52 protein-coding genes and 1 pseudogene (1 of these 53 cut by a window edge) are annotated in these 56,568 nt (G+C 63.6%); 27 read left to right on the top strand and 26 right to left on the bottom strand.

The features are described 5' to 3' along the window. Window positions 1-766, top strand: partial view of a quinone oxidoreductase family protein gene (locus ACYUME_RS17535; RefSeq protein WP_460416021.1) — the 3' portion only. 194 nt of this gene lie to the left of the window's left edge; the window shows 766 of its 960 coding nt (coding positions 195-960); the start codon falls outside the window, past its left edge; the stop codon is at window positions 764-766. Between the two features lie 236 nt (window positions 767-1,002). Here ACYUME_RS17535 and ACYUME_RS17530 read toward each other — a convergent pair whose 3' ends face one another. Continuing rightward, complete coding sequence (locus ACYUME_RS17530) at window positions 1,003-1,818, bottom strand: carbon-nitrogen hydrolase family protein (RefSeq protein ID WP_460416019.1); 816 nt, start codon at window positions 1,816-1,818, stop codon at window positions 1,003-1,005. A 123-nt stretch (window positions 1,819-1,941) separates the two neighbouring features. Between ACYUME_RS17530 and ACYUME_RS17525 the strand changes: the two genes are divergently transcribed. The 4 genes from ACYUME_RS17525 (at window position 1,942) to ACYUME_RS17510 (ending at window position 6,173) form a co-directional block, all read left to right on the top strand. Next, a complete protein-coding gene (locus ACYUME_RS17525) occupies window positions 1,942-2,754 on the top strand; it encodes a LuxR C-terminal-related transcriptional regulator (RefSeq protein WP_460416017.1) in 813 nt (270 codons plus the stop codon). A gap of 425 nt (window positions 2,755-3,179) precedes the next feature. After that, window positions 3,180-4,496 (top strand): APC family permease, encoded by a 1,317-nt coding sequence (locus ACYUME_RS17520; RefSeq protein ID WP_460416015.1) that lies wholly within the window; start codon window positions 3,180-3,182, stop codon window positions 4,494-4,496. 82 nt (window positions 4,497-4,578) lie between these two features. Further along, window positions 4,579-5,742, top strand: coding sequence for an AAA family ATPase (locus tag ACYUME_RS17515; protein ID WP_460416013.1), 1,164 nt, complete (start codon window positions 4,579-4,581; stop codon window positions 5,740-5,742). Between the two features lie 26 nt (window positions 5,743-5,768). Then, a complete protein-coding gene (locus ACYUME_RS17510; RefSeq protein ID WP_460416011.1) occupies window positions 5,769-6,173 on the top strand; it encodes a DUF7878 domain-containing protein in 405 nt (134 codons plus the stop codon). A gap of 433 nt (window positions 6,174-6,606) precedes the next feature. Here ACYUME_RS17510 and ACYUME_RS17505 read toward each other — a convergent pair. From ACYUME_RS17505 to ACYUME_RS17495, 3 genes and pseudogenes are all read right to left on the bottom strand, one after another. Next, a pseudogene (locus ACYUME_RS17505) lies at window positions 6,607-7,047 on the bottom strand (GNAT family N-acetyltransferase); the annotation flags it as partial. Between the two features lie 188 nt (window positions 7,048-7,235). After that, on the bottom strand, window positions 7,236-7,505 hold the full coding sequence (locus ACYUME_RS17500) for a DUF3077 domain-containing protein (RefSeq protein ID WP_460416009.1): 270 nt from the start codon (window positions 7,503-7,505) through the stop codon (window positions 7,236-7,238). A gap of 198 nt (window positions 7,506-7,703) precedes the next feature. Next, the gene (locus ACYUME_RS17495; protein WP_460416007.1) at window positions 7,704-7,949 is read right to left on the bottom strand and encodes a hypothetical protein; all 246 of its coding nucleotides are present in this window, start codon (window positions 7,947-7,949) and stop codon (window positions 7,704-7,706) included. A 434-nt stretch (window positions 7,950-8,383) separates the two neighbouring features. Between ACYUME_RS17495 and ACYUME_RS17490 the strand changes: the two genes are divergently transcribed. Continuing rightward, window positions 8,384-8,731: a hypothetical protein gene (locus tag ACYUME_RS17490; RefSeq protein ID WP_460416005.1), complete on the top strand. Its 348-nt coding sequence runs from the start codon at window positions 8,384-8,386 to the stop codon at window positions 8,729-8,731. A 70-nt stretch (window positions 8,732-8,801) separates the two neighbouring features. Here ACYUME_RS17490 and ACYUME_RS17485 read toward each other — a convergent pair whose 3' ends face one another. The 8 genes from ACYUME_RS17485 to gloB form a co-directional block, all read right to left on the bottom strand. Further along, window positions 8,802-9,887, bottom strand: coding sequence for a hypothetical protein (locus ACYUME_RS17485; RefSeq protein WP_460416004.1), 1,086 nt, complete (start codon window positions 9,885-9,887; stop codon window positions 8,802-8,804). A 178-nt stretch (window positions 9,888-10,065) separates the two neighbouring features. Then, a complete protein-coding gene (locus ACYUME_RS17480) occupies window positions 10,066-11,676 on the bottom strand; it encodes an ABC transporter ATP-binding protein (RefSeq protein WP_460416002.1) in 1,611 nt (536 codons plus the stop codon). Between the two features lies 1 nt (window position 11,677). Further along, a complete protein-coding gene (locus tag ACYUME_RS17475; RefSeq protein ID WP_028690523.1) occupies window positions 11,678-12,697 on the bottom strand; it encodes an ABC transporter permease in 1,020 nt (339 codons plus the stop codon). A 1-nt stretch (window position 12,698) separates the two neighbouring features. Beyond that, a complete protein-coding gene (locus ACYUME_RS17470; RefSeq protein ID WP_011534684.1) occupies window positions 12,699-13,772 on the bottom strand; it encodes a microcin C ABC transporter permease YejB in 1,074 nt (357 codons plus the stop codon). A gap of 1 nt (window position 13,773) precedes the next feature. Continuing rightward, complete coding sequence (locus ACYUME_RS17465) at window positions 13,774-15,606, bottom strand: extracellular solute-binding protein (protein ID WP_460416000.1); 1,833 nt, start codon at window positions 15,604-15,606, stop codon at window positions 13,774-13,776. Further along, complete coding sequence (locus ACYUME_RS17460) at window positions 15,603-17,435, bottom strand: extracellular solute-binding protein (RefSeq protein ID WP_460415999.1); 1,833 nt, start codon at window positions 17,433-17,435, stop codon at window positions 15,603-15,605. Before ACYUME_RS17460 ends, ACYUME_RS17465 begins: the two co-directional genes overlap by 4 nt. 249 nt (window positions 17,436-17,684) lie before the next feature. Then, entirely contained in the window at window positions 17,685-19,115 is a 1,431-nt protein-coding gene (locus ACYUME_RS17455) for a lytic transglycosylase domain-containing protein (RefSeq protein ID WP_279887715.1), read from the bottom strand. A gap of 100 nt (window positions 19,116-19,215) precedes the next feature. Then, window positions 19,216-19,995, bottom strand: a complete 780-nt coding sequence (gene gloB / locus ACYUME_RS17450) for a hydroxyacylglutathione hydrolase (RefSeq protein ID WP_460415997.1) — start codon at window positions 19,993-19,995, stop codon at window positions 19,216-19,218. Between the two features lie 84 nt (window positions 19,996-20,079). Here gloB and ACYUME_RS17445 point away from each other — a divergent pair, with 84 nt between their 5' ends. The 4 genes from ACYUME_RS17445 to ACYUME_RS17430 all read left to right on the top strand — a co-directional run bounded on the left by ACYUME_RS17445 (window position 20,080) and on the right by ACYUME_RS17430 (window position 24,556). Further along, on the top strand, window positions 20,080-20,853 hold the full coding sequence (locus tag ACYUME_RS17445; RefSeq protein ID WP_279887718.1) for a class I SAM-dependent methyltransferase: 774 nt from the start codon (window positions 20,080-20,082) through the stop codon (window positions 20,851-20,853). Window positions 20,854-20,866: 13 nt separating this feature from the next. Continuing rightward, window positions 20,867-21,313 (top strand): ribonuclease HI, encoded by a 447-nt coding sequence (gene rnhA / locus ACYUME_RS17440; RefSeq protein WP_279887720.1) that lies wholly within the window; start codon window positions 20,867-20,869, stop codon window positions 21,311-21,313. Window positions 21,314-21,404: 91 nt separating this feature from the next. Next, a complete protein-coding gene (dnaQ, locus tag ACYUME_RS17435) occupies window positions 21,405-22,160 on the top strand; it encodes a DNA polymerase III subunit epsilon (RefSeq protein ID WP_460415995.1) in 756 nt (251 codons plus the stop codon). 152 nt (window positions 22,161-22,312) lie between these two features. Next, window positions 22,313-24,556: an Orn/Lys/Arg family decarboxylase gene (locus ACYUME_RS17430; RefSeq protein WP_279887722.1), complete on the top strand. Its 2,244-nt coding sequence runs from the start codon at window positions 22,313-22,315 to the stop codon at window positions 24,554-24,556. On the opposite strand, the gene ACYUME_RS17425 is transcribed toward ACYUME_RS17430, so the two are convergent. Continuing rightward, window positions 24,540-24,758 carry a hypothetical protein gene (locus ACYUME_RS17425; protein WP_279887723.1) on the bottom strand — a complete coding sequence of 73 codons (219 nt, stop codon included), beginning with the start codon at window positions 24,756-24,758 and terminating at the stop codon, window positions 24,540-24,542. The two genes, ACYUME_RS17430 and ACYUME_RS17425, sit on opposite strands and share 17 nt — an antisense overlap. 158 nt (window positions 24,759-24,916) lie before the next feature. Between ACYUME_RS17425 and ACYUME_RS17420 the strand changes: the two genes are divergently transcribed. Then, on the top strand, window positions 24,917-25,477 hold the full coding sequence (locus ACYUME_RS17420; protein WP_460415993.1) for an NADPH-dependent FMN reductase: 561 nt from the start codon (window positions 24,917-24,919) through the stop codon (window positions 25,475-25,477). Between the two features lie 121 nt (window positions 25,478-25,598). On the opposite strand, the gene phnX is transcribed toward ACYUME_RS17420, so the two are convergent. Then, on the bottom strand, window positions 25,599-26,426 hold the full coding sequence (phnX, locus tag ACYUME_RS17415) for a phosphonoacetaldehyde hydrolase (protein ID WP_460415991.1): 828 nt from the start codon (window positions 26,424-26,426) through the stop codon (window positions 25,599-25,601). A gap of 34 nt (window positions 26,427-26,460) precedes the next feature. Continuing rightward, window positions 26,461-27,567 (bottom strand): 2-aminoethylphosphonate--pyruvate transaminase, encoded by a 1,107-nt coding sequence (locus ACYUME_RS17410; RefSeq protein WP_460415989.1) that lies wholly within the window; start codon window positions 27,565-27,567, stop codon window positions 26,461-26,463. Window positions 27,568-27,681: 114 nt separating this feature from the next. On the opposite strand from ACYUME_RS17410, the gene ACYUME_RS17405 reads away from it, so the two are divergent. From ACYUME_RS17405 to ACYUME_RS17355, 11 genes are all read left to right on the top strand, one after another. After that, a complete protein-coding gene (locus ACYUME_RS17405; protein ID WP_279887729.1) occupies window positions 27,682-28,545 on the top strand; it encodes a LysR substrate-binding domain-containing protein in 864 nt (287 codons plus the stop codon). Window positions 28,546-28,602: 57 nt separating this feature from the next. Beyond that, window positions 28,603-29,664: an AraC family transcriptional regulator gene (locus ACYUME_RS17400; RefSeq protein WP_460415987.1), complete on the top strand. Its 1,062-nt coding sequence runs from the start codon at window positions 28,603-28,605 to the stop codon at window positions 29,662-29,664. A gap of 40 nt (window positions 29,665-29,704) precedes the next feature. Continuing rightward, complete coding sequence (locus ACYUME_RS17395; protein ID WP_460415985.1) at window positions 29,705-34,255, top strand: NEL-type E3 ubiquitin ligase domain-containing protein; 4,551 nt, start codon at window positions 29,705-29,707, stop codon at window positions 34,253-34,255. A gap of 88 nt (window positions 34,256-34,343) precedes the next feature. Beyond that, window positions 34,344-35,990, top strand: coding sequence for an AMP-binding protein (locus tag ACYUME_RS17390; RefSeq protein ID WP_460415983.1), 1,647 nt, complete (start codon window positions 34,344-34,346; stop codon window positions 35,988-35,990). A gap of 12 nt (window positions 35,991-36,002) precedes the next feature. Next, window positions 36,003-36,770, top strand: a complete 768-nt coding sequence (locus tag ACYUME_RS17385; protein WP_460415982.1) for an SDR family NAD(P)-dependent oxidoreductase — start codon at window positions 36,003-36,005, stop codon at window positions 36,768-36,770. Window positions 36,771-36,782: 12 nt separating this feature from the next. Continuing rightward, window positions 36,783-37,976: an acetyl-CoA C-acyltransferase gene (locus ACYUME_RS17380; RefSeq protein ID WP_460415980.1), complete on the top strand. Its 1,194-nt coding sequence runs from the start codon at window positions 36,783-36,785 to the stop codon at window positions 37,974-37,976. A gap of 8 nt (window positions 37,977-37,984) precedes the next feature. Next, complete coding sequence (locus ACYUME_RS17375) at window positions 37,985-39,112, top strand: acyl-CoA dehydrogenase (protein ID WP_279911497.1); 1,128 nt, start codon at window positions 37,985-37,987, stop codon at window positions 39,110-39,112. Window positions 39,113-39,125: 13 nt separating this feature from the next. Further along, window positions 39,126-39,899, top strand: coding sequence for an enoyl-CoA hydratase (locus ACYUME_RS17370; RefSeq protein WP_014591720.1), 774 nt, complete (start codon window positions 39,126-39,128; stop codon window positions 39,897-39,899). A 331-nt stretch (window positions 39,900-40,230) separates the two neighbouring features. Continuing rightward, window positions 40,231-40,635 (top strand): TraR/DksA family transcriptional regulator, encoded by a 405-nt coding sequence (locus ACYUME_RS17365; RefSeq protein WP_110738762.1) that lies wholly within the window; start codon window positions 40,231-40,233, stop codon window positions 40,633-40,635. Between the two features lie 161 nt (window positions 40,636-40,796). Continuing rightward, a complete protein-coding gene (locus ACYUME_RS17360; RefSeq protein WP_460415978.1) occupies window positions 40,797-42,386 on the top strand; it encodes a methyl-accepting chemotaxis protein in 1,590 nt (529 codons plus the stop codon). A gap of 115 nt (window positions 42,387-42,501) precedes the next feature. Next, window positions 42,502-42,696 (top strand): hypothetical protein, encoded by a 195-nt coding sequence (locus ACYUME_RS17355; protein WP_279888570.1) that lies wholly within the window; start codon window positions 42,502-42,504, stop codon window positions 42,694-42,696. A gap of 7 nt (window positions 42,697-42,703) precedes the next feature. Here the strand turns inward: ACYUME_RS17355 and ACYUME_RS17350 are convergent, their stop codons facing one another. After that, complete coding sequence (locus ACYUME_RS17350; protein ID WP_279888574.1) at window positions 42,704-42,901, bottom strand: hypothetical protein; 198 nt, start codon at window positions 42,899-42,901, stop codon at window positions 42,704-42,706. Window positions 42,902-43,216: 315 nt separating this feature from the next. Here ACYUME_RS17350 and ACYUME_RS17345 point away from each other — a divergent pair, with 315 nt between their 5' ends. Then, the gene (locus tag ACYUME_RS17345; RefSeq protein ID WP_279888569.1) at window positions 43,217-43,687 is read left to right on the top strand and encodes a hypothetical protein; all 471 of its coding nucleotides are present in this window, start codon (window positions 43,217-43,219) and stop codon (window positions 43,685-43,687) included. Further along, window positions 43,684-43,902 carry a hypothetical protein gene (locus tag ACYUME_RS17340; protein ID WP_460415975.1) on the top strand — a complete coding sequence of 73 codons (219 nt, stop codon included), beginning with the start codon at window positions 43,684-43,686 and terminating at the stop codon, window positions 43,900-43,902. The genes ACYUME_RS17345 and ACYUME_RS17340 overlap by 4 nt, the downstream gene beginning before the upstream one ends. A 93-nt stretch (window positions 43,903-43,995) precedes the next feature. Here the strand turns inward: ACYUME_RS17340 and ACYUME_RS17335 are convergent, their stop codons facing one another. From ACYUME_RS17335 to ACYUME_RS17305, 7 genes are all read right to left on the bottom strand, one after another. Next, window positions 43,996-44,361, bottom strand: a complete 366-nt coding sequence (locus ACYUME_RS17335) for a Na+/H+ antiporter subunit G (protein ID WP_279888566.1) — start codon at window positions 44,359-44,361, stop codon at window positions 43,996-43,998. Next, entirely contained in the window at window positions 44,358-44,636 is a 279-nt protein-coding gene (locus ACYUME_RS17330) for a K+/H+ antiporter subunit F (RefSeq protein ID WP_279888564.1), read from the bottom strand. Before ACYUME_RS17330 ends, ACYUME_RS17335 begins: the two co-directional genes overlap by 4 nt. Continuing rightward, window positions 44,633-45,121 carry a Na+/H+ antiporter subunit E gene (locus tag ACYUME_RS17325; RefSeq protein WP_279888561.1) on the bottom strand — a complete coding sequence of 163 codons (489 nt, stop codon included), beginning with the start codon at window positions 45,119-45,121 and terminating at the stop codon, window positions 44,633-44,635. Before ACYUME_RS17325 ends, ACYUME_RS17330 begins: the two co-directional genes overlap by 4 nt. Beyond that, on the bottom strand, window positions 45,118-46,797 hold the full coding sequence (locus tag ACYUME_RS17320) for a monovalent cation/H+ antiporter subunit D (protein WP_460415973.1): 1,680 nt from the start codon (window positions 46,795-46,797) through the stop codon (window positions 45,118-45,120). Before ACYUME_RS17320 ends, ACYUME_RS17325 begins: the two co-directional genes overlap by 4 nt. Continuing rightward, window positions 46,794-47,138, bottom strand: coding sequence for a Na+/H+ antiporter subunit C (locus tag ACYUME_RS17315; RefSeq protein ID WP_013971840.1), 345 nt, complete (start codon window positions 47,136-47,138; stop codon window positions 46,794-46,796). The genes ACYUME_RS17320 and ACYUME_RS17315 overlap by 4 nt, the downstream gene beginning before the upstream one ends. Next, complete coding sequence (locus ACYUME_RS17310; protein WP_460415971.1) at window positions 47,138-50,053, bottom strand: monovalent cation/H+ antiporter subunit A; 2,916 nt, start codon at window positions 50,051-50,053, stop codon at window positions 47,138-47,140. The genes ACYUME_RS17315 and ACYUME_RS17310 overlap by 1 nt, the downstream gene beginning before the upstream one ends. Before the next feature lie 149 nt (window positions 50,054-50,202). Next, entirely contained in the window at window positions 50,203-51,147 is a 945-nt protein-coding gene (locus ACYUME_RS17305; RefSeq protein ID WP_279889012.1) for a DMT family transporter, read from the bottom strand. 84 nt (window positions 51,148-51,231) lie between these two features. On the opposite strand from ACYUME_RS17305, the gene ACYUME_RS17300 reads away from it, so the two are divergent. Then, window positions 51,232-51,795, top strand: coding sequence for a helix-turn-helix domain-containing protein (locus ACYUME_RS17300; RefSeq protein WP_279911499.1), 564 nt, complete (start codon window positions 51,232-51,234; stop codon window positions 51,793-51,795). A 17-nt stretch (window positions 51,796-51,812) separates the two neighbouring features. Here the strand turns inward: ACYUME_RS17300 and soxR are convergent, their stop codons facing one another. Then, entirely contained in the window at window positions 51,813-52,268 is a 456-nt protein-coding gene (gene soxR / locus ACYUME_RS17295) for a redox-sensitive transcriptional activator SoxR (protein ID WP_279888909.1), read from the bottom strand. Between the two features lie 88 nt (window positions 52,269-52,356). On the opposite strand from soxR, the gene ACYUME_RS17290 reads away from it, so the two are divergent. Both ACYUME_RS17290 and ACYUME_RS17285 read left to right on the top strand, forming a co-directional pair. Further along, window positions 52,357-52,725 (top strand): antibiotic biosynthesis monooxygenase, encoded by a 369-nt coding sequence (locus tag ACYUME_RS17290; RefSeq protein ID WP_279888911.1) that lies wholly within the window; start codon window positions 52,357-52,359, stop codon window positions 52,723-52,725. A 188-nt stretch (window positions 52,726-52,913) separates the two neighbouring features. Continuing rightward, window positions 52,914-54,716, top strand: coding sequence for an aminopeptidase P family protein (locus ACYUME_RS17285; RefSeq protein WP_460415968.1), 1,803 nt, complete (start codon window positions 52,914-52,916; stop codon window positions 54,714-54,716). A 56-nt stretch (window positions 54,717-54,772) separates the two neighbouring features. Here the strand turns inward: ACYUME_RS17285 and ACYUME_RS17280 are convergent, their stop codons facing one another. Continuing rightward, the gene (locus tag ACYUME_RS17280; protein ID WP_279888916.1) at window positions 54,773-55,054 is read right to left on the bottom strand and encodes a hypothetical protein; all 282 of its coding nucleotides are present in this window, start codon (window positions 55,052-55,054) and stop codon (window positions 54,773-54,775) included. A 190-nt stretch (window positions 55,055-55,244) separates the two neighbouring features. Then, complete coding sequence (rhtA, locus tag ACYUME_RS17275) at window positions 55,245-56,132, bottom strand: threonine/homoserine exporter RhtA (protein ID WP_460415966.1); 888 nt, start codon at window positions 56,130-56,132, stop codon at window positions 55,245-55,247. Window positions 56,133-56,568: the final 436 nt, after the last annotated feature.

Below are 56,568 nucleotides of genomic sequence, written 5' to 3'. Positions count from 1 at the left end.
CGGCCTGCTCGAGGATGGCCGCCGGGTTTACTTTGCCTTCCCCCGTGGCCCGATCGGTGCCATGGCCGAGACGGTCGCGGTCGACGCCCGCTACTGCGTGGAGGTGCCGGAGGGTATCGACGACATCACCGCCGCCGCCATCGCCAACCCAGGCATGTCCTCGTGGGCGGCGCTGCAGGAGCGGGCGCATTTTCAGCCGGGTGAGCGCGTGCTGGTGAACGGCGCCGCCGGCGCCTCGGGCCGCCTGGCGATCCAGGTAGCCAAGCACCTGGGTGCCGCCCGCGTGGTCGCCACGGCCAGGAACCCTGCCGTTGAAGCAGAGTTGCGCGAACTGGGCGCGGATGCCTTCATCTGCCTCGGCCAGCCCACAGAGCAACTAACCGCCGCCCTGCGCGGCGAGATCCAGGGCAAAGGTATCGATATCGTCCTCGACTACCTGTGGGGCGCGCCGGCTGCCTGCGTGTTCGATGCCCTGACCGGCTATGCGAAAGGGGCCGCGGCGCCGCGTGTGCGCTTCGTCAATATTGGTGCCCTGGCGGGGGCGACTTTGCCGATGAATCCCGGAGTGCTGCGCAGTACCGGCCTTGAGATGATGGGCTCCGGCCTGGGCAGTGTCTCCAATGAGAAGCTGGTGGAAGTGGTGGGGGCGCTGCTGCGTGCCATCGAGCCGGCGGGTATGAAGGTGCAGGCCGAGGCCGTGCCGTTGAATGATGTGGAGCAGGCCTGGCAGCGTAATGCCAGTGAGCGGATCGTGTTTACGCTGTAGGGCTGGTAGTTAGAGGCCGCCCTTTCAAGGTGTTGATAATTGGCATTCGACTTGGACTTGCCGGGGCTGCTTTGCAGCCCTTTCGCGACACAAGGCCGCTCCTACAGGGGCGCGCGGTCGCCTGTAGGAGCGGCCTTGCGTCGCGAAAGGGGCGCAAAGCGCCCCCGGCAATCTTGAATTGGATCGGTCATATCCCAGACATTGCAACAACCTTGAAAGGGCTGATGTTTAGATAGCTAACCGATGATCAACTCCCGCACCCCGTCGGCATGCTCCATCTGCTCACCCGGCAACCGGATGCGCTGGTTGGCGCTGTAGTCATGGAAGGCACGGGCCTTGCTAATCAGCGACAGGTCCAGGGTCACGCTATGCCGCGACTCACCGCGCCCGGCCTCGAACAACGTCCGGCCATACGGGTCCACCGCCAGGCTCGCCCCCACGAACATGCAACCATCCGGCCCGTCGCCCACGCGGTTGGCGACCACGGCGAACACCTGGTTCTCCATCGCCCGCGCCATCACCGACACCCGGTGCACATGATCCTCCGGTTCGGCCAGGCCATCGGTGATCAGCATCAACTGCGCGCCCAAGGCCTTCAGTGCCCGCGCCGTCTCGGGGAATTCGCTGTCGTAGCAGATCAACAGGCCCAGGCGCACGCCGCGCCATTCGACGGTAGCGAAGCGGTCGCCCGGCACGACGATGCCGTGCTCCGGCAACCACAGGTGGGTCTTGCGGTAAGTGAGCAGGATGCCTTCAGGGGCGATGAACAGGGTGGTGTTGTAGAAGGTGCCGCCATCGTTTTCGTACAGCCCCAGCACCACCGCGACATTGTGCTGGCGCGCCGCCGCGGCCACCGCCTGCACGGCATCACCGTCGACGGCTTCGGACAGCATGCCGACGTCGTCCGCGGTGAGAAAACCGGTCAGGTGCGACTCAGGGAACAGCAGGATATCGGTGTCCGGCGCGCACTGGGCCAGGGCCTCGAGGATGCCGCGCAGGTTGTGGGCGGTGTCGCCGTCGCGGGTTGTCGTCTGTACCACTTCGATCTTCATGGGCAATCCGTCTCGCTGGGCCCGACCCTTCCGCGGGCGAGTGACATTTGCGAAGGGTGGTGCAAGTATGAAAACAATCACTGGCAAAACAATCACTTCGACGGGTTAACCCGGGGGTAGGGCATGAGCTTGAGCCTGCAGGATCTTTCGTGGCACCAGGGTGTGGGCCAATGCATCGAGCACCTCGACCGGCCGAGCTTCTGGCGCACCCTGGCGACGCTGCTCGGCGACTTCGTCGAGGTGGATACCTGGGTGGCGCTGCTGTTCAGCCACGAAAAGCCGTTGATCTTCGACCAGAGCCCCTACGAGCGCGAGGGCATCGACCCACTGGTGAGCGAGTACGCCAACGGCCTGTACCTGCTCGACCCGTTCTACATCAGCAGCCGCGAGCGGCCGCTGACCGGCCTGGTGCGCCTGGCCGACGTGGCCCCGGAGCAGTTTCAGCAGACCGACTACTACCGCCTGTACTTCACCCACAACGTGGTCGCCGACGAGGTACAGTTCAACCTGGCCCTGGGCGATGGGCGCACGCTGTGCCTGTCGCTGGGCGGGCGCTCACGTTTCGACGCCCAGGCCATCGCCCAGTTGGAGCTGGTGCGCCCCTGGCTGATCGGCCTGCTGCGCCAGCGCCTGCACTTCGAGCAACTGCCCGAATGCGTACCGGCCAAACCCGCGCTGGGCCTGGCCCAGGGGCGCGACGAGGCACGGCGGCAGCTGGAGTCGGTGCTGACGGCGCGGGAGCTGGATGTGGTGCGGCTGATCCTGTCGGGGCATTCGAACAAGGAGACGGCCATCAAGCTCAAGCTGTCGGCCGAGACGGTGAAGGTCCATCGACGCAACGTGTACCGCAAGCTGGACGTGAACTCCCAGAGCGAGCTTTTTTCGCTGCTGTTCCTGGCCGGCGAAGACCTCGCCAGCCTGCAACCGGCGCCGTGATTCCCCTGCGCCATTACCCCCAGGTTAATCCTTCGACGTTATAGGAATCCGCACCGGGATCCGCATACTGGGCTGGCAGCTTCCTTGCGCGTGACCACCTGGAAACCGCGTGAGAGTGGGCTTCGTGGTCGCAGCGTAGGAGCGGGCTTCACGGCCGCAGCGTGGGAGCGGGTTTCACGGTCGTAGCGTGGGAGCGGGCTTGCCCCGCGATCACCGGCAAGGCCGGTGCCATCCACCACATTGCCTGCATCGCGGGGCAAGCCCGCTCCCACGCTGTATTCCCTGCACCTGCACCTGCTGCATCTGCTTAGCGTGCTGCAGACCGGCTTGGCAATTTCCTAGAACAATCACAAGAGGATGACCCATGGCTCATTTCGCTCACGGCCCGGCCCGTGGCATCGCCCCTGCGCGCCAGGAGGCCACCCATGCCTGACGCCACCCCTGCAAAACTTTCCCTCACCTCCCTGACCGTCTTCGGCCTGGCCTACATGTGCCCGAGCCTGGCCATGGTGATCTTCGGCGTGATCTCCGAACGCAGCGACGGCATCGCCCCCAGCGCCTTCCTGCTGGCCACTGGCGCCATGCTGCTGTCGGCCCTGAGCTACGCCAAGCTGTCGCGCCTGTTCCCGGTGTCCGGTTCGGCCTACTACTACGCCAAGCGCCTGCTCGGCCCCGGCTGCGGCTTCGTGGTCGGCTGGGCGGTGCTGCTGGCCTACCTGTTCATGCCCATGGTCGCCTGGCTGCTGCAGTCGGTGTTCCTCAACGCCCAGTTCCCGCAGGTGCCCACCTGGGGCTGGCTGCTGATCAACATCGGCCTGACCACGGCGGTGACCGTCAGCGGCATGACCCTGACCGACCGCCTGAACAAAGTGCTCACGGTCCTGAGCGTGGCCCTGGTGCTGCTGTTCATTGGCTACTGCCTGCGCTATGTGGCCGGCCAGCCCCAGGTCGGCTTCACCCACCCCGTATGGAACGAGCTCAGCACCTTGACCGGCCTCACCGCCGCCGCCGCCATCGCCGCCTATTCGTTCCTCGGGTTCGACGCCGTGACCACCCTGGCCGAGGAGGCCGAGCAGCCCAAGCGCGACATCCCCCGGGCGGTGTTGCTGGTGATCAGTGTGGGCGGGCTGCTGTTCACAGCGGTGGCTTACCTGATGCAACTGAGCCACCCCGGCGGCCAGTTCGCCGACCCGCAGACCGCGACCTACGCGCTGTCGATCGAGGTGGGCGGGCAGTTCTTCGCCGACTTCGTCAACCTCGGCGGCATCGTCGCCGGCTTCGCCTCGTGCCTGGCGGTGCAGGTCAGCGCCAGCCGCTTGCTGTACTTCATGGGCCGCGAAGGCGTGCTGCCGCCGCGTTATTTCGCCAAGCTGCAGGGCAGGGCGCGCACGCCGGTGTTCAACCTGCTGCTGATTGCCGGGCTGGGGTTGATCGGGATCGGCGCGGATGTGAGCTCGGCCGCTTCGCTGATCAACTTTGGCGCGTTCCTGGCGTTTGCGGCGGTGAATGTCTGCGTGATTGCGTACTACCGGCGTGAGCGGCGCAAGCAGCGGTTGAGTGGGGTGGGGTTCGTGGTGTTTCCGCTGCTGGCGATTGGGGTGAACCTGTATCTGCTGTCGCTGTTGAGCACGGTGGTGATACTGGCTGGAGTGGCTTGGCTGGTGTGTGGCGGGTTTTACCTGATGTGGCTGACGGCGGGGTTCAGCAAGCCCACGCCGGGGCTTATGGAGGTTGAGTCTTGAGGTGATGCGTATGCCACTGCAGCTTTACACGGAATTATTCCAGGCCAATAATTATTGGTAACTCATAATTCAGGATAAACCCATGGCTGACATTTTCCTGCGCCCGGAACTGGCGGCCGATATGGCCAGGCAACTGCTCAAGCCCTCTGCACTGGATATCGGCCTGCGTTCCGGGTTGTTCCTGTCCGGCCTGCGCCGGACGGGCAAGACCACCTTCCTCAAGAACGATCTGATCCCGGCCCTGGAGGCACAGGGCGCACTGGTGATCTACGTCGACCTGTGGAGCGACACCCAGACAAGCCCGGTGAAGCTGGTGCTGGCTGCCGTGCGCAAAGCCCTGCTCGAACTGCGGACACCGACCTCGTCGTTCATGCAGCGTCTCAGGCGCGTGCGTGGCGCCGAGGTGGAGCTGGCCGGTTTCAAGTTCGGTTTCAACCTCGATACCCTGGGTGAAGCAGGCGGCGTGACACTCGCCGAAGCGCTGACCGAAGCGGTGGACCAGGCCAAGGCGACTGTCGTGCTGATCGTCGACGAAGTGCAGCATGCCATTACCACAGAAGACGGGCAGCAGATGATGCTGGCCCTGAAGGCCGCACGTGACGCCATCAACCCAAGGCCCGCGACGCCTGGGCATTTCCTGTTCATCGGCACCGGCTCGCACCGGGCGATGGTCAACGAGCTGACCGCCCGGCGTAACCAGGCGTTTGTCGGCGCCACCAACGTGGCTTATCCGGTGCTGGACGAGGGCTATGTCGCGTTCTGGCTCCAGCGGCTTGCCGCTGATGGCCTCGACAACCTGCCCTCGCTGGAGGTGGCGACCGAGGCGTTCAAGACACTGGGCAGCCGGCCTGAAGAGTTCATCCGTGCCCTGCGGCAGTTGATTCACTCGCCCAGCCTCGGTTCCGGGGCGGATGTGGTGCTGCCGGTGATCGCGGCCACGCTGCGCTCGGCGGCGGCCGACCTGGAACTGATGAAGGTCGAGGAACTGGGCGTGCTGGCACAGGCCATTTTCGCCCGGATCGCCTCCGTGGATGGCGAGACGCGGGGCGTGTTTTCCAGCGAGGCGGCGGGCGAGTATTCGACGTTCGTGGGGCGTGAAGTGCGAGTGGAAGAGATCCAGCCGGTGGCCAATGAGTTGCTGGCGGCGAACCTGATCATTCGCCGGGGGCATGGCCTGTATGGCGTGACCGATCCGTTTGTGCAGGAGATCTGGCGGGAGCGCCAGGCGATGCTGGGCAAGCGCTGATAGACGTTCAGGGCAGGCGAACACCGATGAAGATCGACTTTGAATTGCTCACATTGCCGGACGACATGTCGGGCTACAACGCGGCGGCCTTTACCGAGGGCCGTCTGCACATCGAAGTGAAGGGGCAGGTGTTCTTGCAGGTCGAGTATTGCCTGCTGCTCGAATTGGCGAACGTGATGGCGCAATGGCTGGCGTCCGTGGCTACCTGTGGGGCTCAGGATTTTTACTACGCCTCGATGGACGAAGAAGAGGAGCCGATCATCGCGCTGCGCTACTGCCGCGCCAGATCGGTCTTCTCACTATGGTCCTGTTGGGCGGCGTGCGAGTCTGGCCCCGAAGTGACGCTGGAGCAGGCCAGCGAATGTTTCGAGCGGTATGTTCATGACTTGAAGCAGACAATCGACAGTCGCCTGCAGGCCGTTTCGCCCTGACAACCCATTCAAGCCTATGCGCAACCTGTAGGAGCGGCCTTGCGTCGCGAAAGGGCCGCAAAGCGGCCCCCGGTTTCTGATGTGTTGCGAAGAATGGAATGCAGCGTGGGAGCGGGCTTGCCCCGCGATCACCGGCAGTGCCGGTGCCAAGCACTGCGACGCTCGAATGAACACCCTGCAAGGTTAGGCCGAGCGCATGTGAACGGACTCACTCATAACCCATTTTCAGGTTTTGGGCTTGGGTTGCCAATTCATCCATCGCTCCACGACTGGCTTCGTCTCGCTTGTCCTTGTAGGCAATCAGCTCGGAGAACGTGATAGCCCGTTCACCTTCAGCGCTGGAATGGGGGATTGCTCCCTCATCCAGCAGCTTTGCCAGATGCTCGCAAGAAACGTTAATCGCGAGGGCCGCCTCCGTCATGGTCAGCGTGGACTTTTCCATGACAATGGTGCGCTCCACGCCATGGAATTCATCACGAAGCTTCCGATACCCCAACCGCGCATAGAACCCTTGGGCGGTGATGGATGAAGGAACGCGCAGTGCCGTGACACCTGCCCTGATCGCTGCAGCATGAACGGCCTCCATCAACCGTTTGCCGACACCTGTCCGATGATGGATTGGAGCGACGAACACTGTCCTGACAACCTCGCCATCCAGGCTTGCCGTCCCCAGCAATTCGTTTTGGTTGACTGCTACGAATACCATTCGGCTATCGAGCAATGCACTGACCGCCGCAGGTGAAAAGCTCTGCTCGACCTGGGCGATCACCTCTGCCGGGTAATCCTGCGAGTTGGATTCGCGCAATGCCGTGATCACGATGCGGCTGATGGCTTCTGCGTCTTCGCGCTGAGCGCGGCGGATCTGACATTCCATGGAGACATCCCGAATTTATGCCCAAAGCTTAGCCGGTGTAGGAGCGGCCTTGCCGAGGCGTCGGACCGGTCGGAAAGGGCTGCGTAGCAGCCCCAGCAATCTTCGCAACACATCAGAAACCTGGGGCCGCTTTGCGGCCCTTTCGCGACACAAGGCCGCTCCTACAGGGTCGGCGTTTACCTGTGAAGTCAGTGTTTCATCCCCAACTCCGCATCATCCATCAGCGCCTTGGCCAGCGCGCTCAGGTAATACGACGCCCAGATCAGCTGAGGCTTTTCTTCCATGATCCCGGTGATGGTCAGGTCGCACACGCAGCCCATCAACTCCGAAGCCTGTTCCCGTGCGTGCTGGCAAGGGATGCCGGGTTCGATGCAGAACAGCGGGTCGGTATGCCCTTCACCTTGGTAGAACTTGGTCTTGCCCACCGTGGTGTGGGGCGCGGTGTCGTCTGTGCTCATGGCTCAATCTCCCTGAAATGATCGGTGCCTGGGCTTGCGCAATCGCGGGACAAGCCCGCTCCCACGGGTACATGTATCTCGCCGCATGTGGGGTGCTGCGCGTGGATCGCAGCTATGGATCACAGCGTGTTTGGATTACAGCGTGGGAGCGGGCTTGCCCCGCGATTGCGTCAGCCCAGCCAACAAATGACTAAAGCTCTAGTGCAACGTCCGAGGCTCCGCCTGCGGCATCTGCACTTGAATCAACGCCGATTCGAGCAGCACCCGCAGCGCCTCCATTTCATGCATCGCGGCCATGACCAGAATCGACACGGGCGACTTGGGATGCAGCAGAACAGCCTGATGCGCCACGGTCTGCGCACACAGGGCGTACTCGGTGGCCTGGATGATGGTGTCTTCGAGGGAGTGGTGGTTGTGGGGTGGATCGGGGACTATCTTCAGCATGGTTTTGTGCCCTTTGATGGGGCCGCTACCGGACTGCTGTCAAACAGGTAGGTGGCAGCTATGCATAGGTTGACAGACCGGCGGACACAAAAACCGGCGCACGCAAGCGTGCCCCATGCACAGCCGCCATAAAGGGCAAGCAGTGCAGGTGTCGCGTCGCGGCCTGTCAAAGCCGATCGCTGATATGCAGCGACTTGCCGAGACTAGAACGCTGGCGGAGCGATCGCAACGGGAAAAAGGAGCTTCGAGTATCTTTGGGAAATGGACTACAAGGAAGGGATTAAATCTGACTTTTTTGCTCGCATTTCTAATCTTTCACGGGTGAAGATCGTTTGGATACGTTACGATGCTGTGGTCACCTGATAGCTGAATTTATGGCGATGCATGGTAAGTGAAAATGTCGTTGGGTTATTTTTAGCTTGTGTGGAGGGCCCATGGCTAGAATTAGAAATTTCTTTCATCGAGTATTTTTTACAATTTTCTTTGTGTGCTTGGTTTTTCTGTGTGTTTTTGTTTTTGGTGGTATTCATGTGGCGGTAGAAGTCTATGTTTCGACTTCGGTGGCGCTTTTGATTGGTGTGTTTCTAGCCTATTTCTTAAGGCCGCCACAGGCTGAAGGGGGAATGATGAATTCGCTTATCGCAATTACAGTGGGTTGTATAGGGCTGGTTGCTGCTGTGGTTGCGGGGCTAGCTGCTTTTTTAAGTTTTTTGAATGATGAGCTGAAGCCTTTCTTGAGTGAAGTTCAGGATGGGTCAGGTAAGAGTACAGATGATGGCTAACTTTTTCGATGACTTTGTTAGTTTTATCCTGTGGTCTTGGTGGTGGCTTTTTATTGAGTGCTTTTGCGGTTTATTTTGATGTCCTATGCTCGTTTATGTATAGCTTTGCCTCTTGCTTTATTAGTTTGTCTAGGGACTTCCATTTTACAATATTTTCTTTGTGGCCTGTATGTTTAACTAGGGTGCGCAGCCATATTTGAATCTCGTAGACTTGAGCTACGATGTCTCCAAAGCTTTTGCATTCAGGTCCGGATATTGATTCGAACTCAACTTTTTCTTCTGGTTGTAGTTTTGTTAATGCTCCGTTATGTTGCTTGAAAATCTTGCCGACTCCGGTTTTATTCCCGGCTAGACGGCTTTCTTCAAGCTCATGTTCGCTCATTAGGCTATGGCCTATTAGCTCTGTTGGTTTGTTATTGTTGTTGTGGCTTTGCATGATTGGTTGAAGTAATAGTATGGATGGCTTAAATATAGGGAAGCGAAATGCGGGATATTTTAGTTTTTTCGTGTAGTTGAGTTCGCTGAGCTCTAATAAACCTGTGCTTTCACCATCTAGGTGTAAGGTCATGCTCTTGGGGTATGGCAGTCCACACCTAGCGGAAACTAAGTATTCGCTGGAGCAGTTCAGGATTAACAGGTCATTGATCCTCAAAGCGAAAGCAGAGGGAGCTTGATCAAAAGCCAGTGTGTTTACTCCAAATGCATTTAGGCCTTGCTGTGGGGAGAATGGATAAATTGCAAGAACTCTATCCTTTCTTCCGATTCTGGAGTTTATGTGGAATGACGGGTCGCCTGCTACAATGCTGCCTTGAATCATTTTGTAGTTTAGCCATAGTCCAACTCTGACCTTGTCAAGCCAGTCTAGTATCAAGCTATATTCAATGGTGGTTAGAGACTCTCTCTGTAGGATTCGCTCAATCAGTGGGCGGACTTGTGCTTCAGTTTTTGAGAATTCGTTATTGCACGATTCGCATGCTGGGACTACTAGGGATGACCAGTCGTAAGAGATTATCCTTCCGGTTTTGTGGTTTCGTCCCATGGTTACTTTTCGTTTGGGATCTCCGGTTAGGGATAGTAACCATTGCGGCAGGATATGCTCTCTGTTTTTTGAATTAGGAGGGTTTCCGCAGAAAACGCAATATTTACTATTTTTCATGGCTGTCCTGGGGCGATTGATTTATCTAAAAGTTTGTGGTCTATGGCGTCGTGCTTTTTAGTGTGGCAAACGTCTGAGGTTTTCTCTAGATTTTGGTGTTGCTGGGTATTATCTTGGTTTAATATGATGTTTTTATTTTCGATGGTTTAGTTTTTGGAGGTTGTTTGAATTGTCGTTATTAGTAAGGGATATCTGCTCGCAAAAACGCCGCCTCCAACAACTGCCTTGTGTACCCATGCTTCGGCTCATGAAATATAGCCCCCGCATCCCCCTGTTCCACCACCTGCCCATGCTTGATCACCATCAACTGATGACTCAGCGCCTTCACCACCGCCAGGTCATGACTGATGAACAGATACGTCAGGTTGTACTTCACCTGCAAATTCCGAAGCAGTTCCACCACTTGCCGCTGCACCGTCCGATCCAGCGCCGAGGTCGGCTCATCCAGCAGAATCAACGCAGGCTTCAGCACCAACGCCCGAGCAATCGCAATCCGCTGCCGCTGCCCCCCAGAAAACTCATGGGGATACCGATGCCGCGTCCGCGGATCCAGCCCCACTTCCTCCAACGCCGCAACAATCGCCGCTTCCTGCTCAGCCGGCGTGCCGATCTTGTGAATCCGTAACCCCTCGCCAACGATATCCGCCACGCACATGCGCGGGCTCAGGCTGCCAAAGGGATCCTGAAACACCACCTGCATCTCCCGCCGCAGCGGCCGCACGGCTTTCTGATTCAGTCCTTCAAGATTCTGCCCATGGAAGCGAATCCCACCCTGGCTGGAAATCAACCGAAGGATGGCCAGCCCCAAGGTGGACTTGCCCGACCCACTCTCGCCAACAATCCCCAGCGTCTGCCCCTGGGGCAGGCTGAAGTTCACCCCATCCACGGCCTTCACATGGTCCACGGTCCGGCGCAGCAGCCCCTTCTTGATCGGGAACCACACCTTTAGATCCTTCACCTCCAGCAACGGCGCCCCTTCGGCATTCGCGGCAGGCGCGCCGCTAGGCTCGGCATTGATCAGCATCTGCGTATACGGATGCTGCGGCTTGCTGAACAGCGTGGCGCAATCGGCCTGTTCGACGATCTTGCCGCACTGCATCACGCACACGCGGTGGGCGATGCGGCGCACCAGGTTGAGGTCGTGGCTGATCAGCAGCAGAGCCATGCCGAGGCGCGCTTGAAGCTCCTTGAGCAGGTCGAGAATCTTCAACTGCACGGTCACGTCGAGCGCCGTGGTGGGCTCGTCGGCGATCAGCAGTTCGGGCTCGTTGGCCAGGGCCATGGCGATCATCACGCGCTGGCGCTGACCACCGGACAGCTCATGGGGCAGGGCTTTCAGGCGCTTCTTGGGCTCGGGAATACCCACCAGCTCCAGCAGCTCCAGCGTGCGTGCAGTGGCGGCCTTGCCGGTCAGGCCCTTGTGCAGCAACAGGATCTCATTGATCTGCTTCTCGATACTGTGCAGCGGGTTCAGCGAGGTCATCGGCTCCTGGAAGATCATCGCAATGCGGTTGCCGCGAATGCGCTGCATGGGCTTCTCGCCCAGGTGCAGCAGGTCCTTGCCGCCGTACTGGATGGTGCCGCTCGGATGCCGGGCCAGCGGGTAGGGCAGCAGGCGCAAGATCGAATGCGCGGTCACCGATTTGCCCGAGCCGCTTTCGCCAACCAGGGCCAGGGTCTCGCCCTTGCGGATGTCGAAGCTGATGCCGTCGACCACGCGGTTGACCTGCTCGCCAGTGACGAACTCCACCGCCAGGTCGCGGACTTCGATCAGGGTGTCTTGGCTCATGTCATTTCCTCGGGTCGAAGGCGTCGCGGGCGGATTCGCCGATGAATACCAGCAGGCTCAGCATCACCGCCAGCACGGCGAAGGCGCTGATGCCCAGCCACGGGGCTTGCAGGTTGGACTTGCCCTGGGCCACCAACTCGCCCAGCGACGGCGAGCCGGCAGGCAGGCCGAAGCCTAAGAAGTCCAGGGCGGTGAGGGTGCCGATGGCGCCGGTGAGGATGAACGGCATGAAGGTCATGGTCGAGATCATGGCGTTGGGCAGGATATGCCGGAACATGATCGGGCCGTTGCGCATGCCCAGCGCGCGGGCGGCGCGCACGTATTCGAGGTTGCGCCCGCGCAGGAACTCGGCGCGCACCACGTCCACCAGGCTCATCCACGAGAACAGCAGCATGATGCCCAGCAACCACCAGAAGTTGGGCTGCACGAAGCTGGCAAGGATGATCAGCAGGTACAGCACCGGCAGGCCGGACCAGATCTCCAGGAAGCGCTGGCCGGCCAGGTCGACCCAGCCGCCGTAGAAGCCCTGCAAGGCGCCGGCGATCACGCCGACGATGGAGCTGGCGATGGTCAGCGTCAGGGCGAACAGCACCGAGATACGGAAGCCGTAGATCACCCGGGCCAGCACGTCGCGGCCCTGGTCGTCGGTGCCCAGCAGGTTGTCGGTGGAGGGCGGCGCGGGGGCCGGCACCTTCAGGTCGTAGTTGATGCTCTGGTAGCTGTAGGGGATCGGCGCCCACAGCACGAAGGCGTCCTTTTTCTCCAGCAGCTCGCGGATGTACGGGCTCTTGTAGTTGGCCTCCAGCGGGAACTCGCCGCCGAATGTCGTCTCGGGGTAGCGCTTGAAGGCGGGGAAGTACCACTCGCCGTCGTAGCGCACGGCAATCGGCTTGTCGTTGGCGATGAACTCGGCGCCCAGGCTCAGCACGAACAGCACCAGGAAGATCCACAGCGACCACCAGCCGCGGCGGTTGGCCTTGAAGCGCTCGAAGCGCCGGCGATTGAGGGGAGAGAGGGCCATGTCAGTGCTCCCGGCTGGCGAAGTCGATGCGTGGATCGACCAGGGTGTAGGTGAGGTCGCCGATCAGCTTCACCACCAGACCGAGCAGGGTGAAGATGAACAAGGTGCCGAACACCACCGGGTAGTCGCGGTTGATCGCCGCTTCGAAACTCATCAGGCCCAGGCCGTCGAGGCTGAAGATCACCTCGATCAACAAGGACCCTGTGAAGAAGATGCCGATGAACGCCGAGGGGAAGCCGGCGATCACCAGCAGCATGGCGTTGCGGAACACGTGGCCGTACAGCACCCGCGAACGGCTCAGGCCCTTGGCCTTGGCGGTGACCACGTACTGCTTGTTGATCTCGTCGAGGAAGCTGTTCTTGGTCAGCAGGGTCATGGTGGCGAAGTTGCCGATCACCAGCGCGGTGATCGGCAGCACCAGGTGCCAGAAGTAATCGAGCACCTTGCCGGTGGTGGAAAGCTCGTCGAAGTTGTTGGAGGTCAGCCCGCGCAGCGGGAACCAGTCGAAGTAGCTGCCGCCGGCGAACAGCACGATCAGCAGGATGGCGAACAGGAACGCGGGGATGGCGTAGCCGACGATGATCGCCGAGCTGGTCCACACGTCGAAATGGCTGCCGTGACGCACGGCCTTGGCGATCCCCAACGGGATCGACACCAGGTACATGATCAACGTGCTCCACAGCCCAAGCGAAATGGACACGGGCATCTTCTCGGCGATCAGGTCGATGACCTTGGCGTCGCGGAAGAAGCTGTTGCCAAAGTCCAGCTGGGCGTAGTTCTTGACCATGATCCACAGCCGCTCGGGCGCCGACTTGTCGAAGCCGTACATGCGCTCGATCTCGGCGATCAGTGCCGGGTCCAGCCCTTGCGCGCCCCGGTAGTTGGAGCCGGCCACCGAGACTTCGGCGCCGCCACCGGCGATGCGGCTGGTAGCGCCGTCGAAGCCTTCGAGCTTGGCGATCATCTGCTCGACCGGGCCACCAGGGGCGGCCTGGACGATGATGAAGTTGATGATGAGGATGCCGAACAGGGTCGGGATGATCAGCAGCAGGCGCCGCAGGATATAGGCCAGCATGTCAGTGGGCCTCTTCCACGGCGGGGGCTTCGCTCACGGCAGGCGTGACGTCGGGCTTGATCCACCAGGTGTCGATGCCGATGTCGTACTTGGGCGACACGGCGGGGTGGCCGATGTGGTTCCAGTAGGCCACGCGCCAGGTCTTGATGTGCCAGTTGGGGATCACGTAGTAGCCCCACAGCAGCACGCGGTCGAGAGCGCGGGTGTGGTCGATCAGGCTCTGGCGCGAGTCGGCGTTGATCAGCTGTTCCACCAGTTGGTCGATGGCAGGATCGCGCAGGCCGATGAAGTTGCGGCTGCCGGGGTTGTCGGCGGCGGCGCTGTTCCAGTATTCACGCTGCTCGTTGCCGGGCGAGTTCGATTGTGCGAAGCCGCCGACGATCATGTCGTAGTCACGCGAACGCAGGCGGGTGATGTACTGCGATACGTCCACGCGGCGAATCTCGAGGTTGATGCCCAGGTCCGCGAGGTTGCGCTTGAACGGCAGCAGCACGCGCTCGAACTGGGTCTGGGCCAGCAGGAACTCGATGCTCAGCGGCTTGCCGTCCTTGTCGACCATCTTGTCGTCGACGATCTTCCAGCCGGCCTCTTGCAGCAGCTTGTAGGCCTGGCGCTGCTGGTCGCGGATCATGCCGCTGCCGTCGGTGACGGGGTTGTGAAACGCACCGTTGAACACTTCGTCGGGGATCTTGCCGCGCAGCGGCTCGAGGATCTTCAGCTCGGCGGGCGAGGGCAGGCCGCTGGCGGCCATCTCGGAGTTCTCGAAGTAGCTGCCGGTGCGGGTGTAGGCACCGTTGAACAGCTGCTTGTTGGTCCACTCGAAGTCCAGCAACAGGCTGATGGCGTGGCGCACGCGGATGTCCTGGAACATGGGCTTGCGCAGATTGAAGATGAAACCCTGCATGCCGACCGGGGTGCCGTTGGGCAGCTCTTCCTTGATCAGGCGGCCGTCGCGCACGGCGGGCACGTCATAGGCGGTGGCCCAGTTCTTCGCGCTGACTTCCAGGCCGTAATCGAACTGGCCGGCCTTGAGGGCTTCGAGAGCGACGGTGTTGTCGCGGTAGGAGTCGAAGGTCATCACGTCGAAGTTGTAGAAGCCGCGGTTGATCGGCAGGTCCTTGGCCCAGTAGTCCTTCACGCGTTCGTAGCGGATCGAGCGGCCGGCCTTCACCTCGGCGACCTTGTACGGGCCGCTGCCCAGCGGGATCTCCAGGTTGCCGCGGTTGAAATCGCGGTCTGCATACCAGTGCTTGGGCAGCACCGGCAGTTGGCCGAGGATCAGCGGCAGCTCGCGGTTGTTGCTGTGCTTGAACTTGAACAGCACCTTGAGCGGGTCTTCGGCGACCACTTCGGCGACGTCGGCATAGTACTGGCGGAACAGCGGCGCACCGTCCTTGATCAGGGCGTTGAAGGTGAACACCACGTCCTCGGCGCGCATCGGGTGGCCGTCGTGGAAGCGCGCCTCGGGGCGCAGATAGAAGCGCACCCAGCTGTTGTCGGGGGCCTTTTCGATCTTGCCGGCCACCAGGCCGTACTCGGTGAAGGGCTCGTCCAGGCTCTGGCGCATCAGCGTGTCGTAGATGCTGCCGACGTTGTCGGCTGGCACGCCCTTGTTGATGAACGGATTGAGGCTGTCGAAACCGCCGAAGCTGGACTGGCGGAAGGTGCCGCCCTTGGGCGCATCGGGGTTGACGTATTCGAAGTGCTTGAAGTTGGCTGGGTATTTCGGCGCTTCGCCATACAGCGTCAGGGCGTGCTGCGGGGCGGCCACGGCCGGGAGCGTGAGGCAGGCCAGCAGCAGGCTGGTGGCCAGGCGGCGCAGGGTCGGCGTCATTTGGCTTTCTCCGAAGTCTTCTTGATCCACCAGCTGTTCAGCCCGAGGGTGTAGGGCGGCGTGGTGACGAAGGCGAACCGGTTGCGGTAGGCCAGGCGGTGATTGTCGAGGTACCAGTTGGGGATCATGTAGTACTGCCATGAGAGCACGCGGTCCAGGGCGCGCGCGGCGGCGATCTGGTCATCGCGGCTACGGGCGGCGAGCAAGGTGTCGAGCAGGTGGTCGACCACCGGGTCCTTGACCCCAGCATAGTTCTTGCTGCCCTTGGTGGCGGCCTGGCTCGAGTGGAAGTACAGCCACTGTTCGAGGCCCGGGCTCAGGGTCTGGTTCAGGGTCATCAGGATCATGTCGAAATCGAACTGGTCGAGCCGTTGTTTGTACTGGGCGCGGTCGACGGTGCGCAAGCGCGCATCGATGCCGATGCTGGCCAGATTTTCGACATAAGGTTGCAGGATGCGTTCGAGGTTCGGGTTTACCAGCAGCAGTTCCATACGGAATGGCTGGCCCTTGCCGTCCACCAGGCGCTGGCCGTTGAGCTTCCAACCGGCCTGGGCGAACAGGTCCAGGGCCTGGCGCAGGGCCGCGCGGCTGATACCGCTGCCATCGGTGTGGCTGACCTGGTAGGGCTGGGTGAACAGCTTCTCGGGCAACTGGTCGCGGAACGGCTTGAGCAGCAGCCACTCCTTGCCGGTGGGCAGGCCGCTGGCGGTGAACTCGCTGTTGGGGTAGTAGCTGGTGGCGCGGCGGTAGGCGCCATTGAACAGGGCGCGGTTGGTCCATTCGAAGTCGAGCATCAGGCCCAGCGCCTGGCGCACCCGTGGATCGCTGAACGCCGCGCGGCGGCTGTTCATGAACAGGCCCTGGGTCTGCGTGGGGATCTTGTGCGGGATCTGCGCCTTGATCACCTCGCCCCGGCGCACGGCGGGGAAGGTGTAGCCGTTGGCCCAGTTCTTCGCCTGGTGCTCGATATAGATATCGAACTCACCGGCCTTGAACGCTTCGAACGCCACGGTGGCGTCACGGTAGAACTCGTATTCGACGCGCTTGAAGTTGTACTTGCCGCGATTCACGGCCAGGTCCTTGCCCCAGTAGTCCTTCACCCGCTCGAACACCAGGCGGCGGCCCGGTTGCACCTCGCTGATGCGGTAGGGGCCGCTGCCCAGCGGTGGCTCGAAGGTGGTGGCCTTGAAGTCGCGCTGGGCCCAGTAGTGCTTGGGCAGCACCGGCATTTCGCCCAGGCGCAGGATCAGCAAAGGGTTACCGGCGCGCTTGAACACAAAGCGGATGCGCAGGGGGTTGAGGATGTCGACCCTGGCCACTTCCTGCAGGTTGGTGCGGTAGATCGGGTGGCCGTCCTTGAGCAGGGTGCGGTAGCTGAAGGCGACGTCGGCGGCGGTGATCGGCACGCCGTCGTGGAAGTGCGCCTCGGGGCGCAGGTTGAACACCACCCAGCTGCGGTCCTCGCTGTACTCGACCGAGCGGGCGATCAGGCCGTAGCTGGAGGTGGGCTCGTCGCCCGAGGGGTCGTACATGCCGGTGCCGACCATCAGCGGCTCGTTGAGCTCGTTGATACCGTACTGCAGGAAGTTGGGCGTGGTGACCGGGCTCGAGCCCTTGAACGTGTAGGGGTTGAGCGTGTCGAAGGTGCCGAAGGCCATGGCCCGCAAGGTGCCGCCTTTCGGGGCTTGCGGATTGACCCAGTCGAAGTGGGTGAAGCTGGCCGGGTACTTGAGCGTGCCGAACTGCGCGTATCCGTGGCTTTCGCTCACCATCGCGACGGCGGGGAAGCTCAAGGCCAGGCTGATTGACAGCAGGAGGGGACGTATCAAGTCGGCATCCGATCCAGAGGGCGTTGGGCTTGGTTCGGGGTACAGTAACAGCTTGTCTGGGATGGAAAAAGGGTGCGAGCCGGTCAGATGGATGTGGCTGATTGGGGCTGCTTTGCAGCCCTTTCCGGCCGGTCCGACGCCTCGGCAAGGCCGCTCCTACAGAGTCCGCGCAATCCTAAGGGCTGGCGCAATCCCTGTAGGAGCGGCCTTGTGTCGCGAAAGGGGCGCGAAGCGCCCCCGGGACTCACATCAACGCGACAGGTAGACGGTCAGCGTCTGCCCCGGCTTGAGCGCATGCCCGCTGCGCGGATTCCAGCGCTTGAGGTGTTTCATCTCGACATTGAAGCGCTTGGCCACCAGGTAGTACGAGTCGCCCTTGCGTACCTTGTACTGGGTCGAGCGCTGCTTCGAATCGGCCACGCGATTGGCCGCCGCGCTCGGCGCGCTGCCACCACGCAGGGCCAGCACCTGGCCAACCTTGAGGTTGTTGCCGCGAATGCGGTTCCAGCTTTGCAACTGCTTGACCGACACCCGGTTGGCCTTGGCGATGCTGCCGAGGTTGTCGCCACGCTTGACCCGGTAGCTGCGCGCCGCCGGCGCCTTGGCTTCGGCAAGGGCAGCCTGGAACACGGCCTTGTTCGGCTGCAGGCTGACCAGTTCCTCGGGCTTGAGGTTGGACATGCGATCGTTCAGCAGTTGCGCCTTGGCGGTCGGCACCAGCAGTTGCTGTGGGCCGTCCACGGTCATGCGCTTCTTGAATGCCGGGTTGAGCTGGATCAGCTCGTCTTCGTCGATGTCGGCGAAGGCGGCGACCCGCGACAGGTCAAGACGGTCGTTGATGGCGACCGCTTCGAAATAGGGTTCGTTGGCGATCGGGTTCAGATTGATCCCATAGGCCGCTGGGGTGTTGACCACCTGCGACAGGGCCAGCAGCTTGGGTACGTAGTCGCGGGTTTCCTGCGGCAGCGGCAGGTTCCAGTAGTCGGTCGGCAGGCCCAGGCGTTCGTTGCGCTCGATGGCGCGGCTGACGGTGCCTTCGCCGGCGTTGTAGGCCGCCAGGGCCAGCAGCCAGTCGCCGTTGAACATGTCGTGCAGGCGATTCAGGTAGTCCAGCGCGGCGTTGGTCGAGGCGGTGACGTCACGGCGACCGTCGTAGAAGTTGGTCTGGCGCAGGTTGAAGTGGCGCCCGGTGGACGGGATGAACTGCCACATGCCAGCGGCATGCGCACGGGAATACGCCATCGGGTTGTAGGCGCTCTCGATGGCCGGCAACAGCGCCAGCTCCAGCGGCATGTCGCGCTCTTCGAGGCGCTCGACGATGTAGTGCAGGTAGAGGCTGCCGCGCTCGCCGGCGTTCTCGAGGAACGACGGGTTGCTGGCGAACCACAGGCGCTGCTGTTCGATGCGCGGGTTGACGTCCATGCCGTCCTGCAGGGTGAAGCCTTGGCGCATGCGCTCCCAGACATCCTGGGGCGGTGCCTGCTCCTTGGCCTTGACCACCAACGGTGCAGGCTTGTGCTTGAACCGCGCCTGGTAATTGTGCGCGCGAACGCTGTCGGATTCGTCGAGCTGACGGGTGCTCTGGCACCCGACCAGGGTGGCGGCCAGCGCCAGCGCACTGATCTGTGCCAGTCGCGTCAGGGCGACCGAATGAGCGGTTCTGCGGCTACGGGAAGACATCGGCGGGAACGGTTATCCGGGCAAAAAAGTTGGGCGATTCTAGAAACCGGTCCCGGCCGGGTCAACCTTTGGGGGGGCGCTGCGATATATCTCGGGGTTATCAGAACACGTCTTTCCAAGACCTCAAGGCAGCAAAAACAGTGGCTTGGCTTGGGTTGGAATGCCCCTTCCATTCGTCTGCTTTTTGTTTAACGGATGTTTCAGCGGTGCGCAGGAATGGATTGGTCAGTCGCTCCAGACCGATGGTTGATGGCAATGTGATGCGATTGTCGGCGCGCAGCCGGGTAACGTCCTCGAACCGTTGGTGAACGTGTGGGTTGTCGGGTTCGACGGCACAGGCGAAGCGCAAGTTGCTCAGGGTGTATTCGTGGGCGCAGTAGACTTCGGTTTCGCCAGGCAGGCCGGCCAGGCGTTGCAGCGAGTGGTGCATCTGCTCCGGGGTGCCCTCGAACAGGCGCCCGCAACCGGCGGCGAACAGGGTGTCGCCACTGAACAGTAGCGGCGTGGGCGATTGCGCAGTGTAATAGGCGATGTGCCCCAGGGTGTGGCCGGGCACGGCCATGACCTCGAACGTCAGGCCCAGTGCCTGGACCTGCGCGCCGTCCTCCAGGGCGATGTCGCGACCAGGGATACGTTCGTTGGCCGGGCCGTGGACCCGGGCGCCGGTGGCCTGCTTCAAGGCCTCGACGCCGCCGACATGATCATGGTGGTGGTGGGTGACGAGGATCGTCTCCAGCACCCAGTCGGGATGCTGGCCGAGCCAGGCGAGCACCGGCCCGGCATCACCGGGATCGACCACTGCGCAGCGGCGATTGGCAGTATCCTGTAACAACCAGATGTAGTTGTCGTTGAAAGCGGGTAGGGCATCGATCTGTATCATGTGCGGATCCGTATCGCCAAGCCTGGACATTGGGGGCATCTTAGCCGCGATGGCGCGGCCGGAGAACCTTCGAGGGAGAATGCAATGACCGACCAAGCCTTCGCCCAGGCCGACCCTGACTGGGTCGAACTCATCCGCCTGGCTCGCGACTGGTTCGATGGGCCTCTGGGGCAGTTGATGCTCAAGGAAGAGGAAAAGTTGCTCGAGGAAGAGCTGCGGCGCTTTTTCGGTGGCTACCTGGTGCATTACGGCCCCTGTGCCGAGCCCCCGCCCAATGCGCCGCAGGTGCAACGCAACGTGCGCCTTGGCGCGCCGCTGCCGGGCGTGGAGATCGTCTGCGAGGAACAGGCCTGGCCGTTGTCGGAGCACGCCGCCGATGTGGTGGTGCTGCAGCATGGCCTGGACTTCAGTCTTTCGCCCCATGGCCTGCTTCGTGAAGCGGCCAGCGCGGTGCGTCCTGGCGGTCACCTGCTGATCGTCGGCATCAATCCCTGGAGCAGCTGGGGCCTGCGCCACTTCTTCAGCCGTGGCGCGTTGCGCAAGGCGCGTTGCATCCCGCCGTCGCGGGTCGGCGACTGGCTCAACCTGCTGGGCTTCGCGCTGGAGAAACGCCGCTTCGGGTGCTATCGTCCGCCGCTTGCCTCGCCGGCCTGGCAGCAGCGCCTGGCGGGCTGGGAGCGGGTGGCAGGCGGCTGGCAGAGTGCTGGCGGTGGGGTCTACCTGCTGGTGGCGCGCAAGATGGTGGTCGGCCTGCGGCCGCTGCGCCTGGAGCGGCGCGAGCCGATGGGCAAGCTGCTGCCGCTGCCGTTGGCCAAGGTCAACCGTAGCGCCACCCATCCCGATTCCGAAAAGCACTGAACACGAGTGGTACATGAGCGATAGCGTCGAGATCTACACCGATGGTGCCTGCAAGGGCAATCCCGGCCCGGGCGGCTGGGGCGTCCTGATGGTTTTCAAGGGCGTCGAGAAGGAACTGTGGGGCGGCGAGCGCGAGACCACCAACAACCGCATGGAACTGATGGCCGCGATCGAGGGCCTGAAGGCGCTCAAGCGCGAGTGCGAGGTGATCCTGACCACCGACTCCCAGTATGTGATGAAGGGCATCAACGAGTGGATGACCAACTGGAAGAAGCGCGGCTGGAAGACCGCCGCCAAAGAGCCGGTGAAGAACGCCGACCTGTGGATGGCCCTCGATGAACAGGTCAACCGGCACAAGGTGACCTGGAAGTGGGTGCGCGGGCATATCGGTCATCCGGGCAACGAGCGGGCCGACCAGTTGGCCAATCGCGGGGTCGACGAGGTTCGGGCCCAGCGTTGATCCAACTGGGGCTGCCGCGATGGGCCGCAAAGCGGCCCTGATTCCGTTATACTCCCGCCTCGAATTCAAGCCCCGCAAGTTGGAGTCACCCGTGGAGCAGCAGCAAGACAAACGGTTCATCATCCTCGATACCGAGACCACCGGCATGCCAGTGGCCGAGGGCCACCGCATCGTCGAGATCGGTTGCGTCGAGGTCGTTGGCCGGCGCCTGACCGGGCGGCACTTCCATGTCTACCTGCAGCCCGATCGCGAGAGTGACGAAGGCGCGATCAACGTCCACGGCATCACCGATGCCTTCCTGGTCGGCAAGCCGCATTTCGTCGACATCGCCGACGAGTTCTTCGACTTCATCCAGGGCGCGACCCTGGTCATCCACAACGCAGCGTTCGACGTCGGTTTCATCAACAACGAGTTCGCCCTGAGCGGCCACCCCGAGCGGGCCGACATCACGCAGCACTGCACCATCCTCGATACCCTGATGATGGCGCGCTCGCGCCATCCTGGGCAGCGCAACAGCCTCGACGCGCTGTGCAAACGCTACGGCATCGACAACTCTGGCCGTGAGCTGCACGGCGCGCTGCTCGACTCGGAACTGCTGGCCGACGTCTACCTGGCGATGACCGGTGGCCAGACCAGCCTGTCACTGGCGGGAGATGACGCGCAGGGCGAGGACGGGCAGGGCAGTACCGGCAGCGAGATCCGTCGGATTACCGGCCGTGCGGCGGGTAAGGTGATCATGGCCAGCGAGGAAGAGCTCGAGGCCCATGCAGAGCGCTTGGCGGCCGTTGCCAAGTCAGCCGGTGGGCCGGCGATGTGGCAGGCGCTGACCGAGGCCCCCGCCAGCTGATTTGCCAGCAGTACTGGCCCTTTCGCGGGTAAACCCGCTCCCACAGGCTATCCCCGAACCTGTGGGAGCGGGTTTGCCCGCGAAGAGGCCGGCACTGACAACACCAGCCTCAACTACCCTGAGGGGAAAAGCCCCGCAGAGGTAGCCGCCCGATGTACAAGGACCTCAAGTTCCCCATTCTCATCGTCCATCGGGCGATCAAGGCCGACAGTGTCGCCGGTGAGCGTGTGCGCGGCATTGCCGACGAACTGGCCCAGGACGGTTTCGCCATCCTTGCCGCCGCCGACCAGGCCGAAGCGCGGTTGGTGGCCGCCACTCATCATGGCTTGGCCTGCATGCTGATCGCCGCCGAAGGCGCCGGCGACAGTTCGCACCTGTTGCAGAACATGGCCGAGCTGATCCGTCTGGCCCGTTTGCGCGCGCCCAATCTGCCGATCTTCGCCCTGGGCGAGCAGGTGACCCTGGAGAACGCCCCGGCCGAGGCCATGAGCGAGCTCAACCAGTTGCGCGGCATCCTCTACCTGTTCGAAGACACCGTGCCGTTTCTCGCCCGCCAGGTCGCGCGTGCCGCGCACAACTACCTTGACGGCCTGTTGCCACCGTTCTTCAAGGCCCTGGTGCAACACACCGCGCAATCGAACTACTCCTGGCACACGCCGGGGCACGGCGGTGGCGTGGCCTACCACAAGAGCCCGGTGGGGCAGGCCTTCCACCAGTTCTTCGGCGAGAACACGCTGCGTTCGGACCTGTCCGTCTCGGTACCCGAGCTGGGTTCGCTGCTCGATCACACCGGGCCGCTGGCAGAGGCTGAGGCGCGGGCGGCGCGCAACTTCGGTGCCGATCACACCTTCTTCGTCATCAACGGCACCTCCACCGCCAACAAGATCGTCTGGCATGCCATGGTCGGTCGCGATGACCTGGTGCTGGTGGACCGCAACTGCCACAAGTCGGTGGTGCATGCCATCATCATGACCGGCGCCATCCCTCTTTACCTGTGCCCGGAACGCAACGAGCTGGGCATCATCGGGCCGATTCCGCTCAGCGAATTCAGCCCCGAGGCGATCCAGGCGAAGATCCAGGCCCATCCGCTGGCCCAGGGGCGCCCCCCCAGGATCAAGCTGGCGGTCGTCACCAACTCCACCTATGACGGGCTGTGCTATCACGCCGGCCTGATCAAGCAGGCCCTTGCGGGCAGTGCCGAGGTGCTGCATTTCGACGAAGCCTGGTTCGCCTACGCCGCCTTCCATGGCTTCTTCGCCGACCGCTACGCCATGGGCACGCCGCGTGGCGACGATGGCCCGCTGCTGTTCAGCACCCATTCCACCCACAAGTTGCTGGCGGCGTTCAGCCAGGCCTCGATGATCCATGTACAGGATGGGGCCACCCGTGCGCTGGACCGCGACCGCTTCAACGAAGCGTTCATGATGCATATCTCCACCTCGCCGCAGTACAGCATCCTCGCCTCGCTGGACGTGGCCTCGGCGATGATGGAAGGGCCGGCCGGGCATTCGCTGTTGCAGGAAATGTTCGACGAGGCGCTGAGCTTTCGCCGTGCCCTGGCCAACCTGCGCGAGCACATCGCCGCCGACGACTGGTGGTTCAGCATCTGGCAGCCACCGCTGGCGCAGGGCGGCGAGCGGCTGGAGGCGGCGGACTGGCTGCTGCGGCCAGGGGACGACTGGCATGGCTTCGCCGAACTGAGCGACGACTATGTGTTGCTCGACCCGCTCAAGGTCACCCTGGTGATGCCGGGGGCCGGCGGTGGAGGCGGCGAGCAGGGGATACCGGCTGCGGTGGTCGGCAAGTTTCTCTGGGAGCGCGGACTGGTGGTGGAGAAGACCGGCCTGTACAGCTTCCTGGTGCTGTTCTCGATGGGCATCACCAAGGGCAAATGGAGTACGCTGCTCACCGAGTTGCTGGAGTTCAAGCGCCACTACGATGCCAATACCGCGCTGGCCGACTGCCTGCCCAGCGTGGTGACGGGCCAGCCGTCACGCTATCAGGGATTGGGGCTGCGCGACCTGTGCCAGCAGTTGCATGGGTTCTACCGCAGCAACGCCACCTCCAGGCAACTCAAGCTGTTGTTCACCCGTCTGCCCGACGTGGCGATGACGCCAGCCGAAGCCTATGACCGGATGGTGCGCGGGGACGTGGAGGCGGTGCCGATCGAGCAGCTGCTTGGCCGGGTCGCGGCGGTGATGCTGGTGCCCTATCCCCCTGGGATTCCCTTGATCATGCCGGGCGAGCGGTTCACCGAGGCGACCCGTTCGATCCTGGTCTACCTGGATTGTGCTCGGGCGTTCGACCAAGGTTTCCCGGGGTTCGTCGCCGACGTGCATGGCCTGCAGCGCGAGGGGCCGCTGTACACCGTCGACTGCGTCAAGGAATGCGGATGATCTCGACGCCGGTCTGGGCCAGTTCGAAACGGTCGTCGCCCAGGTGATTGACGCGATCGCCGATGGCCAGTCGATAGCTGGTAATCGGCGCGCCGAGGGTGCTGCCGTCCGCCTGGAGGGTGGACTCCTGGAATTCGTGGACGGGGTAGATGCGGCCTTCGGCGTCTCGGGCGTGGAACTGGCCGACCATTACTGCTGCCATTTAGCTGGAAACCTCTGAATCGTGTAGGAAATGTCTGTAGGCATAGACAAGCGAAATGCTTCGGAAGTTTTCCGTCAGGTGGAAAAAATCCAGGGATACGAGGAACGGTCATCTATAACTAACAGGTCCCATTCCCTGAGTAGAGGTTGCAAAACGCCATGAGCCAGGTCTATTCGGTAGCGGTCGTCGTCGGCAGCTTGCGCAAGGACTCCTACAACCGCAAGGTGGCCCACGCGCTGTCTGAGCTGGCGCCGTCCAGCCTTGCCCTGCGGATCGTCGAGATCGGCGACCTGCCGTTGTACAACGAAGATGTCGAGGCCGATGGGCCGCCAGAGGCGTGGACGCGTTTTCGTGACGAGATCCGTCGCAGCGACGCGGTGCTGTTCGTGACGCCGGAGTACAACCGTTCGGTGCCTGGCGGGTTGAAGAACGCGATCGATGTGGGCTCTCGGCCTTATGGAAAGAGCGCCTGGAGCGGCAAGCCGGCGGCGGTGGTCAGTGTCTCGCCCGGGGCGATCGGTGGCTTTGGCGCCAACCATGCGCTGCGCCAGTCGCTGGTGTTTCTCGACATGCCTTGCATGCAGATGCCCGAGGCCTATATCGGTGGGGCGGCGACGCTGTTCGATGACAGCGGCAAGCTGAACGACAAGACCCGGCCGTTCCTGCAGGGCTTTATCGACAGGTTCGCGTCGTGGGTGAAGCTGAACCGGGCAGTCTGATGGTTCTCGGTTGTCTGCACTGACGCCTTCGCGGGTAAACCCGCTCCCACAGGAAAATCACCGACTTCAAAGGCAGTGATATCCCTGTGGGAGCGGGCTTGCCCCGCGATGATTCTCGACATCAGGCGCTCTGCGGCATCTCTCCCTTGGCCAACCGCCGGTTGATATCGGCAATCACCTCGGGCAGCTCGTTGATGGTGTCGATCAGGTAGTGAGGGCGTGAGCCTGCGAACATCGCGTGAATGCGCGTGCGTTCGCTTTCCAGCTTCTGCGCGCTCAGTGCCCGGTAGCCTTCCCAGGTCAGGCCCAGGGCATTGCCCGAACACACCAGTGCCACGGTCCACATCCCGGCACGGCGGCCTTCGAGGATCCCCGGCACGGTGTCGTCGACCTTCACGCAGGCTGCCACATCGTCGATGCCCAGGGCGATCACGTTGGCCAGGGCCTGGGCCGGCCACGGACGACCGTTCGGCGTCTCGTCGGTGGCCACCACGTGGTCGGCGACGTAGCCGTTCTGCGCGGCCAGCTCGACCACCTTGTCCATCACCACTTTCGGGTAGCCCGAGCAGGAACCGATCTTCAGGCCGCCCTTGCGCAGCCCGGTCAGGGTCTCCAGCGCGCCGGGAATCAGCGCCGAGTGCACGGCGATCTTCTCGATCTGCAGCGGCATGAAGCGTTCGTAGATGGCGGTGACGTCGTCGTCGGTCGGCGTGCGGCCGAACACCTTGCGATAACGCTCGGCGATTTCCGGCACATCGCACAGGGTGCGAATATGGTCCCACTTGCCCATGCCCATCGGGCCACGAGCCTCCTCGATGGATACCTGCACATCGAACTCGGCGAAGGCCTCTACGAAGATCTGGGTCGGGGCGAAGGAGCCAAAGTCGACCACGGTGCCGGCCCAGTCGAGGATGGCGGCTTGCAGCTGGGTGGGGTTGCTGTAGTTCATGTGCGCGTTTTCCTTGAATTGGGTGGGCAGAGGGTCAGATGTCCAGCACTTCCATTTCCCGCAGCACCTCGGCCACGGCGTCCACGGCGGCTTGCATGCCGGCCGCGCCGACCACGCCGATGCAGCCGACGCGGAAGGTCTCGACCTGGGTCAGCTTGCCCGGATAGAGGATGAAGCCCTTGGCCTTGACCCGCTCGTAGAAGTCCTTGAACTGGTAGCGCGGATCTTTCGGCGCGTGGAAGGTGACGATGATCGGTGCCTGGATTGCGGCGGGCAGGAAGCTCTGCAGGCCGATTTTCGCCATGCCGTCGAGCAGGGTCTTGCAGTTGTCGGCGTAGCGCTGGTGGCGGGCGGGCAGCCCACCCTCTTCGTTGTACTGCTGCAGCGCTGCGTGCAGGGCGGCGACCACGTGGGTCGGCGGGGTGAAGCGCCACTGGCCGGTCTTGGCCATGTACGCGTGCTGGTCGTGCAGGTCCATGGCCAGGGAGTGGGCGTTGCCTTCGGCGGCGGTCAGCGCGTGCTTCTCGGCAAACACGAAGCCCATGCCCGGCACGCCTTCCAGGCATTTGCCGGAGGCGGCGATCAGCGCCTCGAAGGGAATCTCGCGGGCGTCGATCGGCAGCGCGCCGAACGAGCTCATGGCGTCGATGATCAGGCGCTTGTCGTGGCGCTTGATCACCTGGGCGATCTCGGCCAGCGGGTTGAGAATGCCGGTGCTGGTCTCGCAGTGGATCAGCGCCACGTGGGTCACGGCAGGGTCGGCGGCCAGCAGGCGGTCGACGTCGGCGGCGGTGGTCGGCTGGTCCTCGGCGGTTTCGAAGGTGCTGTAGCTGCGGCCCAGCACCTTGCAGATCTTGGCCAGGCGCTGGCCGTAGGCGCCGTTGATCAGTACCAGCACCTTGCCGTCACGGGGCACCAGGGTGCCGATCGCTGCTTCGACGGCGAAGGTGCCGCTGCCTTGCAGGGGCACGCAGTGGTGGCTGGTGCCGCCATCGATGATGGCCAGCAGTTGCTCGCAGACGCTGGCGGTCAGCTGGTTGAAGTCGCGGTCCCAGGAACCCCAGTCCACGAGCATGGCCTGGCGGGTGCGGATCGAGGTGGTCAGGGGACCGGGGGTCAGCAGGATCGGGGCGTTGCTCATTCCGTGGTTCCTCACTTGTGGTGGGCTGGAAAACTATGGGGGCTAGGTTGCAATTCGCTGACTCATCAATCAAATTGTTTGTAGATATGCCAGCCATAAGTAAGGCCGATAGATATGAATCTGTTCCAGCTCCGTGCTTTCGATGCCGTGGCCCGTGAGGGCAGCTTCACTCGTGCCGCCGAGCGTCTGTTCATCAGCCAGCCCGCGGTGACCGGGCATGTGAAGGCGCTGGAGGAGCACTACCAGATCACCTTGCTGCGCAGAACCGCCAGGCGGGTGGAGTTGACCGAAGAGGGTACGCGCCTGGCGGCCATCACCCGGGCCATGTTCGGCCTGGCCGAGGAGGCCCAGGCGATGCTCGAGGCCAACCGTCAGTTGCTGACCGGGCGCCTGGAGGTGGCCGCCGATGGACCGCACCGGGTCATGCCGATGCTGGCGCAGTTACGCGAACGCTACCCCGGCATCACTGTCAACCTGCGGCTGGGCAACGCCCAGGAAACCTTGGCCGCATTGCTGTCGGAACATGCCGACGTAGCAGTGCTGACCGAGATCGAACCGCGCAAGGGACTGCACCTGCAGAGCCTGTGCCAGTCGCGTCTATGCGCTTTGCTGCCGGCGGGGCACGCCTGGGCGGCTGGCGAGGCGGACTTGCCGCTGGCCGAGCTGGACAAGCAGATCATGGTGCTGCGCGAGCCCAGCTCGACCACCCGCCGGACTTTCGACAAGGCCTGTGTCGAGCAAGGGGTGCAGCCAAGGGTGTTGCTGGAGCTGGACAGTCGCGAGGCGGTTACCGAGGCGGTGGCGGCGGAGCTGGGCATCGGCGTGGTGTCGTCCACCGAGGTGGCCCATGACCCGAGAGTGGTGGCGCGTCCGCTGAGTGGTTCGGGTCTGGTCAATCAGCACATGGTCGGCTGCCTGGAACGGCGCCGTGACTTGCGCCTGATCCAGGCATTTCTCGGCCTGGCGGCTGCCGCGTGATGGCTGTTTCGAGCGCGGCGGCCTAAGATGGCCGGCACACAGCCGACTGGACCGTCGATGAGCGAGAAAGACACCATTTCCATGCAACTGGTGCGTGAAGCGCTGTTGCAGAGTTGCCCGGCAGGCCAGCCCGATGTCGGCTTGCTGGCCCGGGCGGGCATCGAGATCGGTCAGCTCGACCTGCCCGAGGCGCGGGTCAGCGCCGAGGCCTATGCCCGGCTCTGGCGCCTGTTGGCGCGTCGTTGCAACGACGAGTTCTTCGCCATGGATCCGCGCGGCCTGCGCAGCGGCAGCCTGGCCTTCATGTGTCGGGCGAGCATGGCGCAGCCCACCCTTGGCGCGGGTCTGGAGGTCGTGCTGGGGTTTCTGGCGCTGATGCTCGAAGACCTGCAACCGAGCCTGGTCCGCCAGCAGAGCCTGGCAGAGATCGTCATCAACGAGCCGCGCGAGCAGCCGCGACGCGCGTTCACCTACTTCACCTTCTGGATGATCGTGCATGGCGTCGCGTGCTGGCTGGCCGGCCGGCGGATTCCGATCCTGGCCATCGAACTGCGTTGCGCAGAGCCGCCGTTCTGTGACGATTACCGGGTCATGTTCTCGCAGAACCTGACGTTCGAGCGCCCACGCACGCGCATGATCATCGCCGCCGATTGCCTGGCCCTGCCGATCCGGCGTACGCCGCAGGAGTTGCAGCGGTTCCTGGCCGAAGCGCCGGGCAACATCCTGGTCAAGTACCGTGATCCCGGCAGTTTGGCTCTGCGCATCCGTAGGACATTGCTGGAGATCGAGCCAGGCGCGTGGCCAGATGCACAGACGGTGGCGCAGAACCTGTGCATGTCGGTGGCAACTTTGCGGCGGCGCTTGTCCGAGGAAGGGCACAGTTACCAAGGCATCAAGGACAGCCTGCGTCGGGAGTTGGCGATCGCCTGGTTGGCAGAGGCAGGGCTTGGCCTTGGCGATGTCGCGCAACGCCTGGGCTTCGCCGATGCCAGCTCGTTCTACAAGGCGTTTCGCAAGTGGTTCGGCTGCAACCCGGGTCATTACCGCAACCTGATTGTCCAGGGCGAGACGCTGCATCGGCCGGGGTCGCTTCCCTCTGGGATGGGGGCGTCGAGCTGACTAGTGTCGAGCGCCCTCAAAACAGCAGGATGCTATTTTCATGTCAGCGACTACAACGCCCCAATCACCAGCGGCTATCACGCCACACGCGCTCACGGACGACTTCATCAAGGCGCAACTGCCTGATTGGCTTAAGGAGGCCAAGGCGGAGCAACTCGATGCCTTGCGCGATTGTCTCAAGGCTCACGATATCAGCGCTCGGCAATTGTCCCAGGCCACCATTGGACTGTTGTCGCCACAGCAATTCGCCGAACAGGTGTTCAAACCGCTTCTGGATGGTCTCGACAAAGGGGGGCATGACGTCAAGGCCCTGCAGTGGCTGGATATCCGGCGAAGTATCTCGACGGTGATCAGCACGCCTTACTACGAGCAGCGGGAAGTGCGTTTTCCCGCGCTTTTACGCCTGATGCAGGGGTTCGCCCAAGGGGCGCGGTTCTTCGATGGCAGTGGCGTGGTACAGCCTGGCAGCACCACGGTGCTGTCCGGCGACGCCGATGACTTTGCCGCGCGTTGTCGGGCATTGGATGCCGGCAGGCAATACCAGGACCTGCTGGACCGGCAGCTCAGCGCGACGACGCTGGCGCTGCTGGCCACTCACCAGCGCAGCGGATTTGCCCTGGCCTGCCAACAGGCGCTCATGCAAGGTCATCTGACCGAGCAGCAGCACACCGCACTACAGTGCCTGAGCAACGACTTGCCCAGCCCATCGGGGGCGCCGCTGCGCGCCAGCGCCGGGCAGTTGCGCATGCTCGATTGCACGCTGGTCAACGCCCTGCTGATCCAACTGTACGATCACAACGACAATGAGGCTGGTGTGCTGCTGTATCTGCCGTTCGATCATGAGCGGCCGCTACGCCGCTTCGAATCATTCGGCCTGCTGACCCAGTACCTGGCAGTGGCGTTGCACGCCCAAGACTACAAGGGCAATGTACGTGGTTTGGTGCGTCTGAACGATCAGCCAGGCTTTCTCGCAACCTTGAGCAAGCGGTTGTCCGACGATGTGACCGACCTCGATCTGGACAGCATTGCCGCGCCGGACAATGTGTTCGCCTTGCTGGCGCGCAGCCAGGTGGCGCGACTCAGGGCTGATGGCAGGCTGATGTTGGTCTCCGCCGCCGATGCCGATCACCAGGCCGCCGAGCGCCGCATCAAGCGTTGGGAGGAAATCGGCCTGGGTTTGCTGGGTGTCGCGGGCATGGCGGTACCTGCCATTGGCGTGGTGCTGCTCGGCAAGCTGCTGATGGACACCCTTGGTGAGGTCTATGCCGGGGTGCGGGACTGGCGGCAGGGCCATCAGCACGAGGCCCTGGATCATATGATCGAAGTGGCCAAGACGGTCGCGGTGACGGCGGTGACGGCAACCGGTGCGGCGTTGGTCGCGCGCGGTTTCGCCGGCAGCGCTTTCGTCGATGCGCTGGAACCCGTCGAGCTCGACGGTGGCAAGCAACGGCTGTGGAACCACGATTTGAGCGTCTACGAGTCGACGCCCGAGCAGCCGGTGCTGCAGGAAAACGGCCTCTATGCGTCCCGTAGCCGACACTGGTTGCGCGTGGACCAGCGTTACTACGAAGTACGGCAGGCGGCCCCTGAGCAGCCATGGCGCCTGTGCCACCCCGAAGACCAGGCGGCGTTCGCGCCGAGGGTCGAGCATAACGGCGAACGTTGTTGGCGCATCTGCCTGGAGCGTCCGCAGGAATGGGATGATAGCTGCGCCATGCTCAATCGCCTGTGGCCTCATCAGTCGCCGCTGGACGTGGAGCGTACCGAGCAGATCCTGACGGTGGCGGGCGTCGACCAGGACGAGCTGCGCGGTGTGCTGGTACAGAACCGGCCCGCGCCGGTCAATCTGCGTGACACGCTGCGTCGATTCGAGGCCGATGCGAGAATTACTGCTGTGTTCGAGGCCGCGAAGGCCCCGAACGCGACGCTGGAGGATGCCGAGGTGCTGGCGTGGTGCCGTACCCGGCCAGGTATGCAGACCGTGGATGCGACTGACGCAGCGGCGTGGCTCGCCGATCGGCAAGGTGAATTGCAGGGGATGCTTCTTGAGCATCTGACGCGCATCGCTCACCCGACCAATTCGTTGTTCGCACTGGTAAAACGGGATTTCCCCGGCTTGCCCGATGCGTATGCCGAGGAAGCGGTGAGAGATGGCGACGCGGTGGTCGAGCAGGTGGCCAGGGTCGAGGCACGCGTGCCGTACACGGTCGCCACTCGGGCACGTTCGCTGTTACAGCTGGCGCGGCTGAACCGGGCAGTGGAGGTTCTGTACCTGAACAGTGTTTATTGCGAGGATGCTGGCCTCCTTGTCATGCAACTGCTCAGAAATCTGCCGATGTGGCCGACCCGTGTCGGCCTCGAGCTGCGCGCGCAGGATGGTCGGATGCTGGCGATCACCAATCCGGCGGTGGCGAGCGACGCGAGAATCGTGCTCACCCGACGTAATGGTGAGTTCCGCTTGTATGACGCGCAAGGCAGCGAGCGTGACCTCGAGGTGGCCGCGCCGGGGGGGCTCTTCCAGGCGATCGTCGCCGCGCTCGACGCGGACCAGCGCAGCGCGCTCAAGCTCGACCCGAGCGACCCTGCGCAATCGTTGCGCCTGGCGTTGATCAAGGCATTGCCGGCAAAACGCAGCGATTGGTACCCGTTGCTTGACATGCAGGCGTCCACGCCATGGTTCAACCCCGGAAAAAGGTTGCCCGACGGCCGGGTCGGTTACCCGCTCGGCGGGCGATCCTCGAGAAACGCCACGCGCAATGGCGTCCGCATCCTCAGAGAGCGCATTCGCGCACTTTATCCGGTCTTCGACGATGCGCAGGTCGAGAGCAAGGTCGCGCAATTGCAACGTGATCCACTGGGCAGGGGCCCCCTGCAAGCGTTGTTGTTCGAGGAGAACAATTACAACTTGCTCGACAACGCACTGCGTGGATGGGCGCAAGCGCATTCGCCGTCGGCATCACCGGCATTGCGTGGCATCGTGGCCAGGCGCTTGCGTGAGGCGTGGCGCTATGAAAGTGAGGTGATCTACAACAGGGAGGGAGGGGTGCAAGGCAGGGTGCTCGACCTGAGCAACTGCCGAATTCAGGCGCTGCCAACACTGCCGGAACAGGTCGACCTCACGCACATCACTAACCTGGTGATGTGCCGAATGGAGCTGCGGGAAGTCCCCGGCAGATTCCTGCGGTGTTTCGATGGCTTGCGTTTCCTGAATGTGAGCAACAACCAGCTGATCGCTCTGCCGCCAAGCATCGCACAGTGCGAGAACCTGATTGAACTGCGGGTTTCGGGCAATCGCATCGAAATGGACGCGGCGGATGAGCAGCTGCTTTCGGAAATGTCCCGTCTACGGACAATCGACCTCAGCCATAACCCGATTCGCGTACTGAACCTGCGTTTCAATGAGGCGACGCAATTGCGGCGCCTGTACGTGAGCCGCTGCCGGTTGCAGGCGATGCCTGCCGGATTGCAAAACTGCGCTTTCCTGTCGTTTGCCGACCTCAGTGGCAACCAGATCCAGACGGTTCCCAACGAGGTGCTGAGGATGCCCGCGGACTTCAGGTACCGGCTGCGCACGGACTTCAACCCGATGTCATCGCAGATGCGCCGAGAACTCTATTGGATGGACCCCGTTCACAACCATGGAGCGGAAATTGTCCACGAACTCAACCCGGCGTCTGCCAAGGAGCGCTGGATTGCGCTTGCGCCCGAGGCCGAGCGAGGAAGCAGCAGGGCCCTGTGGGAGCGCCTGGAAGGCATGGAGGACAGTCGTGAGTTGTTCCGTTTGCTGAGCGCACTCACCGAAACGGCGGACTTCGGCTCTGCCGGCGAATACCTCGCCGGCCAGTTGTGGGAGTTGTTGCAGGCCATCGACGGCGACGCGACCTTGCGTGAGCTGATCTTCGCCAACTCCAGCGAGCCAGGCGAGTGCGTCGACAGGATCGCTGATCGATTCAGCGGATTATTGATCCAGAGGATGGTGCACCAAGCCACGACGAAGGCTGCAACCGGCAAGGGCGGGGAAGAACTGCTCAAGTTGGGCCGGCAGCTGTTCCGGCTGGAGCAAGTGGACTTGCTGGCCAGGGATGAGGCCGCGCGAAGAGCGGTGGGGGGCGCATACGTCGATGTGCTCGAAGTGGTGATCGGCTATCGCATCGCGCTGACCAAGGAACTGGATTTGCCAGGGCAGCCAAGGAACATGCAGTTCGTGTCGTTGGCGGGCGTCACCGGCACTCTCAAGCAGGCGGCATTGGCGGCGGTAAAGGCAGGCGAGACGGACGAGGTGCTGGCGAAGAGCCTTGCGGGGCGTGAGTTCTGGCGCAAGTATGTGGAAGCACGGCACCCGGCGGTGTTCACCGAGATACTCGAGCGCTTCGGCGCAGAAGGCACGAAGCTCGACGAAGACAAAAGCCTGAGCAGCGCCGAGTACGATCGTCGCTGGCGTGTGCTCAAGGTCAGGCGCGAGCAGGAGGAACATGCCGTGACGATCCAGTTCGCCCACGAAGCCCAGAATATGCAAGCCGCCAGGCAGCCGCTCGAGCCGGTCGAGCCGGTCGAGCCGGTCGCGACGGTCGAATCCGCTCAGCCCGATTGACAGCTTTGGCCATTGCCGGATGAGCTGACCGGCGCGAACATCGTCAGACCGATGTGTACTCCAACAATAAGAAAGCAGGAGTCTGACGATGCGCGATTACGCCGAGGCCGCTCGCTCGTTCGACCATGCCCGGGCCGCTGCCGCGGCGCTGCATGGCAACCTCGAGGCCCTCAATGCCTGTGTCGAGTGCTGCGACCGCCACGCTGGCACCGACAAGCCCGCCCTGATCTGGGAAGGCCGGGATGGCAACGGTGGACGCTACACCTTCGATCAACTGCAGGACTTGGCCGCACGCTTTGCCAATGTGCTCAAGGCCCAGGGCGTCGAGGCCGGTGACCGGGTCGCCGGACTCATGCCGCGCACGCCCGAACTGCTGGTGACCATTCTCGCTACCTGGCGCCTGGGCGCGGTGTACCAGCCGCTGTTCACCGCCTTCGGGCCCAAGGCCATCGAGCACCGCCTCGAGCAGTCCCATGCCAAGGTGGTGGTCACCGACCGCAACAACCGACCCAAGCTCGATGAGGTGGCGGGTTGTCCCTTCATCATCACGGTCGGCGCCGCCGAAGGCGAAGCGGACTTTCATCGCCGCCTCGAAGCAGCCGCCCGTACTTGCGAGCCGGTGATGCGAACCGGCGATGATCCCTTCCTGTTGATGTTCACCTCGGGCACCACAGGCCCCGCCAAACCGTTGGAAGTACCGCTGCGCGCGATCGTCGCGTTTCAGGGCTACATGCGTGATGCCATTGGCCTGCGTCCGGATGACCGCTTCTGGAACCTGGCCGATCCCGGCTGGGCCTATGGCCTCTACTACGCGGTGACCGGGCCACTGTCCCTGGGGCACGCCACCACCTTCTACGACGGCTCGTTCAGCGTCGAAAGCTGCGCGCGGGTCATCGACAAGCTGGGTATCACCAACCTGGCGGGCTCGCCGACGGCCTATCGTCTGCTGATCGCGGCAGGCAGCGCATTCTCGGCACCGATCAAGGGGCGCCTGCGGGTGGTCAGCAGTGCCGGCGAACCGCTCAATCCCGAGGTGATCCGTTGGTTCGCCGACGAGCTTGGGGTGACCATCCATGACCACTACGGCCAGACCGAGCTGGGCATGGTGCTGTGCAATCACCATGCGCTGGCGCACCCGGTGCACCTGGGCTCGGCGGGCTTTGCCATCCCCGGCCATCGCATCGTCGTGGTGGACGAGCAGGGCAACGAACTGCCTGCCGGCCAGCCCGGCATCCTCGCGGTGGATCGCGAGCAGTCGCCGCTGTGCTGGTTCGCTGGTTATCACGAGCTGCCGACCAAGGCCTTCGTCGGCAAGTACTACCTCTCCGGCGACACCGTCGAGCTCAACCAGGACGGCAGCATCAGTTTCGTCGGTCGCAGCGACGATGTGATCACCACCTCTGGCTACCGAGTCGGACCGTTCGATGTGGAAAGCGCGCTCATCGAGCATCCGGCGGTGATCGAGGCTGCTGTGATCGGTAAGCCCGACCCCGAGCGCACCGAGCTGATCAAAGCCTTCGTGGTCCTGGCCCAGGGCTTCGATGGCGGTCCCGAGCTGGAGGAGACGCTGCGCCAGCACGTGCGTCAGCGTCTCTATGCCCACGCCTACCCACGTGAAATCGAATTCGTCGGCGAGCTGCCCAAGACCCCGAGCGGCAAGCTGCAACGCTTCATCCTGCGCAACCAGGAAATCGCCCGACAACAAGCCGCGCAGCCGATCGCTGCGGGCGCCTGAAGGAAGACCGACATGCACATCAGCAACAAGCACTTCATCGTCAGCGGCGCGGCCTCGGGCCTGGGCGCCGCCACCGCGCAAATGCTCATCGAAGCCGGCGCCAAGGTCATGCTGGTCGACCTGAACGCCGCCGCCGTCGAGGCCAAGGCCACCGAACTGGGTGCCAATGCTCGCTTCGCGGTAGCCGACATCAGCGACGAACAGGCCGCCCAGGCGGCGGTCGATGCCGCCGTCGGCGCCTTCGGCCGCCTGCACGGGCTGGTCAACTGCGCCGGCATCGTCGGCGCCGAGAAGGTCCTGGGCAGGAATGGCCCGCACGCCCTGGGCAGCTTCGCCAAGGTCATCAACGTCAACCTGATCGGCAGCTTCAACCTGTTGCGCCTGGCTGCCGCGGCGATGGCCGAAGGCCAGGCCGACGAGGGTGGCGAGCGAGGCGTGATCATCAATACCGCCTCCATCGCGGCCTACGATGGCCAGATCGGCCAGGCGGCCTATGCCGCCTCGAAGGGCGCCATCGCCAGCCTCACCCTGCCGGCTGCCCGCGAGCTGGCGCGCTTCGGCATTCGCGTGATGACCATCGCCCCTGGCATCTTCGAGACCCCGATGATGGCCGGCATGACCGACGAAGTACGCGCCTCGCTGTCCGCCGGCGTGCCGTTTCCGCCACGCCTGGGGCGCCCGCAGGAATATGCCGCGCTTGCCCGCCACATCATTGAAAACAGCATGCTCAACGGCGAGGTGATCCGCCTCGACGGTGCGCTGCGCATGGCTGCCAAGTAAGGAGAACCGAACATGAGCCTGAACCACGATCCGATTGTCATCGTCAGCGCCGTGCGCACGCCCATGGGCGGCCTGCAGGGCGACCTCAAGAGCCTGACCGCGCCGCAGCTGGGCAGCGCGGCGATTCGTGCCGCCGTCGAGCGCGCCGGTATCGACGCCGCCAGTGTCGAGCAGGTGCTGTTCGGCTGCGTGCTGCCGGCCGGGCAAGGCCAGGCACCGGCACGCCAGGCTGCGCTCGGTGCCGGCCTGGACAAGCACACCACCTGCACCACCCTGAACAAGATGTGTGGCTCGGGCATGCAGGCGGCGATCATGGCCCACGATCAACTGCTGGCCGGCAGCGCCGAGGTGATCGTCGCCGGTGGCATGGAAAGCATGACCAACGCCCCGTACTTGCTGGACAAGGCCCGTGGCGGCTACCGCATGGGTCACGGCAAGATCATCGACCACATGTTCATGGACGGTCTGGAAGACGCCTACGACAAGGGCCGCCTGATGGGCACCTTCGCCGAGGACTGCGCGCAGAAGGGCGACTTCAGCCGCGAGGCCCAGGACGCCTTCGCCATCGCTTCGCTGACCCGTGCGCAGGAGGCGATCAAGAGTGGTCGCTTCGCCGCCGAGATCGTTCCGGTCGAAGTCACCGAGGGCAAGGAGAAACGCGTCATCAAGGATGACGAGCAGCCGCCCAAGGCACGCCTGGACAAGATCCCGCAGCTCAAGCCAGCCTTCCGCGAAGGCGGTACCGTCACCGCGGCCAACTCCAGTTCGATCTCCGACGGTGCCGCGGCGCTGGTGCTGATGCGCCGCTCCGAGGCCGAGAAACGTGGCCTCAAGCCATTGGCGCTGATCCATGGCCACGCGGCTTTCGCCGACACCCCGGCGCTGTTCCCCACCGCGCCCATCGGCGCCATCGACAAGCTGCTCAAGCGCACCGGCTGGAACCTGGCCGAGGTGGATCTGTTCGAGATCAACGAGGCCTTCGCCGTGGTTACCCTGGCGGCCATGAAGCACCTCGACCTGCCCCATGAAAAGGTCAACATCCACGGCGGTGCCTGCGCCCTGGGCCACCCGATCGGCGCCTCGGGCGCGCGCATTCTGGTGACCTTGCTGTCGGCGCTGCGCCAGAACAACCTGCGTCGCGGCGTGGCGGCCATCTGCATCGGCGGTGGCGAAGCGACGGCCATGGCGGTCGAGTGCCTGTACTGAGGTGGAACATGCTGGTAACTGAAGAGCAACAACAGATCGCCGACGCCGTGCGCGACTTCGCCCAGGAGCGCCTGAAGCCGTTTGCCGAGCAATGGGACAAGGAGCATCGTTTCCCCAAGGAGGCCATCGAGGAGATGGCCGGCCTGGGCCTGTTCGGCATGCTGGTGCCGGAGCAGTACGGCGGCAGCGACACCGGCTATGTGGCCTATGCCATGGCCCTGGAGGAGATCGCCGCCGGTGACGGCGCCTGCTCGACCATCATGAGCGTGCACAACTCGGTGGGCTGCGTGCCGATCCTCAAGTTCGGCAGCGAGGCGCAGAAGCAGCAGTTCCTGGCGCCACTGGCCAGCGGCGCGATGCTCGGTGCCTTCGCCCTGACCGAGCCCCAGGCCGGCTCCGACGCCAGCAGCCTGAAGACCCGCGCTCGCCTGGATGGCGATCACTACGTGCTCAACGGCAGCAAGCAGTTCATCACCTCCGGGCAGAACGCCGGGGTGGTGATCGTTTTCGCTGTCACCGATCCGGACGCCGGCAAGCGCGGCATCACGGCCTTCATCGTGCCCACCGATTCGCCGGGCTACCAGGTGGCGCGGGTCGAGGACAAGCTCGGCCAGCATGCCTCCGACACCTGCCAGATCGTCTTCGACAACCTGCGCGTGCCAGTGGCCAATCGCCTGGGTGAAGAAGGGCAGGGCTACAAGATTGCCCTGGCCAACCTCGAAGGCGGGCGTATCGGCATCGCCTCGCAGTCGGTGGGCATGGCCCGCGCCGCCTTCGAGGTGGCCCGCGACTACGCCAATGAGCGACAGACCTTCGGCAAGCCCTTGGTCGAGCACCAGGCCGTGGCTTTTCGCCTGGCCGACATGGCGACGCAGATCGCCGTGGCTCGGCAGATGGTGCTGCACGCCGCCGCTCTGCGCGACGCCGGGCGCCCGGCGCTGGTGGAAGCCTCGATGGCCAAGCTTTTCGCCTCGGAAATGGCCGAAAAGGTCTGTTCGCATGCCTTGCAGACCCTGGGCGGTTATGGCTATCTGAGCGACTTCCCGCTGGAGCGGATCTACCGCGATGTACGGGTCTGCCAGATCTACGAAGGCACCAGCGACATTCAGCGCATGGTCATTGCGCGCAATCTTTGAAGGAGCAGTCTGCATGGCATTCGAAACCATCCTGTTGGACATCCACGGCAAGGTCGGCCTGATCACGCTCAACCGCCCGCAGGCGCTCAACGCCCTGAACGCGCAGATCGTCGGCGAGATCAACCAGGCCCTGGACCAGTTGGAGCGTGACCCGAACATCGGCTGCGTGGTGCTGACAGGTTCCGCCAAGGCCTTCGCCGCCGGCGCCGACATCAAGGAAATGGCCGAGCTGCAATATCCGCAGATCTATGTCGATGACCTGTTCAGCGACGCCGATCGCATCGCCAACCGGCGCAAGCCGATCATCGCCGCGGTGTCCGGCTTCGCCCTGGGCGGTGGCTGCGAGCTGGCGATGATGTGCGACTTCATCCTGGCCGCCGACAACGCCAAGTTCGGCCAGCCGGAGATCAATCTTGGCGTGCTGCCTGGCATGGGCGGCACCCAGCGCCTGACTCGTGCCGTCGGCAAGGCCAAGGCCATGGAGTTGTGCCTGACCGGTCGCCTGATGGGCGCCGAGGAAGCCGAGCGCGCTGGTCTGGTCGCGCGCATCGTGCCGCAGGCCGAACTGGTTGAAGAGGCGCTGAAAGTGGCTGCGGCCATCGCCAGCAAGTCGATCCCGGTGAGCATGATGGTCAAGGAAAGCGTCAACCGCGCCTTCGAGGTCACTTTGAGCGAGGGTGTGCGCTTCGAGCGCCGGGTGTTCCACGCAGCGTTCGCTACCGAAGACCAGAAAGAAGGCATGGCAGCCTTCATTGCCAAGCGCGAAGCGCAATTCAAGGACCGTTGATGGACAAGGGCGCAGCCAGGCTGCGCCCGCACCGTGTTCTGCCGAACGGGTGAAGCGTCGCCCTGACGCTCGTGGCAAGGTATTTGTTGCGGCATATTGCCTGGCAGCGCCAGATCCGCGTGCCTGTAGCGTGCGATACGCCACCAATGGGCGGATTCCTGCCCATTTCGGTCAATTCCTCCGTCATTTCTGTTGCCCGCCGTCGCCTGGCACCTTAGACTGCCGCCCCCTGTAAAAGAGTGCCGGTTGGCGCTTGAAGAATTTCGCTATCGACGATATGACGTCGGCAGCACCTGAATCGCCCAAATGCACATTTTTCATAGAGAAGTCGATGACCAAGGAACAGTTGCTGGCCATGTCGGCCGATGACTACATGAACGCCGAGCAGCTCGCGTACTTCACCGCGTTGCTGCAGGCGATGAAAGTCGAAACCCACGAGCGCATCGAACTCAGCCGCAATTCCATCGAAAGCCTGGATACCCCATCGGATCCCGCTGACGTGGCGTCGGTCGAGGAAGAGCGCACCTGGCTGGTCAACGCCATCGATCGTGACCAGCGCCTGCTGCCGCAGCTGGAGATGGCCCTGGACCGTATCGCCGACGAAAGTTTCGGCTGGTGCGACGACAGCGGTGAGCCGATCGGCCTGAAGCGCCTGCTGATCAGCCCGACCACCAAGTACTGCATCGAAGCCCAGGAGCGTCACGAGCAGCTCGACCGCCACCAGCGGCAGATCTGATTCGACGCCTTGCGCAAGGCCCCACGGAGCGATCCCTGGGGCCTTCGTGTTTTATTGCCTTGCATCAAGCGTGACCGCCTTGCTTTCAGGTGAGCGTGGATAATGGCGTTATAGTGGCGTTTAATGGCGGCACAAGAACGACATGCGGATGGACCACGACGATGATGCGAGAAGGATCTCTCTCGGCTGACGAAAAGCCGCTCTCCATACCTGCCCAGGCAGTTGCCTTGCTGCGGGGCGTCGCGCTGTGCGCGGTGCTCACGGCCGTGGCGTTTGCCGGGCTGGCACTGTACTTCGCTTTGCCTCTGGCATTGCTGGTGCTATGGCTGCCCTCTGGTCGGCGATCGCGACCGCCCGTTCAGGCGTCGGCGCCGGCCCAGGACCGCGAGCTGTTTCAGGAGCTGGCACGTGGCACCAGCCACAATGCACTGTCGGCCGCCTCGGTGGCGCATTCGGTACAACAGCTTGCGGCGCGCGTGCAGTCACAGCTGGGGGCCGCGCAGGAGATCGTCGGCAGCGCCGAGGTCATGATCGCCACCGAACAGACTGCGGCACGCTTGAGCCAGCAGGCGCTGGAGGCGGCACGTTCGGCCCATGGCAGCAGCGTCTCGGGGAGCGAGGTGCTTGCCGAATCGATCCGCCGCATGCGTGGCCTGAGCGAACGGGCCATGAGCAGCCGTGAACTGATCGAGGCACTGCACCAGCGCAGCGAGGCCATCGCGCGGGTTACGCTGGTGATCCAGGCCATTGCCAGCCAGACCAATCTCCTGGCGCTCAACGCCGCCATCGAGGCGGCGCGGGCAGGGGAGCACGGTCGTGGTTTCGCGGTGGTCGCGGACGAGGTGCGTGGACTGGCCGGACGCACCGCCAGCGCCACCGAGGAAGTGGGGCAACTGGTGACCGATATTCAGGTGCGCACCGCCCAGGTGGTGGCGCAGATCCGCGAGTTGGCCGAGGACCTGGGCCATGGCGTCGAGCAGGTCGAGCAGACCGGCGAGCAGCTGACCCAGATCGCCAGGCTCGCCGCAGGCGTCGAGGATCAGGTGCGCGAGATCGCCGTGGGCACGCAAACCAACCAGGCCCAGCTCGACACCTTGTTCCAGGCCGTGGCCCAGGTACGCAGCGACCTGGCGGTCAGCGACCAGCAGACCCGGCGCCTGGCCAGGACCGCGGTGCAGATGGAGGGACAGGTCGAGGGGCTCAGCGAGCGCCTGGCCGAGGTTGGGCTGGACGCCTATCACCAGCGTGTGTTCGAGCTGGCCGAGGCGGCCGCGCGGCAGATCGGCGAACGCTTCGAAACGGATATCGATCAGGGGCGCATAGGCCTGGAGGATTTGTTCGATCGTCGTTACCAACCCGTTGCCAACCAGCAGCCACCCCGTTTTACCACGCGCTTCGATCACTACACTGATGGCGTATTGCCGCAGATCCAGGAGCCGTTGCTGCTGCACGATGGCCTAGTGTACGCCATCGCCTGCACCGAGCAGGGCTATGTGCCCACCCACAACGCTGCTTTCAACCAGCCGTTGACGGGCGACCTCGTGCACGACACCGCGCACAATCGCAGCAAGCGCATGTTCGACGATCGTACCGGCAGCCGCTGTGGCAGCCACCAGCAGCGACTGCTGCTGCAGACCTACACCCGTGATACTGGCGAGTTGATGCACGATCTGTCCGTGCCGATCTTCGTCCAGGGACGACACTGGGGTGGCCTGCGCCTGGGCTACCGACCTGAACCAGGGCTGGATTGAGGGCGTTTGTTGCCGTTGCTGCAACACAGCAATGCCGACAGGTGCTGTTTTCCTGCCTTGGCAAGGCGTATCATGCCAATTTCGTTAGGTTGCTAATTAAATTCCGGAGGGGATGATGAATAGCCGAATCGATGTGGCGGTGATGATCGGTAGCGGTGTGCCTGCATCGCTGCAGGCGTTGGGCAAGCGCTTGTGCTGGGTGGTGCTGGTCGACGGCGAGCGCCGCGGCACAGCCTTTGCCAGCCGTGACGAGGCGCTCGAGTGCCAGGCCGCGTGGCAAGCGCAGGTGGCCGCGAGCAAGGCGGCCTGAGGGGGCTTCAGCGTTCGAAGGCGCGAGCCAGTGCGCAGGCGTCCGCGTGGCGCTGGCGGAACCCCCTGGTCCTGCCGGTGGCGCGTTCGACCACATGATAGAAGGCGATGCCGGCGGGGATGACGATGAAACGGGGCATGCCGATGCAGTCATCGGGGTGGCAAATGCTTCGTGGCACTCGACGGATTTCATGGTTTTCGTGCATATTCGCTTCCTTGTAATGTGCGCATGAAGGGCGCTGCCCTTTTTAGTGAAGGGGCCGGCCTTATCGATCGCATCCTTCCTGACATCTTTGCTGTCAGGCATTACGGATTCCTTTTATGGAAATTGGTCGAAGCATACTTCGCAGCCATTGGCCGTGGCCGAGTGAATCGTTTCCCGGTTGTTGCCCGCGCCTGGCGCGCAGATGCTCCGTAACCTGTTTTCACAGTCCTTGGGACGTTTACTTGAAGTGGCTGCTACCTGACCCGCACAGGCGTTCGGGATGTGGCCAGTGGCAATTGATGTGAGGAACTCTTCATTGGCAGTCAGTACACTCGACCCCCATGCGTTGTTTACCCTGGGCGACCTGCGGGCCAAGTTGGTCAAGCTTTTCCAGGGGCGTTTCATCTACGTGACCGAACAGAATGCCGAAGGCTTGTACATGGCCGAGATCGATACCGACAGTGCGATGGTGGTCGATGACAAGCAGCGCCTGGAGTTGAAGGTCGGCGACCATTTTCGTGCCGCGGTGCTGCCCAGCCGGGAAGGTGGCAAGCTTGAGCTGCGCTTTCGCGAGATCAAGCTCAATGTCTACGGCCAGGGCGACTACGCTTTCGTTTCGGTGGCGGAGGGGGAAGCCATCGTGTTCCGCGAAGGGCACGGCGTGATGCTGGTGTTTGCAGCCCAGCAACAAGTGCAAGAAGGCCTGGGCAAGTTGCTCAAGGCCGTCACCGGCAAGGCTGCCAAATGGCGCAAGGGTGAGCTGACCACTTTCAAGGCCAGCGAGTGAGTGACGAGCGGGTGCCCGCCTCGCGGGCCGATTTCCACCGTGAGCATCAGGCCCGCGCGCTTGAGCAGGCCGAGCGCCTCTTGGCGCGCCGAAGTGAATTGCAAGGCGCCTGGCTGGCCTGGGTGGCCGGCGAGCTCTACCAGATGAGCCCACCGCCCTTCGTCGCCATGGTGCGACGCGAACTGCAGCGCCTGAGCCAGAAAGGGCAGCTCTAAGCCTTCAGCTGCAAGCTGCAAGCTGCAAGCTGCAAGAAATGTCAGACATCCGCGGACGCTATATTCTTGTCGCTTGCAGCTTGCAGCTGTTTTTCAGTTACCGCGATCACGCCCGCTGCTGACTTCTTCCGGTACGTCCTCGCCCGAGGTGCGCTTGCGAAACAGCGCGGCCCTGGCCAGCAGCAGGGTGGTCACCGGCACGGTGATCGACAGCAGGATCGGGATCAGCCAGGCGTGCAGCACCGGGCTTTGCTTGAGCGCGGAAAAATACAGGATCGAGGCCAGCGCGACGCACCAGGCGCCAATGGTCGAGGCCAGCGCGGGAGGGTGCATGCGCTGGAAGTAGTCCTTCAGGCGTACCAGGCCAATGGCGCCAATCAGGGCAAACAGGCTACCGAGCAACAGCAGGGTGGATACCGCCAGCTCCAGCCAGAAGGGCAGTTCGATGGTTTCGCTCATTCGATCACCTCGCCACGCAGAAGGAACTTGGCCAGGGCAAAGGAGCCGACGAAGCCAAACAGGGCGATCAGCAGCGCGCCCTCGAAATAGGTGTCGCTGGCATAGCGGATTCCCAGCACCAGCATCATCAGCATGCCCAGAATGTACAGGTAGTCCAGGGCCAGTACACGGTCCTGGGCGGAGGGTCCGCGGAACAGCCGGATCAGTGCCAGGCCCATGGCGATGGCGAAGATGAACAGGCTGGCGAGGACGGCGTAGGCAAGCAGGCCGCTCATTCGAAGATCTCCATCAGCGGACGTTCATAGGTGTGCTTGAAGTGATCGATGAACGCGGCTTCGTCGTCCAGGTCGAAGACGTGCAGCAGCAGGACGCTGCGGTCCAGCGCCAGCTCCGACCAGACCGTGCCTGGCACCACCGTGGTGATCATCGACAAGGCCGCAAGGCCATGGGCATCACGCAGGGCCAACGGGATGTGCACGAAGGCCGAGCGTGGCGGCCTGCTGCCGGCGCGCAGCACGGAACGCGCGACCAGCAGGTTGGAGTGGATCACGTCGACGCCGACGCGGACGATCAGCCGGGCGATCGCCAGAGGGCGGCGCACATGGGCGTGCTGTGGCCGCAGCGGTGCCATCAGCAAGGGCGCCAGGATGCCCAGCGCGGCGCCGAACAGCAGGTTTCCCGGGCTGACCGACAGATTGAGCAGCAGCCAGAGCGCGAACAGTGAAACAGATAGCAGTGGGGCGGGGAACAGTCGCTTCATGGCTGCGCCTCCATGCCTGCGGTAGTCGGGCCGGGCAGGGCCTGAGCGGCCATCACCGCGCGGATATAGTTGTCAGGGGCCTGCAGGCTGGCCGCGGTATCCTGGGTATAGCGCAGCAGCGGCTCCGCCTTGAGGCTGAGGAAAACGCACAGGCCCAGCAGGATGACGATGGGCACCCCCTCGTAGCGACGCAGCACCGGCGAGGGGCGCTCTTCGGGTTTCCAGAAGCGCTGGATGCCGACCCGGCCGAAGGCGATCAGCGAGGCCATGCCGGAGAGCACCAGCAATGCGATCAGGGTCCAGCCCGCCGTCCCCAGTGGTTGCTCGGGCGCAACGCCCATGCCTTGCGGATTGAACAGCGCGCTGATCAGGTTGAGCTTGCCGATGAAGCCCGACAGCGGCGGCATGCCGATGATCAGCAGGGCGCAGGCGATGAAGCTCAGGCCCAGAAAGGCCATGGTCCAGGGAATGATCTGGCCGATCACTATCTGTTGCTCGTCGTCCAGGTTGATGCCTTTGGGGGGGTGGAGCGATTCCAGGGGCGGCGGCATCGCATCTTCTTCGTCCTCCAGCGGCGCTTCGTTGGCCGAGCGTGAGCGCTCGATCAGTTCGGCTAGCAGGAACAAGGCGCACAAGGCCAGGGTCGAGCTCGCCAGGTAGAACAGTGCGGCGCCGGTGAGCACGGGCTGACCGAAACCGATGGAGGCCATCAGCGTGCCGGCCGAGACCAGGATGCTCAGGGCCGCCAGGCGTTCCAGGCGTTGCGCGGCGAGGATGGAAACCGCGGCCACGGCGAGCGTCGTCAGTCCGCCATACACCAGCCACTCGCCACCGAAGTGCGCCGAGGCACCGGCCTGGCCGGAAAACAACAGGCTCCATAGGCGCAGCACGGCATACAGGCCGACCTTGGTCATGATCGCGAACAGCGCGGCCACTGGCGCGCTGGCCGATGCATAGGCCGGTACCAGCCAGAAGTTCAGCGGCCAGATGCCGGCCTTGGCCAGGAAGGCAATCGCCAGGATCGCCGCGCCGGCATGCAGCAGGCCGCGATCGGCCTCCGGCACCAGTGGCACCTTCAAGGCCAGGTCAGCCATGTTCAGGGTGCCGGTCACGCCGTAGAGCATGGCTGCGCCTACCAGGAACAGTGACGAGGCGAACAGGTTGATGGCGATGTAGTGCAGCCCGGCCTTGACCCGTGCCTTGCCCGAACCGTGCAGCAACAGGCCGTAGGATGCCGCCAGCAGCACTTCGAAGAACACGAAGAGGTTGAACAGGTCGGCCGTGAGGAATGCGCCGTACAAGCCCATCAGCTGGATCTGGTACAGCGCATGGAAGCTCGCCCCGGCGCCATCCCAGCGTGCCCGGGCGAACAGCAGGGCGCAGCTGCCGACGATGCCGGTGAGGGTGAGCAGCAGCGCCGAGAGGTGATCCACCACCAGTACGATGCCGAACGGCGCCGGCCAGTTGCCGGGCAGGTAGACGCCGATGGATTCGGCCTGGCCCTGGGTGCGCACCCACATCAGCAGCGTGACGGCGATGGCCAGGCCGGCAAAGGTGGAGAGCAGGTTGAGGCGGGCTTTCAGCCAGCGGTGCTTTTCGCCGATCAGCAGCATCAGCGCCGCGGTCAGCAGCGGCAGCAGGATCGGGGCGATGATCAGTTGACTCATGCCGCTCATTCGTCACGCTCCCGGCCATCCACGTGGTCGGTACCGGTCAGGCCGCGCGATGCCAGCAGCACCACCAGGAACAGCGCGGTCATGGCGAAGCTGATGACGATGGCGGTCAGTACCAGTGCCTGGGGCAGTGGGTCGGTGTAGTGCAGCAGGTCCTGGGGCACGCCGTCCTTGATGATCGGCTCCTTGCCGATGAACAGGCTACCCATGCTGAAGATGAACAGGTTGACGCCGTACGACAGCAGGCACAGGCCCATGATCACCTGATAGGTACGCGGACGCAGGATCAGCCAGACCCCCGATGCGGCCAGGACGCCGATGGCGACTGCAATGACTTCTTCCATCAGACGGCTCCTGCTCGGCTGGACTTGGCGGGATTGCCGGGGCGGTAGGCGCGGACCGACTGGTGTGCCAGCGCGGTGAGGATGAGCAGGGTCGAGCCGACCACCACGGTGTACACGCCGATGTCGAAGAACAGCGCGCTGGCCACGTGCACGTCACCCAGCAGCGGCAAGTGCAGGTGGGCGGTATGGGTGGTCAGGAACGGATAGCCCAGCAGCATCGCGCCGACGCCGGTAAGCGTGGCGCAGAGCAGGCCGGTGCCCATCCAGCGTAGTGGACGCAGGCTCATCTGGGCCTCTACCCACTGGGTGCCGGCAACCATGTACTGCAGGATGAACGCCACCGACATCACCAGGCCGGCGACGAAGCCGCCGCCGGGCTGGTTGTGGCCACGCATGAACAGATACATCGACACCACCAGGGCGATCGGCAACAACAGGCGCACCAAGGCCGCGGGCACCATCATGAAGCCCAGGGCGGTGTCGGTGGCATGGCGAGGGTTGACCAGGTCGGTGACCACATCCGGGGCCAGCAGGCGCTGTTGCGCGGGTAACTGCATGCTCTCCTTGGGCGGGCGGAAGCGGCGCAGCAGTGCGAAAACGCTGAGCGCGACGGCCACCAGCACGGTGATCTCGCCAAGCGTGTCGAAGCCGCGGAAGTCCACCAGCATCACGTTGACCGTATTGGTCCCGCCGCCCTGCGGCAGGGCGCGGCTGAGGTAGAACGAGGAGATGTCGTTCGGTGTCGGGCGGGTCAGCATGGCGTACGACAGCATGGCCATGCCGGCGCCCACCAGCACGGCCAGGACCAGGTCGCGCAGGCGGCGCAGGCGGGCGTGATCCTGACTGCCAGGCAGCGGTGAGACGCCCTCGATGCGTCGTGGCAGCCAGCGCAGGCCAAGCAGGATCAGCACGGTGGTCACCACCTCGACGGCCAGCTGGGTCAGTGCCAGGTCCGGGGCGGAGAACCAGACGAAGGTGATACAGGTCATCAGCCCGCAGACACCGACCATGATCAGCGCGGCAAGACGGTGGTACTTGGCCTGGTAGGCGGCGCCGAGGGCACAGGCGATGGCGATCAGCCACAGCGCGACGAACACGCCGGACCCAGGGATCTTTGGTCGATCACCCCAGCTCAGGCCGCTGAACAGCAAGGGTATGAGGCCCGCGAGGAACGCCGCCAGCACCAGCATGAACAGCTGCTTCTGCAGGCGGCGGGTGGTCAGCAGGCGTTCGATGCGGCGGGCCAGCAGCATCAGGCGCACCAGGCCGTGTTCGAACAGGCGCTTGCCATTGAAGCGCTCGATCAGCGGTGGATAGGGGAACCGTCCGCGCTGCAGCTGCTTGCGCAGCAGCAGGTAAAGGACGATGCCGCCGGTCATGGCGATCAGGCTCATGATCAACGGCGCATTCCAGCCATGCCAGATGGCCAGGCTGTACTCGGGCAGGGTACCGCCTACCACCGGCGTCGCGGCAGCGGCCAGCAGCGGGCCCACCGACTGCGCCGGGAAGATGCCGACCACCAGGCAGGTGAGCACCAGCAACTCGACCGGCGCGCGCATCCAGCGTGGCGGCTCGTGCGGGGTGTGGGGCAGGTCCTGGGCGCTCGGGCCGAAGAACACGTCGACGGTAAAGCGCAGCGCATAGGCCACGCTGAACGTCCCGGCGAGGGTGGCGATCACCGGCAGGGCCGCCTCGACCCAGGCGGTCGAGGTGATGAATACCGTCTCGGCGAAAAACATTTCCTTCGACAGGAAACCGTTCATCAAAGGTACGCCGGCCATCGACGCGCTGGCGACCATGGCCAGGGTCGCGGTGAAGGGCACCAGGCGGAACAGGCCACTGAGGCGGCGGATGTCGCGGGTGCCGCTCTCGTGGTCGATGATGCCGGCAGCCATGAACAGCGAGGCCTTGAAGGTGGCGTGGTTGAGGATATGGAACACCGCGGCGACGGCGGCCAGCGGGCTGTTCAGGCCCAGCAGCAGGGTGATCAGGCCCAGGTGGCTGATGGTCGAGTAGGCCAGCAGGCCTTTGAGGTCGTTCTGGAACATCGCGGCGAAGGCGCCGAGCAACAACGTGGCGGCGCCGGCGCCGCCGACGATCCAGAACCACTCCTCGCTGCCTGACAGCACCGGCCACAGACGGGCCAACAGAAACACCCCGGCCTTGACCATGGTCGCCGAGTGCAAGTAGGCGGATACGGGGGTTGGCGCTGCCATGGCGTGGGGCAGCCAGAATTGGAAGGGAAACTGCGCGCTCTTGCTCAGGGCGCCGATCAGGATAAGGGGCAGCAGCACCGGGTACAGCGCATGCTGGCGGATGGTGTCGCCGGCAGCCAGGACCTTGTCCAGGTCATAGCTGCCGACCACATGGCCGAGAAGCAGGGCCCCGACCAGCAGGCACAGGCCGCCTGCTCCGGTCACCATCAGCGCCATGTAGGCACCACGACGGGCGTCGGCACGATGATGCCAGTAGCCGATCAGCAGGAAGGAGAACAGGCTGGTCAGCTCCCAGAAGAACACCAGCTGGATCAGGTTGCCGGAGATGACCAGGCCGAGCATGGCGCCCATGAAGGCCAGGAAGAAGGCGAAGAAGCGCGGCACCGGGTCCTGGGGCGACATGTAGTAGCGCGCATACAGCGATACCAGGGTACCGATGCCCAGCACCAGCAGGCTGAACAGCCAGGCGAAGCCGTCCATGCGCAGGACCAGGTTCAGGCCCAGGCTCGGCAGCCACAGCAGCTCTTCGCGAATGACGCCGCCATCGGCAACCTGAGGGTACAGCAACGCCACCTGGACGGTGCCGACCAAGGCCACGAGCCCGGCGAGAATGGACTCGGCGTTGCGTGCGTTGTGCGGCAGGACAGCCGCCAGGCAACTGCCCACGAAGGGCAGAAGCAATAGCACAATCAATGACATAGCGTTCTGTTCTGAGAAGTTTGCCAAGGATCATACGTGCCGGGCGGTTGATCACCAACACGCAAGCGGTTGCAGGATCCTACAAATGTGCTGTGACAAGCTGTTTTTTTATAACAGTTTCTTACAAAGCATAGCGGGTCGTGGGTACTTTACAGGCCGACTTCGCGTTGACGTGCCTGCTCGTCCTGCGCCGGGACGGCTTCGTCCCGACGACGGATCTTCAGTTCGCTCACCACCACCGCCACGACGATCAGCAGCCCGCCGATCAGCGCCACGCCCGGCAAGCGTTCGCCAGCGATACGCCCAACGATGCCAGCCCACACCGGTTCGCCAGCGTAGATCAGGGTTGCGCGGGTGGGCGAGACCGACTTTTGCGCCCAGTTCATCGCCACCTGGATCACCGCGCTCATTGCGCCCAGGCCCACCGCGCTGACCAGCAGCAGCCAGGAGAAGTCGGGAATGCGCTCCTGGGTCGGCACGATCATCAGGAACGCCAGTGCCGACGCGGTGGCCAGTTGCACGACGGTGACCCGGCGCACGTCCACCTTGCCGGCATAGCGGCTGATGAGAATGATCTCGCCGGCGATGGCCACGGCGCTTATCAGGGTCACCAGCTCGCCCTCGCTGAAACGCAGGGTGCCGCTCTCGGGGCCGGCCAGCAGCATCAGGCCGACGAAGGCCAGGCAGATACCCAGGCTGGGCATCAGGCCCGGGCGGCGGCCCAGGATCAGCCACTGCAGGAGGGGCACGAAGGGAACGTAGAGGGCGGTGATGAATGCCGACTGGCTGCTGCTGATGGTCTGCAGCCCCATGGTCTGCAGGCCGTAGCCGAGCATGATCGAGACACCGATGAGCATGCCTGCCTTGAGCTCGGTGAGGGTCAGCCCCGCCAGCGAACGCGCCGACACCAACCCCACGAACAAGGCGGCGGCGGCGAAACGCAGGCCGACGAAGAACATCGGCCCGCTGACGGTCATGACGTTGTGCACGATCAGAAAGGTGCCGCCCCAGAGCATGGTGATGAACACCAGCACCAGTTCGGCCTTGCTCAGGCGAAAGGCGACGGTGGGTTTGCTGGCGGGGGGCTGGATCATGGCCTTGCACACTCGTAAGGGGCGGCGCACAATTCGCCACAAAGTGGGCAGTATACTGCGCATCCCCTACCAGTGAGCAATATAGTGCACAAAGATTCCGAGCACCGCGCATCGGTGCTGCAGCATGTCAGCCAGAACGTTCGCCGCCTGCGTGGCGATGCCGGCCTGAGCCAGGCCGCCCTGGCCGAGCGTTCCGGGGTCAGCCGGCGGATGCTGGTGGCCATCGAGGCGGGCGAGAAGAATGTCAGCCTGACCACCCTGGATCTCATTGCCGAAGCGCTTGGCGTGGCCTTCAGCACGCTGATACAGGCCCCCGACCGGCGTGATCCCAGCCGTATCGAAGAGCTGGCCTGGGCCGGCGAGCACCCTGGCAGCCGTGCCGTGCTGCTGGGCAGCAGCCCGGCACGGCGCGAGGTCGAGCTGTGGGAGTGGACCCTGGCCCCGGGCGAGTGCTATGCCAGCGAGGCCGATGCCTCGGGCTGGAGCGAGCAGATCTATGTGACCGAAGGGCGCCTGACGCTGATCATCGAGCACGCCCAGCGGCAGTTGGACAAGGGCGAGTTCTTCATCTTTCCCAGTGATTGCCGCTACGCCTATCGCAACGACGGCGAGGAGCCGGTGCGTTTCGTGCGCAATGTGGTGATCTGAGCGAGCGTGCCCGCCCGTCAGTCGTGGCTGAGTGGATGTGGGCCGGGACCTTCATCACCCAGGCGGTCGTGGTGGTTGCGCAGCGGACATTCCTTCAGCGACATGCAGCCACAGCCGATGCAGCCATCGAGCTGATCACGCAGCATCAGCAGCTCCTCGATGCGCCGGCTCAGATCGTCGCGCCAGCGCGCCGAAAGGCGCTGCCAGTCGTCGGCGCCGGGGGTGTGGTCACAGGGCAGGGCTTGCAGGGCGTTGGCGATGTCGGCCAGGGGAATGCCCAGGCGCTGGGCCATCTTGATCACCGCCACCCGGCGCAGCACGGCCCGCGGGTAGCGTCGCTGGTTGCCGGCATTGCGGGTGCTGTGGATCAGGCCCTTGGTCTCGTAGAAGTGCAGCGCGGTTACGGCCACGCCGCTGCGTGCGGCAAGTTGGCCGACACTGAGCAGGCGTTCCTGGGGCGATGGGGGCTTCATCGACGATAAACTCCTTGACCTTGAGTTAACTGGAGGTTTTACCCTCCACGACCATCTGCCGCAAGCGCTCGAAACGAGGAGATGTGTCATGACGGCCAACAGCCATTCCCTGTGGTTCACCCAGATGATCGAGTACGACGTGCCCCCGGTGCGCCAGGAGGCGCTGGCCGAGGCATTGGTCGCACGCAGCGAGCAGTTGGCGCAGCGTTGCGCGGGGTTGCTGAGTGTGAGCATTCAGGCCAGCGATGATGGACGCCGGGTGCTGCAGCATTTGCAGTGGCAGTCGCGGCAGGCCTGGGCCGCCGCTGCGGGGTGCTTCGTCGAGGAGCCCTTCCTTGACCTGCTCAGCCTGCATCAGGCGCGCGGGGTGAACTTTGCTGCCTACCAGGCGCTGCGCAGCCTGGTGCGCGGCGCCGATGGTGGTTTGCACTGCCAGCTGGGCGAGGCCCAGGCATAAATAAGGTGGGCTGCGTGTTCCAGGTCCGTCGAGTGTTCACGAGCGTCAGGGGGGGGGGCCTTGATGCGCGCTCGGCATGGCACTTGCGGCAAGACGTGTCTTGTTATGGTCGTGGCGATTGCGGGCGCCGCGCGGCTGTTTCATTATCGACGGCCTGGATCTGTCGAGACCTTTGCGCAGGAGAACGCATGAACAGTCAGTCCCCCCTTCACGAATCCGTACCGGCGCGGTTGGCGCGCGTGCGCGAGGCCATGGCCCGCGAGGGCGTGGACGCCCTGCTGGTACCCTCGGCCGACCCCCACCTGTCCGAATACCTGCCAGGTTACTGGCAGGGGCGGCAATGGTTGTCCGGATTCCAGGGCTCGGTGGGCACGCTGGTGGTCACGGCAGATTTCGCCGGGCTGTGGGCGGACAGCCGTTACTGGGAGCAGGCGGACAAGGAGCTTGCTGGCAGCGGCATCGAGCTGATGAAGCTGCGTCCTGGACAGCCGGGCGCGCTTGAGTGGCTGGGGGAGCAGGTCAATGGCACCGTCGCGGTGGATGGCGCGGTCATGGCTGTGGCGCCGGCGCGCCAGTTGAGTGAACGTCTACAGGCCCGGGGAGCCAAGTTGCGTACGGACCTGGACCTGCTTGCGCAGGTGTGGCTCGATAGGCCGCAACTGCCGGGCAATCCGGTTTACCAGCACCTGGCGCCACATGCCACGGTCAGTCGAGCGCAAAAGCTCGCCGAGCTGCGGGGCACGCTGCGGGAAAAAAGCGCCGACTGGCATTTCATCGCCACCCTCGACGATATCGCCTGGCTGTTCAACCTGCGTGGTAGTGATGTTTCCTATAACCCCGTATTCGTCTCCTTTGCCCTGCTGAGCCAGGACAAGGCCTACCTGTTCGTCGGGCGGGACAAAGTCGATGATCATCTGCGCCTGGTGCTGGCCGCCGATGGTATCGAGGTTCGCGACTACGCCGAGGTCGACGACGTGCTGGCCAGGCTTCCAGCCACGGCGAGCCTGCTGGTGGATCCGGCACGGGTAACCCGCGGCCTGCTGGACAACCTGCATGAGCAGGTGCGTCTGGTCGAGAGCATCAACCCGACCACCCTGAGCAAGTCGCGCAAGGAGGAGGGGGATCTTGTACATATCCGCCACGCCATGGAGCAGGATGGTGCCGCGTTGTGCGAGTTCTTTGCCTGGTTCGAGGCCAGCCAGGGCAAGCAGCGCATCACCGAGCTGACCATTGACGTAGAACTGAGCGCCGCTCGTGCCCGTCGTCCTGGCTTCGTGTCACTGAGCTTCTCCACGATTGCGGCCTATAACGCCAATGGTGCGATGCCGCATTACCATGCCACCGAAGAGTCCCATGCAGTGATCGAGGGCGATGGCCTGCTGCTGATCGACTCAGGTGGACAGTACCTGGGTGGGACGACCGATATCACGCGGATGGTGCCGATCGGCGAGCCGAGCCAGCAACAGAAAGCCGATTGCTCCCGCGTTCTCAAGGGCATGATCGCGCTGTCGCGGGCCAAGTTCCCGCGAGGGATCCTCTCGCCGTTGCTCGATGCCATCGCCCGGGCGCCGATCTGGGCGGACCAGGTCGATTATGGCCACGGGACTGGCCATGGCGTCGGTTACTTCATGAACGTGCATGAGGGGCCGCAGGTCATCGCCTATCAGGCTGCGGCCACGCCACAGACCGCGATGCAGCCTGGAATGATCAGCTCGATCGAGCCTGGGACCTACCGCCCGGGGCAGTGGGGAGTGCGGATCGAGAACCTGGTGGTCAGCCGAAAGGCCGGTACCAGCGAGTTCGGTGAGTTCCTGGCGTTCGAGACCTTGACCCTGTGTCCGATCGACACGCGTTGCCTGTTGGTCGAGGCGCTGGGTAGCGAGGATATCGCCTGGCTGAACCGCTACCACCAGACGGTGCGGGAGCGGTTGGCGCCGCTGTTGGAAGGCGATGCGCTGGCTTGGCTGGAGCGGCGCACCGCACCGCTCTGAGAATGATGGAGCACTGAAAATGAAAGGGCAGCCACTGGCTGCCCTTCTTGCATCTGTTACTTGCAGATCACGATCATGCTTCGGCTGGTATAGCCGGCCGGATTGATGCCGAATACATAGTCGCCAGGTTCTTCGTCGGTGTCGCCGGACCGGGCGATGACCTTGTAACCCTTGCTGCTGCAGGAGCTGGCGGCCTTGCTGTAGCACTTCTCCCACGACGAGGACAACCCCGAGCAGTTGATATGCAGGCCCTTCTTTCCCCGCTTCACTTCGGTATTGGCTGTCGCGGCGCATCCAGCGATGGCCAGGATGGCCAGGATGAGCAAAATACGTTTCATTCCTGTCCTTATGCGGGCCCGACTACATTGTCAACGGGCCAGTCGTTTACGCTTCGTGTCTTCCTTGAAGGTCCCCGATTTCCATATGCGGCTCAGTAGATAGCGTCAAGATTATGATTTGGTGACAGCTTAATCAGCGATGCAGGGCGGTACAAGGTTGTGTAGGGGTTAAATGCAAATATTTCTCAAATCAGTCGACGGCTACGGGTGGGGGTGTCTCCCGTTTCATCGAAAGGGTTGCGCCCACTGACGCGGTGATGATCGCGAGGATCGCCAGCCATTGCCAGGCAGTGAGCCGCTCGCCCAGGAACAGTAGCCCGGACAGTGCACCGAAGGCGGGCTCGATGCTCATCAATGTGCCGAAGGTGCGGGCGGGCATGCGGGTCAGGGCAACCATCTCAAGGCTGTAGGGCAGGGCAGTCGAGAGGATGGCGACACCCAGCGCTACGGGCAGCAGGGCGGGTGTCAGCAGGGCGCTGCCCGCATGGGCGATGCCGATTGGGGCAACGAAGATCGCTGCGATGACCACGCCCAGGGCGGCGGTCTGGATGCCGTTCTCGGCACCGGCCTTTTGTCCATAGAGGATGTACAGCGCCCAGCACACCCCGGCGCCCAGGGCATAGGCGGCGCCGACCGGGTCAAGTTCGCTCCCCGTCTGGCCGACGGGGATCAGCAGCAGCAGGCCGATCACCGCCAGTGCGATCCATACGAAATCCAGTGCTCGACGCGAAGCCCAGAGTGCCACCGCGAGCGGGCCGGTGAACTCCAGGGCCACGGCGATACCCAGCGGTACGCTGCGCAGAGACATATAGAAGAGGAAGTTCATGCCGCCAAGGGCCATGCCGTAGATGATCACGCTGCGCAGGGTGCTGGCATCCAGGCGTGCGCGCCATGGCCGCAGCAGCAAGAGCATGATGATGCTGGCGAAAATCAGCCGCAGCGCGGTGGTGCCCTGAGCGCCGACTACGGGAAACATGCTCTTGGCCAGTGAAGCTCCAGATTGGATGGAGGCCATGGCGATCAGCAGCAAGCCGATGGGGAAGAGGGTGGCGGCCAGGCTGCGGTTTGGGGTGTTCATGGGGGGTTCCGTTTTAATTATGCGCGCAAGGGTGCGCAATATAGTGCGCAGTGGTGGACGGGTTGGCAAGGTTGGGATGGGGTTATAGGTGGTGTGACGGCTGCCAGGTGCCTGTCTTGGGGGTGGGTTGTGTTTGTTAGGTGTTCGCCGAGGGATAGTGGTGAGTCTCAGAGGTGTTCGCCGAGGGTTCTCTGGCGCCTACAAGATCGAGCGCCGCCCGCGCGGCGCATCGCGACGCAAGGCCGCTCCTACATTTGTTTCGGGCCAGTCCATCCTGCGCCATTGCCTGGTCCGCCTTGTTGGTACGACGCGGTTTCAGTGTGGGCACCACTGGCGCCTCACCTGTCTCAAGGCATGCACCAAGGCGGGCAACCATGGCCTGACAGGTTCGGCACGTTGCAACAAATGTAGGAGCGGCCTTGCGTCGCGATGCGCC

Source organism: Pseudomonas sp. microsymbiont 2 (assembly GCF_054788395.1).
This window is presented reverse-complemented; position numbering and strand designations above follow the sequence as displayed.

Coding starts and splice junctions, on each gene's coding strand:
- ACYUME_RS17530 (WP_460416019.1), bottom strand. CDS start 1,818: ATGAAGATCGAAGTGGTACAGACGACAACCCGCGACGGCGACACCGCC.
- ACYUME_RS17525 (WP_460416017.1), top strand. CDS start 1,942: ATGAGCTTGAGCCTGCAGGATCTTTCGTGGCACCAGGGTGTGGGCCAA.
- ACYUME_RS17520 (WP_460416015.1), top strand. CDS start 3,180: ATGCCTGACGCCACCCCTGCAAAACTTTCCCTCACCTCCCTGACCGTC.
- ACYUME_RS17515 (WP_460416013.1), top strand. CDS start 4,579: ATGGCTGACATTTTCCTGCGCCCGGAACTGGCGGCCGATATGGCCAGG.
- ACYUME_RS17510 (WP_460416011.1), top strand. CDS start 5,769: ATGAAGATCGACTTTGAATTGCTCACATTGCCGGACGACATGTCGGGC.
- ACYUME_RS17500 (WP_460416009.1), bottom strand. CDS start 7,505: ATGAGCACAGACGACACCGCGCCCCACACCACGGTGGGCAAGACCAAG.
- ACYUME_RS17495 (WP_460416007.1), bottom strand. CDS start 7,949: ATGCTGAAGATAGTCCCCGATCCACCCCACAACCACCACTCCCTCGAA.
- ACYUME_RS17490 (WP_460416005.1), top strand. CDS start 8,384: ATGGCTAGAATTAGAAATTTCTTTCATCGAGTATTTTTTACAATTTTC.
- ACYUME_RS17485 (WP_460416004.1), bottom strand. CDS start 9,887: ATGAAAAATAGTAAATATTGCGTTTTCTGCGGAAACCCTCCTAATTCA.
- ACYUME_RS17480 (WP_460416002.1), bottom strand. CDS start 11,676: ATGAGCCAAGACACCCTGATCGAAGTCCGCGACCTGGCGGTGGAGTTC.
- ACYUME_RS17475 (WP_028690523.1), bottom strand. CDS start 12,697: ATGGCCCTCTCTCCCCTCAATCGCCGGCGCTTCGAGCGCTTCAAGGCC.
- ACYUME_RS17470 (WP_011534684.1), bottom strand. CDS start 13,772: ATGCTGGCCTATATCCTGCGGCGCCTGCTGCTGATCATCCCGACCCTG.
- ACYUME_RS17465 (WP_460416000.1), bottom strand. CDS start 15,606: ATGACGCCGACCCTGCGCCGCCTGGCCACCAGCCTGCTGCTGGCCTGC.
- ACYUME_RS17455 (WP_279887715.1), bottom strand. CDS start 19,115: ATGTCTTCCCGTAGCCGCAGAACCGCTCATTCGGTCGCCCTGACGCGA.
- gloB (WP_460415997.1), bottom strand. CDS start 19,995: ATGATACAGATCGATGCCCTACCCGCTTTCAACGACAACTACATCTGG.
- ACYUME_RS17445 (WP_279887718.1), top strand. CDS start 20,080: ATGACCGACCAAGCCTTCGCCCAGGCCGACCCTGACTGGGTCGAACTC.
- rnhA (WP_279887720.1), top strand. CDS start 20,867: ATGAGCGATAGCGTCGAGATCTACACCGATGGTGCCTGCAAGGGCAAT.
- ACYUME_RS17430 (WP_279887722.1), top strand. CDS start 22,313: ATGTACAAGGACCTCAAGTTCCCCATTCTCATCGTCCATCGGGCGATC.
- ACYUME_RS17425 (WP_279887723.1), bottom strand. CDS start 24,758: ATGGCAGCAGTAATGGTCGGCCAGTTCCACGCCCGAGACGCCGAAGGC.
- ACYUME_RS17420 (WP_460415993.1), top strand. CDS start 24,917: ATGAGCCAGGTCTATTCGGTAGCGGTCGTCGTCGGCAGCTTGCGCAAG.
- phnX (WP_460415991.1), bottom strand. CDS start 26,426: ATGAACTACAGCAACCCCACCCAGCTGCAAGCCGCCATCCTCGACTGG.
- ACYUME_RS17410 (WP_460415989.1), bottom strand. CDS start 27,567: ATGAGCAACGCCCCGATCCTGCTGACCCCCGGTCCCCTGACCACCTCG.
- ACYUME_RS17405 (WP_279887729.1), top strand. CDS start 27,682: ATGAATCTGTTCCAGCTCCGTGCTTTCGATGCCGTGGCCCGTGAGGGC.
- ACYUME_RS17400 (WP_460415987.1), top strand. CDS start 28,603: ATGAGCGAGAAAGACACCATTTCCATGCAACTGGTGCGTGAAGCGCTG.
- ACYUME_RS17395 (WP_460415985.1), top strand. CDS start 29,705: ATGTCAGCGACTACAACGCCCCAATCACCAGCGGCTATCACGCCACAC.
- ACYUME_RS17390 (WP_460415983.1), top strand. CDS start 34,344: ATGCGCGATTACGCCGAGGCCGCTCGCTCGTTCGACCATGCCCGGGCC.
- ACYUME_RS17385 (WP_460415982.1), top strand. CDS start 36,003: ATGCACATCAGCAACAAGCACTTCATCGTCAGCGGCGCGGCCTCGGGC.
- ACYUME_RS17380 (WP_460415980.1), top strand. CDS start 36,783: ATGAGCCTGAACCACGATCCGATTGTCATCGTCAGCGCCGTGCGCACG.
- ACYUME_RS17375 (WP_279911497.1), top strand. CDS start 37,985: ATGCTGGTAACTGAAGAGCAACAACAGATCGCCGACGCCGTGCGCGAC.
- ACYUME_RS17370 (WP_014591720.1), top strand. CDS start 39,126: ATGGCATTCGAAACCATCCTGTTGGACATCCACGGCAAGGTCGGCCTG.
- ACYUME_RS17365 (WP_110738762.1), top strand. CDS start 40,231: ATGACCAAGGAACAGTTGCTGGCCATGTCGGCCGATGACTACATGAAC.
- ACYUME_RS17360 (WP_460415978.1), top strand. CDS start 40,797: ATGATGCGAGAAGGATCTCTCTCGGCTGACGAAAAGCCGCTCTCCATA.
- ACYUME_RS17355 (WP_279888570.1), top strand. CDS start 42,502: ATGAATAGCCGAATCGATGTGGCGGTGATGATCGGTAGCGGTGTGCCT.
- ACYUME_RS17350 (WP_279888574.1), bottom strand. CDS start 42,901: ATGCACGAAAACCATGAAATCCGTCGAGTGCCACGAAGCATTTGCCAC.
- ACYUME_RS17335 (WP_279888566.1), bottom strand. CDS start 44,361: ATGAGCGAAACCATCGAACTGCCCTTCTGGCTGGAGCTGGCGGTATCC.
- ACYUME_RS17330 (WP_279888564.1), bottom strand. CDS start 44,636: ATGAGCGGCCTGCTTGCCTACGCCGTCCTCGCCAGCCTGTTCATCTTC.
- ACYUME_RS17325 (WP_279888561.1), bottom strand. CDS start 45,121: ATGAAGCGACTGTTCCCCGCCCCACTGCTATCTGTTTCACTGTTCGCG.
- ACYUME_RS17320 (WP_460415973.1), bottom strand. CDS start 46,797: ATGAGCGGCATGAGTCAACTGATCATCGCCCCGATCCTGCTGCCGCTG.
- ACYUME_RS17315 (WP_013971840.1), bottom strand. CDS start 47,138: ATGGAAGAAGTCATTGCAGTCGCCATCGGCGTCCTGGCCGCATCGGGG.
- ACYUME_RS17310 (WP_460415971.1), bottom strand. CDS start 50,053: ATGTCATTGATTGTGCTATTGCTTCTGCCCTTCGTGGGCAGTTGCCTG.
- ACYUME_RS17305 (WP_279889012.1), bottom strand. CDS start 51,147: ATGATCCAGCCCCCCGCCAGCAAACCCACCGTCGCCTTTCGCCTGAGC.
- soxR (WP_279888909.1), bottom strand. CDS start 52,268: ATGAAGCCCCCATCGCCCCAGGAACGCCTGCTCAGTGTCGGCCAACTT.
- ACYUME_RS17290 (WP_279888911.1), top strand. CDS start 52,357: ATGACGGCCAACAGCCATTCCCTGTGGTTCACCCAGATGATCGAGTAC.
- ACYUME_RS17285 (WP_460415968.1), top strand. CDS start 52,914: ATGAACAGTCAGTCCCCCCTTCACGAATCCGTACCGGCGCGGTTGGCG.
- ACYUME_RS17280 (WP_279888916.1), bottom strand. CDS start 55,054: ATGAAACGTATTTTGCTCATCCTGGCCATCCTGGCCATCGCTGGATGC.
- rhtA (WP_460415966.1), bottom strand. CDS start 56,132: ATGAACACCCCAAACCGCAGCCTGGCCGCCACCCTCTTCCCCATCGGC.